The sequence below is a fragment of the Pseudoflavitalea sp. G-6-1-2 genome, from assembly GCF_012927185.1.
GTDB lineage: Bacteria > Bacteroidota > Bacteroidia > Chitinophagales > Chitinophagaceae > Pseudobacter.
On the sequence record NZ_JABBGB010000001.1, the window covers coordinates 519,043 to 576,713 of the forward strand.

Here is a 57,671-nt window from a genome sequence, read left to right on the forward strand (position 1 = left end):
TGAGTGAAGTAGTGGTCAATGGCTGTCTGATCACTTTATCACGAACCTGGTATTCAAAGAAATCTGCTTTGTATTTTTTCTCAATCGCCGGCCATCCTTCGATGAGTTTTTTGCATTCGGGATGCAGCTTCTCTTCAAAACTTTTGTAGATGTTTTGAAGATCTGTAAGGTAGGCAGCGTTGCTTCCTGCCGCATCCATCACGCCTTTCAGCTGATAGAGTTTGGTGGCGATATTCGATTGTTCTTTCACCCACTCATCGTATCCGCGGTTGTTCTCTGCGATCTCAGAGAGATAGCGAACGCGACTCGGAGGAATGATGAGACTCTTAGTGCTGGTATCCTTGGTATGCGCATGCAGTTCGAGAGAACCGAAGCTCACGCCTGTTTTCTTCTCTACTGCTACCACCAGTTTCTCGAAGAGTTCGTTCACACCTGCATCGTTGAACTGTGCAGCGATGGTACCTACAATGGGCAGCTCTTCGTCTTTGGCAGTCCAGAGCTGGTGGTTGCGTTTATATTGTTTGCGAACATCGTGCAATGCATCGAGTGCGCCTGCTTTATCGAATTTATTGATGCAGACCACTTCTGCATAGTCGAGCATGTTGATCTTCTCCAATTGAGATGCAGCGCCGTATTCAGGCGTCATCACATACATGCTTACGTCGCAGAATTCGAGGATGCTTGCATCGCTTTGTCCAACACCGGCGCTTTCGAGGATCACAAAATCGAAGCCTGCAGTTTTGCAGATATCGATGGCATCCTGTACGTGCTCACTGAGTGCTACATCGCTTTCGCGGGTGGCGAGTGAACGCATGTAAGCGCGGGGAGAACTGATGCTGTTCATGCGGATACGGTCGCCGAGCAATGCACCGCCTGTTTTCTTTTTGGAAGGATCTACAGAAATTACTGCAATGGTTTTTTCCGTGAAGATGTTGAGGTATCTGCGAACGATTTCATCCGTTACAGAAGATTTACCTGCACCACCTGTTCCTGTGATACCGAGTACAGGCACTTTTTTATTGGCATCGGCTTGGGAAGCTGTGCCGTTGAGCACTGCTTTTCCATCGAGCCCGCTTTCGGCGAGTGTGATGGCGCGAGCAATTCTGCGGATATCTTTTGCTTCACCGAGTGGCGCTTTGCCATTCCATTTCTCAGGAGCTTTCCAGTAGTCGGGTATGTTCTTTGATTTTTCTGTCGGTGCTTCGGGAAGGCTGCACTGGTCTATCACGTCCTGGATCATTCCTTCGAGGCCCATCTTTCTGCCATCATCAGGACTATAGATCTTAGTGATGCCATAATGATGCAGCTCGGTAATTTCCTGCGGAAGAATGGTTCCTCCACCTCCACCGAAAATTTTGATATGCCCGCATCCATTCTGATCGAGCAGGTCTTTCATGTATTTGAAAAACTCTACGTGACCGCCCTGATAGCTGGTGATGGCAATCCCCTGCACATCCTCTTCAATGGCGCATTCAACGATCTCAGCCACCGAGCGGTTATGCCCCAGGTGAATGATCTCTGCTCCTTTGGTCTGCATGATGCGGCGCATAATATTGATAGCGGCATCATGGCCGTCGAATAAAGATGCTGCAGTTACGATCCGTACTTTGTTTGTGGTTATATTCTCCATAGCAAGTAAGCATTCACAAAAATGCTTTGCAAAGTTAGGCGAAAAAGCTAATGGGTGTTAGTACTTTTTCCTTTGTATCTTAGTTATTCCTTACCCATACCGGGACTACAGATTCAGAAAACTTTAAATATCATTGCATGACCATCGATTCTCACGTTCATTTCTGGAAGTTCAACCGCACCCGCGATGCCTGGATCACCGACGACATGAAAGTGTTGCAGCAGGATTACCTCCCCGAGCAACTCAGCATGAGTCTCAAACGCAATGAGGTGGATGGAGTAGTAGCCATTCAGGCCAGTCAGGAAGAAGTGGAGACCCGTTTTCTTTGCGAGCTCGCCAATACTCATCCTGTAATTAAAGGTGTAGTGGGCTGGATCGATCTGCAGGCCGATGATCTTCCCGAAAGACTCGAAGAATTCTCACAATACAGCATCATCAAGGGATACAGACATATCGTGCAGGGTGAGCCCGATGATTTTCTCCTGAGAGAAAAATTCCAGACGGGCATACGCTCCCTTCAGCAGCATAATTACACCTATGATATTCTGATCTTTCCACGACAGCTGACTGCGGCCATCTCCTTTGTGGATGCCTTCCCCGATCAGCGTTTTGTAATAGACCATTGCGCCAAACCCGTGATCAGAAAGAAAGAGATCGACGACTGGGCGGCCAATATGCGCACCATTGCACAACATCCCAATGTGTACTGCAAACTCTCCGGATTGTTAACCGAAGCATCATGGAAAGATTGGAGCCCCGGTGATTTCTATCCCTATCTTGATATAGTGTTCGATGCCTTCGGCACCGATCGCCTGATGTTCGGAAGCGACTGGCCGGTGATGCTGCTCAGCGGCATGTACGTTCAATGGAAAAGCCTGATCGAAAAATACATGGAGAAATTCCCTGAAGAAGAAAAGCAGAAAGTGATGGGAGAAAATGCCGTACAGTTTTACAACCTGTAGGGGAATTTGCCGGTAAGATTGTTTCTATAGTTGTAATCGCACGGCGATCAACTTTTCAATAACTGTGCGCGCAGAAGTCACAGCATTTAAAATTCCAATACGCTAAACACAGGTCAATGAAGCAATGTATACTCTTTGTTCTATTTGTTGTCTGTTTCGCTACAATTAAGGCGCAGCCTGCTTCTCCGGAAAAAACCTATGGAGAATTATTTCGGGAAGTACAGATGAAAAAGATCTATGCAGACAGCAAAACATTTGTGGATTGCATTCCTAAGAGAAACCCTTCTGCCATCATGCAGGATTATGCGAAGCAGAAAGGAAAGAATTTCGATCTGAAGAAATTCGTTGAAGAGAATTTCACTCCGCCATACACACCTCAGCTGAACTACATACAGCAGGAGAAAGATATCACAGTACATATCCGCAATCTCTGGGGCATGCTGCGCCGCGAACCCGATAATCCTTCCGAAGGAAGTACTTTGCTTCCCCTTCCAAATCCATACCTCGTTCCCGGAGGAAGGTTCCGTGAAATTTATTACTGGGATTCTTACTTCACCATGCTCGGACTGAAAGAAAGCGGCGAGACCGCTCTCATCAGGAACATGGTAGATAATTTTGCTTACCTCATCAACACATATGGTCATGTTCCGAATGGCAACAGAAGTTATTACCTCAGCCGTTCGCAACCACCTTTCTTTGCACTGATGGTAGATCTGCTTTCCGAATTGCAGAGCGATACCATCTATGCCACTTATCTTCCGGCGCTCGAAAAAGAATACCAGTTCTGGATGGAAGGGTCTGCCAAACTCAAGCCTGGTCAGTCTTTCAAGCGATCGGTTAAACTGGCCGACGGAACAGTGATGAACCGTTACTGGGACGATCTGGCCACTCCCCGCCCCGAAGGCTATCGTGAAGATGTGGAGCTGTCTAAAAAATCCAAACAGTCTCCCGCTCTGCTGTATCGCAATCTCCGCGCCGCAGCAGAAAGCGGAATAGATTTCAGCAGCCGCTGGTTAGCCGACGGAAAAAATCTTCAGACCATTCAAACCACGCAATATATTCCCGTAGATCTCAATACGCTTCTCTACAAACTCGAACTAGGCATTGCACGTGGCAACCTGCTCAAAGGAAGAGATTCCATTTCTGCCGCCTTCAGCAAAAAAGCAGACAAACGAATTCTCGCCATCGACAAATATTGCTGGAACAAAAATCTCAATTACTACACCGACTATAATTTCGTGAGCAGAAAAACCAGCAATCTGGTTACACCTGCCGGCATGTATCCTTTCTGTCTCTTCAACCGCAAGCTCGATTACATGAGCCTGCTCGCCCGCAATGCAGCCAACACTGTACGCGAACAACTGCTGAAAGAAGGCGGCGTGTTGTCGTCGGTGAATGCAACAGGTCAGCAATGGGATGCCCCCAACGGTTGGGCGCCCCATCAATACATGACCATCTGGGGATTTGAAAGATGCGGACAACGGGAACTGGCCCGCGACATCGCCCAACGCTGGACCAAACTCAATGCAGACGTGTACAAACGCACCGGCCGCATCATGGAAAAATACAATGTTACCGACACTAAACTCGAAGCCGGAGGAGGCGAATACCTGGGGCAGGATGGCTTCGGCTGGACCAACGGCGTATTTTTAAGATTGATTGCCATCTACGGAATGCCAAAGGAATGATACCTTTGCGCAAAATTCTGAGAGATGATACGTAGCGCTATTGCTGTTTTACTGATCGCTGCATTTGCAGCCTGTACCCCCAACAATGTAACACAGGATACATCACTGGAGAAATATTTCAAGGAGAACAATGTAACCGGTGTATTCGGTCTGTTCGATAATGGTCAGGGACATTTCACGCTGTCTAACACCACAAAGTTTACAGACAGCACGTACCTTCCTGCATCCACCTTCAAAATCGTGAATTCACTGATCGGTCTGGAAACCGGCGCAGTACTCGATTCTGCCACCATTATTCCTTACGACAGCACCCGCACTTCGCGCGATGAGTGCAAAGGTGATATGACGATGTACAATGCCTTCCGCATCAGCTGTCCCAACTGGTATCAGGAACTCGCAGAGCGCATCGGCAAACCACAGATGCAACACTGGCTCGATACGCTCGGATATGGACAACGCAATGGAAGATTCGAACTCAAAAACAATCTCGATACCTTCTGGCTCGACAACTCCATCAAAGTAACTGCCGACGAGCAGCTCGGTCTGGTAAAAAAACTGTACTTCGATCAGTTGCCATTCAGCAAACGTTCCATGCGTATCGTGCGCAATATGATGCAGTGGGAGAACAACAGCAACTATCAGCTCTACTACAAAACAGGATGGGGATATAATGAGAAAAACAACTCCATCGGATGGATTGTAGGATGGATCGAAGAGAACAAACACCCTTACTTCTTCGCACTGCAGGTTGAATCTGCTGATCCGAATGTGGATTTTAAAACAATCCGTATCAAGATCCTCAAAGATATCCTGAAGCACTACGGCTACATGGAAGGAAAGAAATAACACAATTACGGCACAGTTTTAGCTTTAATATTCATCCATATTATCCTATATTACCCTGTGGCCCGTTTTGAACATATAAATTATTTGATTGGTCTCCTCGCTCTGATAGTGCTGGGAGGCCTTTTTGCATTTATCCTTTTCTGGAAAAAGCGTACTGTAAAAAAGATAGGAGACCCGCGGCTGGTAAAAGAACTCACGCGGAAATATTCTCCCTTCAATTTCCTTTTCAAGTTTCTGCTGATTGTGGTCACGTTTACGGCCATCATCTTTGGTGCTGCCAATCTGCAGATGCCCGGTGCGGAAGATGCCGTATCGCGCAAAGGCATCGATGTGGTGATTGCCATGGATGTGAGCAAGAGCATGCTCGCCGACGATATCAAGCCCAACAGGCTGGAACGCGCGCGGCAACTGGTGTACAAACTGATCGATAAATTCCCGGACGACCGGATCGGTCTGGTTGTATTTGCAGGGCATGCTTATCTTCAAATGCCACTCACAACCGATCATGCAGCAGCGAGAATGTATGTGCAGCAGGCCAGTCCTGATATCGTAGCGGCACAAGGCACCGTTATCTCCGAAGCCCTGCGCGTAAGCAATGAAGCATTCAACAGCAAGGAAAGGAAATTCAAATCCATCATTCTCATCACAGATGGAGAAGACCACGACGAAAAAGCCATTCCATTTGCGCAGCAATTGGCGCAGGATGGAGTAATGATCAATACAGTGGGTATCGGATCGGCAGAAGGTTCGCCTATTCTGGATCCTGCCACCAACGATTTCAAAAAAGATCCCAACGGCAATACAGTAATTTCCAAACTGAACGAACCTGAGCTGCAGCAGCTCGCGGCCACTACCAATGGCACGTATATCAGATTATCAGAGCCCGATGAAGCGGTAACAGCGCTGGACAATCAGTTGGATAAGATCGAAAAAACAGCTACCGGCGATAATTCACTGCGCGAATACATCAGTTATTTCCAGTGGTTCCTTGCACTGGCGCTGATATTCCTCGTAAGCGAATTTTTCTTTCCTGAAAGAAGTTTCAAAACCGCATGAAGAACCTGATCACCATAGCAAGCTTTGTACTGTGTGCTGTTGCTGCATCCGCACAAACAGAGAACACTGCTATCCGAAAAGGCAATCAGTTGTATAAAAAAGGAAAGATCAGCGAAGCAGCCGGCGAGTACAGCAAAGCTGTTCAGCAGAATCCCAATAATCCTGTAGCACAATTCAATCTGGGTAACGCACAATTCAGAAAGAACGAATTTGCAGATGCCGAGAAAGATTTCGAGGCAAGCGCTGCCAGTAATCCATCCGATACCAGGCTTCAGCAAAAAGCGCTGTACAATAAAGGTGTATCCCTCTCCAAACAAAAGAAGCTGGTGGAGAGCATCGATGCTTACAAAAAAGCATTGCGCATCGATCCGGCGGATGAAGACACCCGCGTGAATCTCCAGAAAGCGTTGGAAGAACTGCGCAAGCAAACACAGAAGCAGCCGCAGGATCAGCCACAGCAGCAGCAAAAAGACAATAAGCAGAAGCCAGAGCCGAAGACCAATAAAAAACGCCTGGAGCAACAGCTCAAATCACTGCAGCAGAAAGAGCAGGAGATTCAGGAAAAAATGCAGAAGAACCGCGGCAAGGCCGGCAGTCAACCCGAAAAAGACTGGTAAAATGATGTGGGCCAGGATTGCTACCTTTGTACCCACAATAATAACCTCATGCAGCTTTACTGCGAATCACTTACTGAGAACAAAAGGATCAAAACCGTAGAAGTAAAGATCGGCGATCTCTTATTGGGCAACGGGCATCCCATACGCGTACAAACCATGACCACTACAGATACCATGGATACTATCGGTACTGTAGAGCAGACCATCCGATGCATCGAAGCAGGTGCAGAACTGGTGCGCATCACAGCTCCCAGCAAAAAAGAAGCAGAGAATCTCCTCAACATAAAGAACGAATTGCACAAGCGAGGCTATCACACACCGCTTGTGGCAGACATCCATTTCACTCCGAATGCTGCCGAGATCGCAGCACGCATTATCGAAAAGGTGCGCGTGAATCCCGGCAATTATGTCGACAAAAAGAAATTCGAACAGATCGATTATACCGATGCTGAATATGCAGAGGAGATCGATCGCATCCGCGAGCGCTTCACCCCGCTGGTGAAGATCTGCAAAGAATACGGCACAGCCATGCGCATCGGCACTAACCACGGCTCACTGAGCGACCGCATCATGAGCCGCTACGGTGATACAGCCAACGGCATGGTGGAATCTGCGATGGAGTTCCTTCGCATCGCACGTGGCGAAAGTTACCACAACATCGTACTGAGCATGAAGAGCAGCAATCCGCAGGTAATGGTGCAGGCCTACCGCCTGCTGGTGCAAACCATGCAGAACGAATTCGGCCTCATCTATCCCTTACACCTTGGTGTAACCGAAGCCGGTGATGGAGAAGACGGAAGAATAAAATCAGCCATCGGTATCGGCACATTGCTCGAAGATGGCATTGGAGATACCATCCGAGTTTCGCTCACGGAAGATCCCGAGTTTGAAATTCCTGTTTGTCAGGATCTCGTGAAAAGATACAGCACTATCAAACCCACTGAATTTAAAGTACCTGAAGTAGAAAAGCTGAGCTATGATCCATTCTCTTACAACAGACGCGACAGTTATGCCGTAGACAATATCGGCAGCAAGCAGGTGCCTGTTGTGATTGCAGACCTCAGCAAGCTCGAAACCATTACTCCGCATGATCTGCAGAGCATCGGTTATACCTACGACGAACCCACAGACAAGTGGAATATCAGTGATGCCGCAGCAGATTATGTTTTCACCGGATCAAAAATTCTTGATTTCAATCTTCCGGGTACGCTGAAAGTGATCGTGAATGAAGATGCGATCGGCAACGCCAGTGATCCTTCCAAATACTTTCCCATATTCGATGCAAAGCAATTTGCTGAGTCTAACAATAAGAATCGTCACCTGAATTTTGTGATGCTGGATTGCTTCAGTGATCCATCCTCCAGGATAGAAGAGCATATGGGTACCTGGGCCAATGAGGCTTCAGTAGTGCTTTGCCTGAGCAGCACGCGTCAGAACGCCATGCAGGCTATCCGCCGCATGTTTGTTGAACTGCACAAGCACAATATCAAGAACCCTGTTGTGCTGATCACAGACAGCAACGGGCAAACACCCGACGAACACCTGATCCACTTCGCTACGGAAACCGGAGCACTGCTGCTCGATGGTTTCGGCGATGGCATCTGCCTCGGTTACGGAAGCAATGCAAAACACGAAAGCCTTCAAACCAAAGGCCGCACCTATCTTCCGGTGAAAGACAGCAATCAGTGGACCAACAATACAGCTTTCTCCATTTTGCAGGCTACGCGCACGCGTATCTCCAAAACAGAATACATTTCCTGCCCCAGTTGCGGACGTACTTTGTTCGATCTGCAGGAGACCACTGCGAAGATCCGTTCGGTGACCAATCACCTGAAAGGCGTTAAGATCGCCATCATGGGATGCATTGTGAATGGCCCCGGTGAAATGGCCGATGCAGATTTCGGATATGTAGGAAGCGGTCCCGGAAAGATCACACTCTACAAAGGCAAAGAAGTAGTGAAACGAAATGTAGACAGCAATATCGCTGTAGAAGAACTGATCAATCTGCTGAAAGACAGCGAGGCCTGGGTTGAACCAGCATAACTATCATCTTACCACATAAAAAAAGCGGCGCTCCTGTACAGAAGCGCCGCTGGTATTTTGGAAGGGCTCTATCGAAGCCCTTAAGTTATTGGTGTGAACTGTTGCAGGAACCTTACATCGTTCTCACTGAACAGACGGATATCGTTGATTCCGTATTTCAGCATCGCTGGTCTTTCGATACCCATACCGAATGCGAAGCCGGTGTATTTGTTGGGATCGATCTTGCAATTCTCCAGCACTTTCGGATGCACCATTCCGCAACCCAGGATCTCCAGCCAGCCGGTACGTTTGCACACTGCACAGCCTTCGCCATGGCAGATGAGACATTGCACATCCATCTCTGCACTTGGTTCGGTGAATGGGAAGTAGCTCGGACGGAAACGGATCTTGATATCCTTTCCATACATTTCCTGCACAAAGAAGTAGAGCGTTTGCTTCAGATCCGCGAAGCTCACATTCTCGTCGATGTACAAACCTTCGATCTGATGGAAGAAGCAGTGGCTGCGTGCACTGATGGTCTCGTTGCGATAAACGCGGCCGGGACAAACGATGCGAAGCGGCAACTGGCCTTTCTCCATGTTACGGATCTGGGTATTGCTGGTGTGTGTACGCAGCACCCAGTCTGGGTTTTGCTGAATATAGAAAGTATCCTGCATATCGCGGGCAGGATGGTTCTCTGCGATATTGAGTGCCGTGAAATTGTGCCAGTCGTCTTCGATCTCCGGACCTTCCGCAGTGGAGAATCCGAGGCGATTGAAAATGCTGATCACATGATTCAGGAATAAGTTGATCGGATGGCGTGTGCCGAGTGTGAGTGCATCACCGGGAAGTGAAACATCGATGCTGGCTGCCTGCTGAGTGCTTCCACCCAGTTGCTCTTTCCAGCTGTCGTATTTTCCTTCTGCCAGTTGTTTGAACTCGTTGAGAATCTGGCCGAATTCTTTTTTCTGGTCAACCGGTACATTCTTCATTTCGGCAAAGAGATTCTTCACAATGCCTTTGGTACCTAAGAACTTGATCCGGTAGGCTTCCAATGAGTCGGCTCCATTGGTGGGGGTTTCTTCGATTTCCTTCTTGAAGGCGGCGATCTGTTGTAACAATTGCTCCATGTGGCAAAGATACAAAAGTAAGGCCGCTGGTAGCCATCAATTTGCAAGTTTCAATTATATTGCACCCATGTCGGATATTTTGAACATAGAGGATTTTCTGGACCCCGTGAACAGGGCCATGCTTTCACATGATGAGGACTATAAAGATGGACAGATCGGGAAGATCATCGATGTTTATGAAGAGGTGCTGCCGGAGCTGGAACTCGCTGATATTGTTCTGGTAGGATGCGGGGACTCCCGCGGGGCAGGCATCAATATCCACAGTACTGATAGTCCGGATACCATCCGCGCCGAATTCTATCAGGCCTTCTACTGGCATACGGATATCCGCATAGCCGATGTGGGCAACGTAAAACGCGGCCACTCCCTCAACGATACCTATGCCGCCCTCAAAACCGTAGTGAGCGCCCTCACCGGATTGGGCAAACTGGTGGTGATCCTCGGCGGAACCCACGATCTCACCCTGGCACAATACCGTGTGTATGCCGATCAGGAAGAGATCATCGAAGCCGTATGCGTTGATGCACTCATCGATCTCGACATCGACAGCCGCCAGCGCGACAAGAATTTCCTGATGGAAATGCTCACCGGCGAACCCAATTTTATCAAGCATTACAATCATATCGGTTTCCAGAGTTACTACGTGCATCCGCGTATGCTCGAAACCATGGACAAACTCCGGTTCGACTGCTTCCGCGTAGGTCATATCAAGGAAGCCATTGAAGAAATGGAACCGGTGATCCGCAACGCCAAACTCTTCAGTTTCGATATAGCTGCCATCGCACATGCATTCGCTCCGGCCAACGGCATCACGCCAAACGGATTCAACGGAGAAGAAGCCTGCATACTCATGCGATATGCCGGATTGAGCCCAAACATAAACACAGTGGGCATTTACGGCTATATGCAGGAGCACGATCGCGATAATCTCACAGCCAAACAGATCAGTCATATGCTCTGGTATCTCATCGACGGGCGCAGCCGCGGACTCCGCGAAGCGAGGCTCGAAGAGAAGGAATCTTTCAACGAATTCACCATTGCATTCGCAGAGATCGAAACCGTTTTTCTCCAAAGCAAGCGCACCGGAAGATGGTGGATGCAGCTGCCCGATCAGCAGTTCATCGCCTGCTCCTATAAAGACTATATCGTTGCCAGCAGAAATGAGATCCCCGAACGCTGGCTCCGCGCACAGGAAAGAAGCTAAGACGAAAACATAATTTGGTATATTGCTGCTATGAAAATCCTAGCCTGGAGCCTGCTGATCGTAGCCAGCTTTGTTACTGCATGTACTTCCACGAAAACTGTTCAACACAGTCAGCCCTCCAATGGAAATATTCCGAAGGAACTGATCGAAGATTCTGTGCTGAAGAATGCGCATGTAGGCATTGCAGTGTATGACGCAGCTGCAGGAAAGTATCTCTACAACTACCAGGGCGATAAATATTTCACTCCCGCCAGCAATACCAAACTGGTTACCTGTTATGCGGCGATGAAGTACCTGAGCGAATACCTCACAGGCCTCGATTATGCGGAAAACGATACAGCCATCTTTCTGTCTCCATCGGCTGATCCTACTTTGCTGCATCCCGATTTCAGCAATCAGCCCGTGATCAGTTTTCTGCAAAAGACCTCCAAACCATTGTACATTCTCAATAATTTCTGGAAGACCAATCCATGGGGTTATGGCTGGAGCTGGGACGATTACACCGAAGATTATATGGCCGAACGCAGTGCATTGCCTGTGTACGGAAATGTAATCAAATGGGAGCAACAGAACAGCGACACGGCGGCCAGCATCATCGATCTTTCCAAAACAGTATCGATCTATTCTACCCCGGAAGTGAACTGGAAAGTGAAGTTTACCGACGACACATCTGGCCATTTCGCTGTGCGAAGAGATCTCTCCGAAAACATTTTCCGCATCACACAGGGGCGTGAACGCAAGGCATCGAAGTCGGTTCCTTTTGTAACGAATGGGGTGCAATCAGCATTGGAACTGTTGGCAGATACCATTCACAAAGAGATCACGGAAATTCCCAATCTCCCCAGAAGAATCAGACTGGCCGGAGGATGGAATGCATTAGGCATCAACCGCATCTACTCTCAGGCGCTCGATTCTGTGCTGAAGCCCATGATGTACCGAAGCGACAATTTCTTTGCGGAGCAACTGCTTCAGATGGTGAGCTTTCAGGTACTGCAACAATTCAATGATGATAAGATCATCGACACCTTGCTGAAGACCGATCTCAAAGATCTTCCACAAACACCTACCTGGGCCGATGGAAGCGGACTAAGCCGTTTCAATCTCTTCACCCCCGAAGACTTTGTGATGCTTTTGAAGAAGATGGAGCAGGAGTTTGGCATGCAACGCATTCGCGGTATTCTGCCAACCGGAGGAACCGGCACATTGAAGAATTATTACAAAGCAGACAGCAATTTCATATACGCTAAAACCGGCACGCTAACTGGTGTTCTGGCATTGAGCGGATATATTTTTACGAAGCAGAATAAAATGATGATCTTCTCGGTGCTGGTGAACAATCACACAGGAGAAGCATGGAGAATAAGAAGAAAGGTGGAAGCTTTTCTGCAGGATATCAGGGAGAAGAACTAGTGCCTGCTCTGACATAAATCAATTGCATTTACCCAACCCTCCCGGCTGCATATCCGTACACTATAACAACAGTGAAACCAGCGGAATTTAATCCGGCATTTAAACAACATAACGGAGCTGTGGCCGTTCCCCAATAAGGAAATGCAGGCCTGCGCTGCAACACTGCAAAGTCACCATCCAACACTCAATATTTGGCAGGAAGTCTTGCCGATATGGACATGATCACCGGCTGCATCAACAACAACCGGCGGAGCCAGGAACAGTTGTACAAACAGTTCTACGGTCCCATGGTATCTATTTGCCTGCGCTATACCCGCAATCACGAAGATGCCATTGAGGTGTTGCACAATGGTTTTCTGAAAGTGTACAAGCATATTCACACCTTCAATGCGGAGCGGGCATCGCTCTATACCTGGATCAGGAAAATCGTAGTAAACTCTGCCATCGACTTTCTCCGGCAGCGGGAAAAATTCCACAGCGACATAGAACTCGAAAAGGCCGCCGAGCCTGCCATCGACGACGATGCCGTTCAACGCATGTCGGCACTGGAGCTGCTTCAACTGGTGCAGCGGCTGAGTCCCGCTACCAGAACGGTTTTCAATCTCTATATCGTAGAAGGATACAATCACAGAGAAATAGGAGAATTACTGGGCATCAGCGAAGGCACCAGCAAGTGGCACCTCAGCGAAGCCCGCAAACAATTACAAAAACTATTACAAACCTTGCAAGTGTAACGTAATGAACGACAGACAACCATACGAACAACACTTGGCAGACAAACTGCAGCAGCTTCCGCCTCCCATGGAGCAGGATAAAGCCTGGGCTCAGATGAAGGCATTGCTGGACGAAGAATTACCCCGCGGCGGAGCCAATGGCAATGGTCATTGGTGGATCATTGGGATGATCGCGGGCATCCTGCTCATCGGCACATGGATGTTTATTCAAAACTCCGGCACCGATACCCATGCTGCAAAAAACATGACTGCTATTGAGAACACACAACCATCCGGTTCAGACGGCACTACACCGGGCAACAACGATCGCGCTGCGGTGAAACACCCGCCCGGAGCAGGTTCTGCCGAAGGAACGCCTTCCGGCAAACCAGTTCGCACCAAAGCCAATGCCGATGCCGCCAGAACGGAACACGATCTCAGTTCTGCCAAAAAGCCGAACACCGGACCAGACAGGTCATCCGGTGATCCGCCACTAACCGACAAAGACATTCCAATTAAAGAGCCGCCATTGGCAAACAATCCATTAACCCACAACCCCGACAATCCAAAACTATCCGCCTATCGAAACAAGTCTACTCAGTCCAAAACACAAAAAGGAAAAGACAAAGAAGCAACTAACGTTTCAGAACAACCGAATAAACTCACAGAGCAGCACAATGATGATGCCCAAGTGACTGATCGTGACATCAGTCGCCATCAGGTTGTTGAAAAAGGAAAGTTCGCGCGTAACAAGCCGGAAAAACTATCAGCGAAAAACAGTAGGATCGCTGATCGGCCTCAGCTGAGTCGATCTCAAAACAAGCAACAGGATAACCCTGATAAAATCTCCGGCTCCATGCCCGAAGATCTTGCAGCAAACTACCCTGATTTCGAAACCGATCTGGTTGTTCCCGGTAATCAGATCAACGAGCATTATGCGCATGATTTTTCTTTGTTGAAACTCAATGAAAAGAAAAGCAATCCATCACCCAAAAAGAATTTTAGGAAACGCGCAAACCCAGACAGGGCCTTTGCTATAGGGCTTTCACTCCCTCTTGCTTTTCCGGTTGCAGATCAGCAGGCGCTGAGCTACAACTGGCGTGGCGGAGCCAATACAGTTTCGGATTACATCCCATCGCCACACCTTCAATATCACGTAAATAAAAAGACTTTCTTTCAGACGGAAATTCAGGTGATCAGTCCGCAATACATCAGACCTGTATTGCTGTATCAGCAGAAGAGTCAGGTAGGAGCCGGCGCATGGCAATACAATTCGGTGATTGCAAGAAAACTGTATTATTTCAATCTGCCTGTATCAGTGTATCACAGTCCACTTCCCAATTTCTTCCTTGGAACCGGATTGCAGTTCTCTACGCTCATGAGCGGTGTAGGCATGTACGAAAGCAGAACCATTACGGGAGATCAGGATGTACTCAACTCGCAGAAGTTCCAACGCATCGGCAAAGATTCTCTGACAAACAGAATGACCACTTCGGAGTTACGATTATTGCTCGACGTTAATTACTACTGGCAGCGATTCACCGTAGGACTCAGGTACAATCAGGCATTAGGCAATTATCTGAGCTTCAGATTGAACAGTACATCCAACTTCACTTACGATAAAAACAAGGCGCTGTTTTTCTATCTCCGCTACAATATCTGGGACGACAGAAAACACAAGCAATCCGGGAAGCAACTGCTATCGCTTAAATAATTGCTCCAAATAATCTTTCTTGAATTCGATGTAGGTGGGACTTCCGCCGGCAGTTACATTGTGTTGTCTGCATTGGAAGAGATCTTGTACCAAAGTACGCATTTCCTGATCAGTGAGCGCTGTACCGGCTTTGATGGCCTGCTGCCAGCTGAGTGAACGGATCAGTTTTTCGCGTCTGGAGAATTTGAGATCGCCACTGAAATGCTTGAACTGCTCCAGCAATTGTTCGATCACGTTTTTCTCATTGCCGGCTTCGAGATCGGCCGGTGTTCCCATGATTAGGAAAGATTGATTGCCCGAAGGTTCAATCAGGTATCCCAGTGTTTCGAGATCGGGGATCAGGTCGGCCATGAGTGCGGTATCCTGAGCAGACAGTTCAATCGATTGAGGAAACAGGCTGCGCTGCGAAGGCACAGATTTGCCTGTAGCCGTTGCAGCAAAACGTTCGTACAACACACGCTCATGTGCCAGTTGCTGCTGTACTAAAATATATCCGCGATTGGTAGGCGCAACAATATAGGTGAAGTGCAGTTGAAGCATGGGAGCACCTTCGATCACACGCAAATCCTGTTTCGGCTGCATGCCATAGATGGAAAGCAGCGGATCAGTTTCACCGGAATAATTCTGCGCCGGTTGCTTTGTTCTGATCTGATCGAGCAGCGATTCGAAAGGCTTTGGATTTCCTTCGGTTCCCGGCAATGGAGATCCGCTCAGGGCTGAGCTTTGATCGATTCCGGATGATTGCCCGGGCTCATAGAAATCTTTCCAGTGTTTCAGTCCTGCATCTTTCTTCTCCGAAGGAGGGATAGACCAGGCCTGGTGTTTCTGCGTGAAATTCTGATAGAGCTGTGAAGAGGCAGCAGCAGCCTGCTTGTCTTCAGTGAACGGCTTGTTCACCGCATCGAGCTGCTGAATATTCGGATCGAGATCGAACTCCAATGTAGGTGTGATGCTGAATTGCGCGAGCGCATGTTTCACTGCCGCCTGTACAAATGCATACACGATCTTCTCATCCTCAAATTTTATTTCCTGCTTGGTAGGATGCACATTGATATCCACCTGCGCAGGATCGAGATCGATGAACAACACATACAGCGGGAAACTATCGGGTGCAATCAGATCCTGATACGCATTCATCAATGCATGGTTCAGGTACGGACTGCGAATGAATCTGTTATTGACGAAGAAATACTGATCGCCTCTCGTTTTCTTCGCGGCATCGGGTTTACCCACGAAGCCATGAATATTGAGATAATCGGTTTGCTCCTGCACAGTCACCAGCTTTGAATTGTAGGTATTGCCGAAGAGCTGCACAATGCGCTGCTTCAATGTTCCTTTTTCGAGGTGGAACATTTCGGTACCATTGCTGGTGAGTGAGAAAAACAATTCGGGGAAGGATAATGCTACGCGAATGAATTCATCCACGATATGCCTGGTCTCGGCAGCATTGCTTTTGAGAAAGTTTCTTCTTGCAGGAATATTGAAGAAGAGGTTCTTCATCGCAATGCTGGTACCAACCGGAGTGGCTACAGGTTCTTGTCTGATTACCGTGCTGTTCTCTATTTCGAGGCTGGTGCCTGTTTCATCGATATCGCGGCGTGTTCTGAGCACTACCTGTGCTACCGCAGCAACGGAAGCGAGGGCTTCGCCTCTGAATCCCATAGTGCGGATATGAAAGAGATCGTCGATGTTCCTGATCTTGGAGGTGGCATGCCTTTCGAAACACATGCGGGCATCGGTTTCGCTCATGCCCTTGCCATTGTCGATCACCTGAATCAGCGCTTTGCCTGCATCCTGAATAATGAGTCGTATCTCGGTGGCGCCAGCATCCACGGCATTCTCCAGCAGTTCCTTTACGGCACTGGCTGGTCGCTGGATCACTTCACCTGCTGCAATCTGATTCGCAATATTATCGGGTAATAATTGTATGATGTCGGGCAAAACCTTTTCTCCTTATTTAACTGCAAAAATAAGGGATAAATATGCCTACTGTCAAAAAGCTGACTGAATGTGCAGGTTTCTTCGTTTTTCTGCGGGTTTATCCTTAATTTGTGCAAATAAATGCACCTTTTAAGTTAGTTGTCATTATGAAGAAACTCCTACTATTCGTACTTGTGGGAATCAGTACCGCGTCGCAAGCTCAGCGCCGGTCGGCCCTCCCCGCAGATCAATGGGTTGACAGTGTTTTCAAAACCCTTTCCAAAGAAGAAAAAATTGCTCAGTTGATGAACGTGCGGGTGTCCACAATCGGACCCAATCGCAACGGCTATATTTTCTTTGAAAAGGAAGTGGAGGAAGCCATCCGCAAATACAATATCGGAAGTCTCTGCCTGTTTCAGGGTGGACCAATAAAACAGGCACAGTTACTGAATCATTATCAGTCCATCGCCAGAACTCCGTTGCTGATCACCATCGATGGAGAGAACGGCGTAGGCATGCGCTTCGACAGCGTAGCCGGTTTACCCAGACAAATGATGCTCGGAGCCGTTCAGGACCCCGCACTCATTTATCAGTATGGACAAGTAGTAGCTGAACAATGCAAACGGGCAGGCATTCAGGTGAACTACGCCCCTGTTGTTGACATCAATAACAATCCTGGCAATCCGGTGATCAACGACAGATCGTTCGGAGAAGACAAATACAAAGTTGCCGAGTACGGCATTCAATACATGAAGGGAATGCAGGACAATGGCGTGATGGCCTGCGCCAAACACTTCCCTGGCCATGGTGATGTAGCAGTGGATTCGCATTACGATCTGCCTATCATCAACAAATCGAGACCAGAACTGGATTCACTCGAACTCTATCCATTCCGTGAGCTGATAAAAGCTGGTGTACAAAGTGTGATGGTAGCTCACCTGCAAGTGAACTCCATCGACAACACGGCTAATCGTCCTACCTCTATTTCTCCCAAAGCAGTGAACGAACTGCTGAAGAATGAACTCGGATTCAAAGGCATCACTTTCACCGACGCGCTCGAAATGAAAGGCGTTGCCAAATATTATCCCGATGGCGAAAACTCGCTCCAGAGCTTAATTGCAGGCAACGACATGCTTTGTCTTCCAGGCAATATTCCCGGAAGCATCGAGAAAGTGCTCAAAGCCATCAAAAAGAAAAAACTCAAATGGGATGATATCGATGCACGCGTAAAGAAAGTGCTCTACGCAAAATATCAGTATGGACTTGCCAATCTGCAACCCATCGATCTCAACAATATTACCGAAGACCTCAACAGCAAAGTGCCTGCAATGCGCAGAATGGTGGCAGAGAAAGCCATCACATTGCTCCGCAATGAAGAATACGGCGTTTTTCCGCTGGCCAAAGGCAAACGTGTTGCCTATGTTGGTTTCGGTCTCACCAAAGACAATGTATTTGCCGCACAGGTGCGCAACAACTACAATGCACAGGTGTACTACTTCGATTATGCATTGGACAACAGCAAGGTAGAACCTATGCTGCAACTGATGAAAGACAGATACGATGTAGTAGTGCTCGGTCTTCATAACTACAATCGCTTCCCTGCAAATAATTTCGGGGTGAGCGAAGCGGCTTTCAATCTCATCAAAGGATTGCAGCAGCAGCAGAAAACAATAACGCTTGCATTCGGAAACCCTTATCTGGTGCAGCATTTCTGCGATGCGAAAACACTGATCGCAGCTTATGATGATGATGACATCACGCAATCCGCAGGTGCAGACCTGTTGCTCGGAAAATTCTCAGCAAAAGGCAAGCTCCCGGTAACGGTTTGCGACGCTTTCAAATTTGGAGCAGGCATAGTTTCAAAGCAACTGCTGCCCGAAGTATCTCCATCCACACTGGGGTTTAATCAGGCGCGCCTCACCAGCCAGATCGACAGCATAGTGAATGATGCCATTGCAAAACAGGCGATCCCCGGAGCAGTAGTACTCGTAGCGAAAGACGGCAAAGTAATATTCGATCGTGCCTATGGCCACCTTACTTACGATAGTTCAGAAGCGGTATATCCTGAAACTATTTACGATCTCGCATCAGTAACCAAGATCATGGCCACCACACTCTCCGTGATGAAACTCCATGACGAAGGCAAACTCGATATCAACAAAACACTCGGAGATTATCTTCCGTGGGTGCAGGGCTCCGACAAAGCCGGACTGAAACTGCGCGATGTACTGTTGCATCAGGCCGGACTGAATGCCTTCATTCCATTCTACAAAGGAACGCTCAGCGGCAATATTCCTAACTGGGCATATTATTCCATGAAGCCGGATTCACTGCATCAGGTTCGTGTAGCCAATGGTCTTTTCCTTCGCAATGATTACACAGACAGCATGTACAGCATCATTCTGAAAAGTGCATTGCTGCCCGGCAACAAATACATTTACAGCGACAACGATTTCATCTTCCTCGGTAAAGTGGTAGAAGCCATTTCAGGCATGCCCCTAAACGAATACGTGAAGAAAACTTTTTACGATCCGCTTCATTTGGCTACAACAGGCTTCAAGCCCCGTGATCGTTTTCCATTGCAATTCATAGCTCCGACAGAGAATGAAGCAGCATTTCGCCGTCAGCTGATTCAGGGCGATGTGCATGATCCGGGTGCAGCGATGTTCGGTGGAGTGGCTGGCCATGCAGGATTGTTCAGTGATGCGTATGATCTCGCAGTACTGGCGCAGATGCTGCTGAATGGCGGCGTAATCGATGGGAAGAACTTTTTCAGCAAAGCCACCATCGATCAGTTCACAGCTTACTCTAGCGATATAAGTCGCCGTGGGCTTGGGTTTGATAAACCAGAGAAAGATAACGCTACGCGTAAAGAAGCATATCCCACGCTGTCTGCTTCTCCGGAAACTTTTGGTCATACAGGTTTTACAGGAACCTGCATCTGGATGGATCCGAAATATAACCTCACGTATATTTTCTTATCTAATCGTGTGAACAGCCCCGATCCGAATAAATTTTTGAAGATGAGTGTGAGACCGCTGGTGCATGAAGCGATTTATAAGTCGCTGCTGAATTAAAAAAAACAAACTTTAATAGTTTTAAAAAATCCACATTATTAATTGTGGATTTTTTGTTTCAAACAGTATGTCTGAAAACTAAAGCACAAAATACTTAACCTATTGCTTTTTAATACTATTAGCGTATTAGGTTAACTTAATTGTAAATTCGTAAATTTGACTTAATTTAAATAAACTTAGAATAGGTTTCTATTTATCATTTATGAATTCGGGATAAAATGGATTACAAAAATTATATAGAATCAAATGCCGAAATCTTACTGGGCAAACCTGTCATAAAGGGAACCAGAATTACAATAGCTCTCATTCTGAAGAAATTATCAGAAGGCGCAACTCCGGATGATTTGATCAAAGGTTATCCCAGCCTTACTCACAACTCTATTATTGCTGCATTAGCATATGCTTCGGATGTTGTTTCAAATGAAACAGTTATTGAAGCGGCATGATCCTGGCAGATGAAAATATACATGGTTACATCAAGAAGGCCTTGCGAGAAGAAGGCTACCAACTTATTGCTATAGGAGAAGTAGCAAGTGGAATCAAGGATGAGCGAGTAATTCAATTAGCATTAGAAAATGATTACATGCTGCTCACTGAAGATAAGGATTTTGGAGAATGGGTATTCGCCCATCATATTAAAAATCTTAGTGTTCTCTTTTTGCGGTATGAATTTCATGAATTCGAGAAAATTGCCGGTTCACTTATTTACTTATTAAAGCATCATGAACTTGAACGTCCCTTTTTCGCAACCATCACTACCAAGAAAATCAGGTTGAGAAAACTATAAATAATACTTTCCATCTATTAGAACACCTTCATCTGAAACCCTCTGACCCCGCTCTTCTGCAACTCTTCCACAATCCTTTTCAATCTTCTCTTCGCCAGTTTTCCTTCTTCCGATTCCGGATCCTTATTGAACGTATCTGCAACAAACCATCCCCGGAAATTTTCCGGCTCCCTCATATATATCGCAGCTCTCCGCAACCCCATATGATCCGGATCAGGTTCATCTGTTCCTTTCATGAAATAAATACCGTGTACGCCAACAGAATCCACATTCTCAGATCTGACATCCTTCAGCACAAACACTACCTGCCCAACCGTTGTATCTCTGCTGAACCGTAATCTCGTGAACTCCGTTTCTAAAATGATCTGATACTGCAGGCTGTCATTCGGCAAAGACTTATATCCGTTATACCAGCGATATTTCGGCCGTACCGAATCTGTAGTGGTGAGAACATATATTCTACCTGTATCACCAGTAACTACTTCATCGAGCCGCATGGCCTGTTCCAACATTCCCTTCGCAATGGTTCTCATTTCTTTTTTCCTGGATTCTTTGATGCAGCTCCGGACTATTGGAATAATTCCCAATATCACCAGAGTCAGGATGCCTATGTAACCCGGAGGAGTTTTTGTCCCGGTATTTGTATTATCCGATTTTCCCTTTTTCATGTCTCCCCTTTGGATCATTGATCAAAATATTCACTGATTACGGCATAAAATTACGCCCCATTCCGCTCCCAGTACCTCCCTATCTTCCGGTAATTACTGATGCTGAGCTGCCTATCTCCCATTTTATTCCGCATCGCGAAAGCACCACTAAACCCTCCCTTGCGGACATTACCCCAACTTTGATTAATTTCGCCAATTAATAAACTTCCCCAATGAGCCGAAAAGAAGAAGTGCTGCAGGATGTTGTGATAAAATTCGCCGGCGACTCCGGTGACGGGATGCAACTTACTGGCAGTCAATTCACCAATAATACAGCGTTGCTGGGTATCGATCTGGCAACATTCCCCGATTTCCCTGCTGAGATCCGGGCGCCTCAGGGTACCCTCCCTGGCGTGAGCGGATACCAGCTCCGATTCTCCAGCGACCGCGTTTTCACCCCCGGTGATGAATGCGATGTGCTCGTAGCGATGAATGCCGCCGCACTCAAAGCCAATCTCAGAGCACTGAAGAAAGGCGGAAAGATCATCGCCAATACCGATGGTTTCGACGTAAAGAATCTTCGTCTTGCCAACTACCCCGATGGCATCAACCCACTCGAAGACGATAGCCTTACCAACTATGAAGTGTATCGCATGGACGTTACCAAAATGACCCGCGAAGCACTCAAGGATATTCAGATGGGTACCAAAGAAAAGGATCGAGCAAAGAATATGTTCGTGCTCGGATTCCTTTACTGGATGTACAACCGCGACATGGAGAACACCATCCAGTTTCTGAAAGATAAATTCGGAAAGAAAGCCGAGATCCTCGACAGTAACGTAAAAGCGCTGCAGGCAGGATACAATTTCGGTGATACCACCGAAACCTTCACCACACGTTTCCGCGTGGAGAAGGCCCGCATGGAAAGCGGCACTTACCGTTCCATCATGGGTAATCAGGCGCTGGCATTCGGACTGATCGCAGCTTCGCAGAAAAGCGGACTGCCCATCTTCCTCGGCACCTATCCCATCACTCCTGCATCAGACATTCTCCATGAACTGAGCAAACACAAATCTTTCGGCGTAAGAACTTTTCAGGCCGAAGATGAGATTGCCGGCATCACTGCTGCAATCGGTGCAGCTTATGGAGGATTGCTCGGCGTAACCACCACTTCCGGACCCGGTATGGCACTGAAAGGAGAAGCGATGGGTCTGGCCATGATGCTCGAAATTCCATTGCTGATCGTAAACATTCAGCGTGGAGGTCCATCAACCGGTCTGCCTACAAAAACTGAACAGAGCGATCTGATGCAAGCCTACTACGGACGTAACGGCGAAAGCCCCATCCCCATAGTTTCTGCTTCTACACCCTCCGACTGTTTTGCGGCCGCTTACGAAGCAGTGCGCATCGCCGTTCAGCATATGACACCCGTGATTCTGCTGAGTGATGGTTATATCGCCAACGGCGCTGAGCCATGGCGTTTCCCCAAAGCAGATGATCTCGCTCCGATTGAAGTGAGTTTCAAAACCGAACTCGGACATGGCGAAGATAAATTCCAGCCATACCTGCGTGATGAAAAACTCGTTCGTCCATGGGCCATCCCCGGCACTCCCGGACTGGAGCACCGCATCGGTGGACTCGAAAAACAAAACATCACCGGTAACGTAAGCTATGACCCGGAGAACCACCAACTGATGGTGAAGATCAGACAGGAAAAAGTAGACAAGATCGCAGACTATATCCCCGAACAGAAACTGGACAGCGGTCCCGAAAAAGGCAAAGTACTGGTTCTCGGATGGGGCAGCACCTACGGCGCCATCAAAAGCGCGGTAGCAGAATTGCAGGAAGAAGGGCACTCAGTAAGCCATGCGCATCTGCGTTACCTGCGTCCATTCCCCAGAAATCTGGGCGATATGCTGAAGAACTTCGAGCATATTCTGATTCCTGAGATCAACAACGGACAACTCATCAAGATCATCCGCGATCAATTCCTCGTGGATGCGAAAGCATACAATAAGATCATGGGTGTTCCCATCACCAAAACAGAACTGGTGATGAAACTCCAGGAAATTTTCAGTGAGGCGAACTAAGGTTCGCTTCACTTCTCCTTACATACCTGTGATTATTGAGCCGCGGGGTTCTGCTCGGAAATGAAGAACACAATGGCAAATGCAATGATCGCAATGATCAATCCGAACATGAAGATGTTATAAGCAATGCGCAGGTACTTGTACTTGCGGGCCAGCACTACGCCGAGGTTGTAGATATCTTTGATCATGCTGCTGTAGAGGTAATCTTTATCCCCCATCATTTCTTTCATGGCCCAATCGTAATCGGGCAGCGGCATTCTGAAGAAATTGCCGAAGAACAGCAGGTTCACTTTTTTATTCTGAATATCTTCTTTCTTAAATGTTCCTTCACTGATATTGGGCCTTGTTGCAAGAATGGCAAACACCACTGCCGACAGGCAAACTACCAGCAGAATTACGGTAGGAACAATAAATTCGGGATAGAATTGCAGTTTTCCTAACAACACACTCACCAGAATGGACATCACGATGGTGTTAACCGAGATCATGATATTCGCTTTGCTGTCCGCCATCTGACTCAGGTTCACATGGTTCTCACTCATGATGCGGAACATGGTGGTGATGCTTCGCTCCATGCGTGCCTGCTTCTCTTTTTCCTTCTCTCTTTCGCGCGCAGCGGCCTTATCGCCATTGGCAGCTTTTTCCATCGGAGGAAGTGAAATGGTTTCGGAAGGCAGCTTGGTTTGGGTGAGCATTTTCTCAACCGGTTCATCTTCTTTCTTATCAGCCTTCAGCAGCAAAGCCTGCAAATGCAGCTGCTTCACGGGTTCCAGCACATTGCGACCGTATTCTGTGAAGTATCGGTGCTGTTGCAGAAAGAAAATATTCTTCTGCCTCCATTCTTTTTTGCTGAGTTTGTTATCGTACAGCAGATTGATTTCCTGACGAAGCAGTTTGTTCTTCTCCGAAAACTCCGGAATGCCCAGATGGAAAAGATCCGCATCACAAAGGATCTGCTCTGTGAGATTGGTGGGCGACTGCGGCCATTTGGTGGCCATGATGGCATTGCTCACTTTGTCGATCACTTCCTGATCGGCTCCTTTGCGTGTAAGAAACTCTGCTGCGATATCGCGGCTCACTTCTTCATGACGCTTGGGTTGGCCAGCCGAATAACCCGTATCATGAAACCATGCTGCCAGCAGCACTACCAGCTTTTCTTCTTCAGGCAAACCCAGTTCACCGGCCATCAGATCGGCAGCTTCCGCCACTTCTCTGGTGTGCTCGATACTGTGATACACGAATGCCGGATTCACTTTGTTGGTGAAAATACCGGTTACATATTGCCTTGCTTCCTGAATCAATTGCAGATCGCTTGCTGTCATACTTCAGATGATTTCAACAGTCTAAATTAAGCAAATAAAGATTGTATATTTAAATATCGATTCCCTTCCCCAACTTTGTATTCCAATAACTGTTGATTTGTTATGAACAGAACCTTTGCCTGTGTGCTTGTTTTTCTGCTGTTTGCCGGCATTTCCGGTTGTACGGGGCAGGGAAAATCTTTTGTTCCATCCATTCCCGGATATGATGCCTCCCTCAGAAAAACGGTGGTGCTCGACAAGGAACTCCTTGAGATCTCCGGCATGTTCTGGCTCGAAAATGGCTCTATCGCAGCTATTAACGATGAAGATGGCAAAGTGTTTATAGTTGATCCAGAAGATGGCGACTACCACACCAGAAAATTCGGCCGCAAGAGAGACTATGAAGATATCGTTCAGTTAGACACATTCTATTTTGTTCTCGAAAGCAATGGCAATATCCATCGGGTTCCCATGAACGTGAAGAAGGTGGAAGAAGAATTTGAATTCCCCAGATCCAAACGCATCGAATTCGAAAGTCTCTACATCGATACCAGCAAACAATTGATTCTCGTATCCAAAGAACAGCGTGAATCGAAGAAAGGAGTGCTGGCTTATCGCTTCGATCCGGTTACGCTCACTTATTCCGATACACCGGTTTACAGTATCAGAATGAAGGAGATCAAAACGAAACTGAAGAACAACAATGCAGATTTCAAACCTTCAGCAGCAGCCATTCACCCATTGAAGCAAACTTTATTTATCGTAGCCTCAGTAGGAAAAGCCATACTGGAAACAACCCTCGACGGAAAAGTGCTGAATGCATATCAGCTCAATCCCGATCAGTTTCCGCAACCTGAAGGCATTACGTTTGCACCCAATGGCGATATGTATATTTCAAATGAAGGGGTGGATGGGAAGGCCACCATACTGAAGTTTCCGTACAAAGACCCCGTAAAGAAGCAATAGTCAGAACACCACAATAATTGTAATACACCCAATATGATCAGGATTTTTACATGGTTGGTTTTATTTTTTTCAATCGCAACAACAGCTTCTGCGCAGGATACGCTGGCGTACCGCATCATTCTCGTAGGAGATGCCGGTAAACAGGTTAACGGCAGACACCCCGAACTGGAGCTGATGAAGCAGCGGCTCGATCTCAATAACGGCCATACCACCGTGCTTTTTCTCGGCGACAACGTATACCAGAATGGACTGGTGGACGAAGGCGCCGCCAATTACCCGGAGAAAAAAAGAATTCTCGACGACCAGATCAATTCAGTAAAAGACACTAAAGCCGAAGCATGGTTTGTTCCCGGCAATCACGACTGGAACAAAGGCAAGCGCGACGGCCTTCAGCAAATACTTCGTCAGGGAAGATATGTGGAATCATTGCAGTTGCCCAATGTACATTTCGCTCCGCTCGACGGCTGCCCCGGTCCGGTTGAAGTGGCACTCAACGATCAGATCACTTTGCTCATCATCGACAGCCAGTGGTGGTTCCAGCGCGAAGGCAGGCCCGGAAAAACATCCGGCTGCGACTGCAAGACCGATGAAGAACTCACACTAGCAATTAAAGACGCACTTTATCGCAATCGCAACAAACTGGTGATCTTTGCAGCACACCATCCTTTCAGAACCCATGGAGAACATGGAGGATACTACACTTTCAAGCATCACCTCTTCCCATTAACTGAAGTGAATAAATCGCTGTACATACCATTACCTGTAATTGGTTCGATCTATCCGCTTGGCAGATCGTGGTTCGGCAATATTCAGGATATGCCGCATGCCGTGTACAAATCTTATATCAGATCACTCGATACTTTGCTGAACAAACATCCTTATGCCATCCGCGTGGGAGGCCATGAACACACATTGCAGTACATGGCAGAAAACGGACAGCAGCACATCGTAAGCGGTGCAGGTTCCAAACAAAGTCAGGTGAAATACGGGAAAGATACCCGCTATGCCAATGAGGGCCCCGGTTTCGGTGTACTCGATGTTTCAGTGAATGGCAATATAAAACTCACTTTCTACTCCTCGCTGAGCAAAGAGCCGAACAACATATTGTATCAAACCGATCTGCCTGCATTTAAACCCGGCCATTATGAATATGAGATAGGTGCAATCCCGGTTCTGAAAGATTCGGAAACAGTGATAGCAGCTCATTACTACAAAGCCAAAGGTTTCAAGAAATGGTTCCTTGGCGAAAACTATCGTGCAGAATGGACCACACCATTGAAAGTGCAGGTACTTGATCTCGGGAAAGAACGCGGAGGATTAACGCCCAGCAAACGCGGAGGCGGCATGCAATCGCGTTCATTGCGTCTCGCAGATTCATCAGGACAGGAATTCGTGATCCGCAGCATCGCAAAATATCCCGACAAAGTATTGCCCGAAGAACTTCGCCAGACATTCGTGAAAGACGCAGTGGTAGACGGCATTTCAGCCTCCTATCCATTTGCTGCTTTGTCTATTCCGCCATTGGCCAAAGCCGCCGGCATACCACATGCCAATCCCAAACTGGTGTATGTGCCCGATGATCCGCGCCTGCTTCAGTTCCGACAGGATTTCGGCAACGGCTTCTATCTCTTCGAAGAACGCGAACCACTCGATATTCCCAAAACATGGAATACCGATAAAGTAGTGGAGAAAATGCAGGAAGACAACGATAACAAGATCGATCAGAAGGCACTTGTATGGGCAAGGATGCTCGATCTGTTTGTGATGGATTTCGATCGCCACGACGATCAGTGGAGATGGGGCGCCACCGACAATGGAAAAGGCAAAACCTATTATCCCATTCCCCGCGACCGCGATCAACCCTTCTTTACCAATGATGGTGTACTTCCCTGGCTGATCAGCAGACCATGGGCGCTGCCCAGCTTTCAGGGCTTCCGCGCAAAAGCGAAGAACATCAGCACACTCAATTTCAACAGCAGATTCTTCGATCATAATTTCCTCACAGATCTTTCCGAGAAGGACTGGGCGGATGCTGCCGACAGATTCATTCCCCTGATGACAGACTCTCTCATCGATGCAGCGCTGAGCCTGCAACCGAAGGAGATCTTACATCAATCGGCTCCTAAGATCGCTGCCACACTCAAAGAGCGCAGAAAATACCTGAAAGACGAAGCGCTCCAATACTATCGCTTTCTTGCAAAAGCAGTGGATGTGCCGGGTTCCGACAAAAGAGAACTGTTCGATATCACACGCAACACAGACGGCTCTGTGAAAGTGGTGATCAATAAAATCAACAAAGAAGGAGAAGCAGGCAAGAAGCTGTACAGCAGAACATTCAAACATGGCGAAACCAAAGAGATCCGTTTGTATGGACTGGGAGGAGAAGACAAATTCGTGCTGCATGGCGATGGCCGCAAATCGATTCTGGTTCGCATCATCGGCGGCCTCGGAAAAGATACCGTAGAGAATTCGGCTATACATGCCAGTGGAAGCAAAACCCGCATTTACGACCTGAAATCCGAAGGCAACGTAGTTACCGGAGAAGGCCGTGAAATGAAGAAATTCTCTTCCGACCCTGCCGTGAACAATTTCGACCGCAAGAATTTCCGTTACAATATTCTAATGCCGGTACTTTCTGCAGCATTCAACCCCGATGACGGTGTTTATCTCGGCGCAGGATTCAAATACACAGGCAATTCGTTTCGCCGCACACCAGCTGTGATCCACAAACTGGTGGTGAATCATTCACTGGCTACCAATGCCTTCAATATCCGCTACAGCAGCGACTTCCGCAGAGTGATCGGCAAATCGGACATCTTTGTATTCGCCAATCTGAATGCGCCGGACAACGTAACCAACTTCTTCGGTCTCGGCAACGAAACACCCTACAATCAGGATGCTCCCGGCAAGATCAACTACTATCGTGCACGATACAATAAAGGCGATATCGCAGTTCTCCTGAAACGTGAGATCAATAACTGGCTGGCCATTGCGGTTGGTCCGTCATATCAATATTTCCGTCCGAAAGAAGACGAGAACAAAGGCAGGTTCCTCGGCGACACCGATGCAAACGGGCTCGATCCTGCTACCCTGTACAAAGACAAATCTTATCTCGGTGGTCAATTCAATCTCCGCATCGATAATCGTGACAATGAGATCATGCCATCGCGTGGTGTATACTGGCAATCGAGCCTGAAAGTATTGCGCGGGCTGAACAGCAATTCAAAGTACCTCACACAATTGAATTCGGACTTCGCGCTCTATATCGGGCTTGGCAGTAATTCAGGCACCGTACTGGCAACAAGATTTGGTGGTGGTGTAAACTTCGGCAAGTATGAATTTTTCCAGGCGCAGTATCTCGGAGCAACTGAGAATCTTCGCGGCTTCAGAAAATTCCGCTTCGCCGGAAAATCGATGTTGTTCAACAATACCGAGTTCCGCATCAAGGTTACCGATTTCAAAACCTATCTGTTGCCCGGATCGATCGGTATACTTGCATTCAATGATGTAGGAAGGGTTTGGGTAGACGAAGACCGGTCGAGCAAATGGCACCACGGATATGGTGGTGGCATCTGGATCGGCGTAGTGAAACGTGTAGTTCTAACTGCTTCACTCACAACATCCAAAGAAAGCACACTGCCGCTTTTAACATTTGGTTACCAGTTCTGATCAGGGCTTTAACATTTTGTAGCCGTCTAATTATGGCAATGGATCTAAAAAAATGTTAACCATGAAAATGATACAACGAATACCAAAAGCATTTTTCTTCTTATTTATTCTGAGTACTGCATTTGCAATCAACGCCAATGCGCAAACGAAGAAAGAGAAGGAGGCAGCAAAAGCTGAAGCTGTAAAGAACCTGGTGGAAGGTCAACGTTATGTTTTCATTGCACAGACTGTTCTTCCCATGGGCGGGCGCAGCCGGCAGATTACACCAGATTTCGATTTCACAGTAACAAAGGATACCATCATTTCTTACCTCCCCTATTTCGGCCGTGTTTACAATGTGCCATTACCGAACGAAGGAGGGGTGAAATTCACCTCCACAGATTTCGAATACACAAAAACCGATGCGAAGAAAGGCGGATGGGATATTCTCATCAAACCGAGAGACAACCGCGACATCCAGCAGGTACGTATCAATATCACAGAAAACGGATATGCCTACCTTCAGGTAACCAGCAATAACCGTCAGCCGATCTCTTTCAACGGATATATTCAGGAGAAAGTAGAACGGAAGAAAAAGAAGTAGACTTTCCGCTTACACATAAAAAAACGGGTTATCAATTCGATAACCCGTTTTCATTTTTATACTTACCCGATTATTTCTCTATTTCGCTGAGCTTTCTTGCTTCTTTATCGGTATCATCTTCGCCGATAGGTTCGAGATTCACTGCAACACGAAGGGCTTTCAATCCACTCACTCCCTGCAATTCTTCCAGTTCCAGTTTTTCCACTTCTCCACGAAGCAGTCCCTGATTTTGGAGGAAGTCGATATACTCCAGATATTCAAATGCTTCCTGCTGCTGTGAGTAAACAATAGCGAGGTATCCCGGTTTGGTGAGCCTTTCGTTTGAATCTCTCAGGTGCACCTTATCGATTCTTTTCTTAATGATCTCGTACCTGATATTGTATGCCCCATCCACATCGAACTTACGTTCTGCTGTGCGGAAACTGATAGAGATCGGATGGCTATGCGCCAGTATCAGCTGACTCGTTTGCAATGGCATCGGCAATTGCTTTTCGAGCGAATGCGTTAACCTTGCCGCTTTAGCCAGCGTACTCAATTGCCAGATCTTGAGATTTCGCAGATAGAAGAAATCGAATTTCTTATCGGGCGTAATTGCCTGGCCGATATAGATATTGAAATCAACGCCATCCGTTACAAAACGCTCGAAGTAGTGAGGAAAAATCTGCTGCGCCATCTTCTGCTCATGATCGATAAACCGCGCTACCTCATTATTTATTTGTGTAATTGTCTCTTCATATTTCTTTCTGTGGTGGTACACCATTTCAACCGGTGAATCCACCGCCTGAAAATATCTGTTGATCGGTTTATTGAGTGAAGGAATGATCGTTTGCAAATGCTTGAACAACTGCACCAGTTCCACTTTCAGAAACTGCATGATGGAGATCTCATCATCCGCAAACAGAATATTGGATACGGAGTGAATGTATTTCCTGATCTTGAAATTAGTTTCTTCCAGCAGCGGAAAAGGGTTCTCTGCTTTTGCCTGCAGAATAATTTCATTCGCCTGATTCAGCTGCTCTAGCAGATCGAGCTGAATGGAGTGGTTTCTTTCCACTGATGAGTTGCGGATATCGATAGCGCCATACAGCGGATACACGCCTTCGAACACTATCGGTTCGATCTTCGCTTCGCCATCTCCTTTGTTCACACCGGTGAGGTAGTTCAGCGCAGCTTCTGTGAAGCGCCACTCAACAGCATCCTGTACAGCAGTGAACTGATCTTTGATCACACGATCCACCTGATGATCGAGGTTTTCCTGACTTTTCTCCAGCGCAATCTTGAACAGGGGGATAGCCGGCTCGATCTTCGCCACATGCTCTGCCGAGAACATATTCCTTTTTTCGGAGACAATGATCAGCACGCCCAGCACGTCTCTGTTATCTGCAAACAACGGACAGATAATTGCGCTCTTCCATCCATACTCAGCCATGAAGGTGAGGAATGGATAACGCATCACTGCATCTTCATTCACATCAGGTATCAGCAATGGTTTGAAGTTGTTCTTAAACGCATTGATCACTGCCTGATAGATGAACTGCATCTTATCCTGCGAAGGCTTATGCTTGATGGAACTCGGAGCCATTGTGGTGTAGAACTCCGACAACACCAGGTGTCCATTCACCTGAAAGAAAGGTTTGATAGCTGTATTCACACCCGGAATACCCATCAGGTTCTGCACCTGATTCTGCAACTGCGTAAATACTTTCTGATCGCCAAAATTGTTCAGGTGCAGCAGGCTATCGCGAATGATATTGAGTACTTCTCTTTCGGTTACTTCCCAGATGCGGATGATCACCATACCTTCAAACTCGAATTTGTCTAAAGGCAACAGTTTCTTCAACTCAGGGCGCTGTGCGAGGTCGTGGCCATTGTGGCAACCGAATGTGATTCCTTCGGGTAACTGAGGCAATTCACCTCTTGCACGAACATCGAGAAATCGGGTATCGATCTCGAGTTCCATGTATCGGTCCAGTCCGGTTTCCAAACATTTGTAAGGCTGAACCATCCGCACAGTAGTGGTATTGTCGATATTGTAGAACCTGCTCAGGATGAGCTGGTACATGCAGGCATCTTTTCCTACTTCCTGTTGTTGTCCGCATGCATCATCGGTATCGGGCAAGGTTATATCATGGCTATCGCCAATCATAAACGTTTCGCGAAACTTCTGAGACTCGTAGAACATTTTCATCTGAAAGGGGAATCCTGCACCAAACAGATCTTCTTTATCATTCAGGGTCACAGGGAAAACTGTGGCCATCATTTGCTCTATGAGCGGTTTATGTTTTTCGAGCAGGGACAGGTCGTCGATCCGCACGAGCAGTTCGGGATGCTGGCGTACTTTATCCAGCAGATCCTGATACAACTGGCGGGTTCCCTCCCTGCCTTCGCTGATCATTTTTTCCCATTCCCTGATGAGGGGAGCGAAGGATAGGTATGAATAAGGAACCGGTGTATAATTTGTTTCCATTTCTTCTTCGATTTTTCTTGTAAACGTTCTCTCTTCTTAGGTAGACGGCTGAAGCGGTTGGATATTGTAAAATTACAATAATAACAGGCCGCACACCAAAAAGTTGGCGGAATAGATACCGGGTTTGACCGCCAAAATTCAGGGTTTAGCCGGAGGGGGCTTGCTGAGGTTGCGTGTGAAGATCTTTGGTGATTGCTTATTGTGCTGTGCTGCAAAGGGATATGCGCTCCTGGGCTGCGACTTGTGCCGGGCAGTATAGTGGCTCCGGGCAGATGTAACATGCAGGATTGGGCAATAGAATAATTCCGGGCTTCCGTGCAACACAACTCAAGGCCTGCGGAGCGCATATTCCATTGCAGCACGTGGCTGAATGTGCAACAGAGAAAACTTCTGAAGTAACCTTTGGGTTAGCGCTCCATGGTTGTTGATGAAGGTTGCCGGTCTGCCCGGTGAGGAAGGGGGAATGAAATAAGCAGCGTGAGTATGTAGTCTTGTTGGATACCGGCGAGGGCGAAACTCCTGCTGAAGAAGTGGGTTGCTTCAAAGAATAATAGCCTGGCAGAAAGTGATGCCTGAAAATGCAGGCAGCAAAATGCAGCCATCAAACAGCTAAGCTATCAGCGATAGGTCTGGAGCGGGATATGCGCTCCGCAGGCCTTGAGTTGTGTTGCACGAAAGCCTGGACTTGTGCCAATGCTTAATCCTACTTACTGCCGCTCATCGGAGTTGCTATACTGCCCGGCACAAGTCGCAGCCCAGGAGTGCATGTCACGGCCAGACCCGGAACTGCAGCGGGATAATCTGTTTACTTTTTAGTTGATTTCTTTGGTGCTGATTTTGACGCAGACTTCTTCTTCGGTGCGGCCTTCTTTTTTGCTGCGGCTATTACTGTCGGTTTCGAAGATTGAGTGCCGGAAGCAACTTCGCGCTTTGTTTTGAGCGAAGTGATCTCCTGCTTCATTACTACGTTCTGATAGTATTTGCAGGCAGGCTTGAGGCCGCACTCTGCACATTTGGGATTGCGCGCTACACAGATGTAACGTCCATGAAGTATAAGCCAGTGATGCGCAACATGCACCAGATCTTCCGGAATGTATTGCAGCAACTGCTTTTCCGTAGCGAGCGGTGTAGTGGCTTTGACAGTGAGACCAATTCGTGCAGATACACGGAATACGTGCGTATCCACCGCCATGTTAGGCTGCTTGTCTATTACGCTGGTAATTACGTTGGCAGTTTTGCGGCCAACACCAGGCAGCTGAACCAACTCCTCAACAGTATGCGGAATCTCGCCCCCGAACTGCGTTTCAAGCATCTGCGCCATTCCGATCAGATGTTTGGTTTTGTTGTTGGGATATGAAATGCTCCGGATAAGCGGAAAGAGCTCATCGAAAGTGGCTTTGGCCAAATGTTTGGAATCCGGGTATTTATCGAAAATAGCCGGCGTAGTCAGGTTCACGCGCTTGTCGGTACACTGGGCACTGAGAATCACCGCCACCAATAATTGGTAGGGATTGTCGTACAGCAACTCAGTCTCCGCATTGGGTGCGTGCTGCTGAAAGTAATGGATTATAAACTCGAAACGTTCTTTTCTGGTCATCCTGAATATTAAGATGACTGCGAATTTACGGGAGAAGGGTTATTCGCCGAGCAGCTTTATGGTTACTATCGCTGCCGCGCAGGGGTTTTGCTAGGATTGAACTGATTCAGGTGCTGTCTGACGTGCATAATTCAGCACATTCATAATTGCTTCTGGTCTGGGCGATTCTGTAAGCGTGTTAAGTGTTTTCTTTGAAGATTTCAACACTTCCAGCTTTTCACGAAGGGTCCAGTCTTCCTGTAAAGCGGCTTCAATCGCTGCGGTTTTTTCGGGAGAAGTTTCGTTATACAAATACTGTACAAGTTCCTCTGGTGTAAAGAGAACTGTCATAGGCAAACCATTTTGTCCTTGAATAATTAATGTTCCGAAGAGTCCATTCGGAGTCCGTCCGTGTATTATAAACGCTCGGTAATTCCTCTTTATTGTACAAAGATATTGGAAAAATAACAGTGCAGGATCTGGGGGCTGGCAAGGTATAACATAACCATGAGCTGAAAAATAGTAAATCTACCAGAGTGGACAACCGTCGGATAACTTTTTTTCCGGAAGGCTTGACAATCAGCCACTCACAACAGTATGGGTGTTGAAATTATTCAGGAAGGATGAAAAGATCCTCATTGTCCTTCTTCATCCAATACTTCTCCCTCGCATACTTTTCGAGGGTTGTTTTGTCGGATTTAAGCTGATCCAGCTCGGATTTGGTGAGTTTGATCTGGTCGAGATAGTAATCCCGGCTCTCTTCGAGCTTGTGGAGTTCCTTCTTGTGACGGAACCAGGTGGTAAAGATGTCCTGATCATCAAAGAATAACAGCCACACCACAAAAACGATGGTGGTGATCGTGTACTTATTCTTTAACCAGGCGGGTATGCGGGAGAGCAATTTCATGTTATGTATAAAATGGAGGATCAGAAAATGATAGCGAAAACAGTGCCGCTATCTTTTTCTGATCGCTCCGGAAAACTATTGTGAATGGTGTTCAGTCGATAGCTTACTTACCAAATTTAATTCTTCCTTTCGGATAAATGGCGGTCTCAGCCAACAATTCTTCGATACGGAGCAGTTGGTTGTACTTGGCCATACGGTCGGTACGGCTTGCAGAACCGGTTTTGATCTGTCCGCAATTGAGGGCTACTGCCAGGTCGGCGATAGTGGTATCTTCAGTTTCACCGCTGCGGTGGCTCATGATGGTATTGAAACCATTGGTCTGCGCCAGTTGCACTGCATTGATGGTTTCGGTAACAGTACCGATCTGGTTTACTTTGATCAGAATGCTGTTGGCGATATTCTGATCGATACCTTGTTTGAGACGTTTAACGTTGGTTACGAAAAGATCATCACCTACCAGCTGGCATTTGCTGCCGATGGCCTGTGTGAGGTTTTTCCAACCTTCCCAATCGTCTTCTGCCATACCGTCTTCGATAGACACGATAGGATATTGTTTCACCCAGTTTGCCCAGTAATTCACCATATCATCGGAGGTGATCACTTTATTGGTGCTCTTGTAGAATTTGTAGCCGTTTGTTTTTTCGTCCCACATCTCAGTGCTGGCAGCGTCCATCGCGATAGCGATTTCTGATCCGGGTTTGTAACCTGCGGCAGTGATCGCTTCGAGTACAGTTTCGATGGCTTCTTCATTGCTTTGGATATCCGGAGCAAAACCACCTTCATCACCAACGTTGGTGCTGTATCCTTTTTTCTTCAGAACAGATTTCAGGTGATGGAAGATCTCAACACCCCAGCGAAGGCCCTGGCTGAAGGTTTCAGCACCTACAGGAATTACCATGAATTCCTGGAAATCGATTTTGTTATCAGCATGTGCGCCGCCATTGAGGATATTCATCATCGGCATGGGCAATACGGTTGCATTTACACCACCGAGGTAACGATAGAGAGGCAGACCGGTTTCTTCTGCTGCTGCTTTTGCAACCGCCATTGAAATAGCCAGTGTGGCATTAGCGCCCAGCTTGGCCTTATTTTCAGTACCATCGATGTTGATGAGTTGCTCATCGATATATGCTTGTTCAGTAACGTCGATACCTATCAGTTGTTCAGCAATGATCTCGTTCACATTCTTTACTGCCTGCAAAACACCTTTTCCCATGTAGATTCCTTTGTCACCATCACGCAGCTCAACTGCTTCGTGTTTACCGGTTGATGCGCCACTGGGAACGGCCGCTCTTCCTGAAAATCCTTCTTCTGTGGTTACATCTACTTCCACAGTAGGATTACCACGGCTATCTAAGATCTGTCTTGCATGAATGTCAGCAATGTAACTCATGATTCAATTGTATTTTTAGATGATGATGATGTGAGGCTTCGGAAAACTTCTTCCAGGCTTTGCTCGCCGGATTGCAAAGAAACGATATTCAGATTGTGTTGCAAAGCGAGTTCCATTAATTGTCTCTTTGCTTCATTCACTTCCTTGCAAACTAACTCCCATTCGTTAGGAGTAATGCGATTCACTGCACTCACCTGGCTCAAACGCTCCAGCCATGCGGCTTCCAGCGGTTCTTTAAATGTTACGCGCAGTGAAGATGTGTTGGATTGCTGATTGCGGAGTGTTGTTAAACTATCATCTGCTACCAGTTGTCCTTTATTGATGATCACCACGCGATCGCAGATGGCTTCTACTTCCTGCAGAATATGCGAAGAGAAGATCACTGTTTTGTTTGCTCCCAGTTGTTTGATCAGCTCGCGTATTTCGAGTATCTGGTTGGGATCGAGACCAGTGGTTGGTTCGTCGAGTACCAGCACTTCGGGATCGTGGATCAGTGCGGCAGCGAGACCAACACGTTGCTTGTATCCTTTGGAGAGTTGCCCTATCTTTTTTTTGCTTTCGGGTGTAAGCCCTACGGTTTCGATTACTTTCTCTATCGTTTGTTTTTTGTTTTGCACCTGATGTACGTCGGCAACAAAATCGAGGTACTCCCGAACAAACATATCGTAGTAGAGTGGATTGGCTTCGGGGAGGTAACCGATTTTTGCTTTCGCATCGAGCGGATGCTGCTTTACATCGATGCCGCAAACCACGGCCTGGCCTGCATCTGCTTCGAGGTAACCGGTTATTATTTTCATGGTGGTGGACTTACCTGCTCCATTCGGACCGAGAAAGCCAACGATCTCTCCTTTGCCGATGGCAAATGAGATATTGTTTACCGCCTTCTGTTCTCCATAGATTTTAGTGAGCCCTTTCACTTCGATAGACATGGCTTAAAGCTGTTTGGGGGTTGATTAGAGATCGTATTTGTACAGATCATCTATAACGCTGCCGGCCTTCATTTCGTACACGGCATTGATGCGGCCATCTTTCAGTCCGTACACCCATCCATGCAGATCGGGGCGATTGCCTTCTTTCCAGGCGCGCTGAATAATGGAAGTTTTGGCGAGGTTGGTGAGTTGCTCCTGCACATTGAGTTCAACAAGACGATCCCATTTCTGGTTCTCATCGCTCATATCGTCGAGCTCTTCGCGATGGAGACGATACACATCTTTGATATTGCGGAGCCACATATTGAGCACCAGTTTGAAGTCGGTATTGGTCATGGCAGCTTTCACACCACCACAGCCATAGTGGCCGCAAACGATCACGTGTTTTACTTTGAGATGATTCACTGCATAGTCGAGAACCGCCAGCAGGTTTACATCGGTATGAACCACCAGGTTGGCCACATTCCGGTGAACGAAAATTTCGCCGGGCTGGGTATTGGTGATTTCATTCGCAGGAACGCGGCTGTCGCTGCAACCGATCCAGAGAAATTCGGGGGTCTGAAGATGTGCAAGCCTGTCGAAGTACTCAGGGTCTGCTTTTATTTTATCTTCTGCCCATACTTTGTTTTCCGCTAACAGTTTTTTGTAAGATTCGCTCCACATAATGTAGTATTTGGGTGGATTAGATTCATACAAATATAGCGGTATGCGGGTAAATCCTGTCAACAAGAATTGCCGTCAGGCTTCACCCGCACCCGCTATAGAACGGATGTATCGGTCAAATGCTTAAGTCAGCTATGTTACACCACCTGGTAGTCCAGTGATTTCACCGGAGGTGCCAGACTGAAAATTTGCTTGATCAAACCATCTTTCAGTCCATATACCCATCCGTGGATATGCGGCCTTTCTTCGCGGGCCCATGTCTTTTGGATGGTGGCTGTTTTAGCCAGTGTGAGCACCTGCTTGCGCACGTTGTGCTCAACGAGGCGGTTTACGCGGTCTGTTTCATTTTCGAGTGCATCGATCTCTTTTCTGTTTTCTTCGTAGAGATCTTTGATGCCTTTGATCCAGCCATCGATGATGCCGAAGCTCTGATCGGTCATGGCGGCTTTTACTCCACCACAATTGTAGTGGCCGCAAACGATCACGTGTTTTACTTTGAGGTGAACCACTGCATACTCGAGTACGCTGAGTGCATTCACATCATCTTCGATTACGAGGTTGGCAATGTTGCGGTGAACAAATATTTCACCGGGCAGCGTTTGCGTGATCTCGTTGGCAGGTACGCGGCTGTCGCTGCAGCCGATCCAGAGGAATTCTGGTTTCTGCACATTCTCGAGTCTTTTGAAGAAAGCAGGATCATCGATTACTTTTTCGGCGGCCCATGCTTTATTTTCCAGGAGTAATTTTTCGATTGTTTGCATAACGTTAGTTTTTAGATGCCAGTATTTCTGAATGATTTGCAGAGAATCCCTGGTCTTTGTAAACACTTTTTTTCAATTCAACTTTGATGTCTTTCAATGGTGCGGCTTTCATGAAATCTTCAATAACTTCCACCACATCCTTGTCGATGAAGTCGGCACGTTGTGCGTCGATCATTACGTAAGAGCTATCCGGCACCTGCTCCAGCTTATTCTTGATAATCGGCTTGTTGAGGAAGCTCACATCCTTCCTCAGGCGGAATAAATATTTATTGTTATCGTTCACTACAAACACAGCAGATTTAAAATTGCTGCGCATGACAAAGAACAGCCCTACGAGACACCCGATCATGATTCCCACCAACAGGTCTGTGAGAAGAATTGCTATCACCGTCACCACAAACGGCAGAAACTGTCCCCATCCTTTTTTAAAGAAGCCTACGTACAAACTTGGCTTGGTAAGCTTCCAGCCTGTATAGATGAGGATGGCCGCCAGTGATGCAAAGGGGATCAGGTTCAGTACGCCAGGTATCAATGCCACGCACAGCAACAGTAACAGGCCGTGCATGATAGCCGACATTTTAGTTTTCGCACCTGCGTTAACGTTAGCAGATGTGCGTACAATAACTGATGTAAGCGGCAGACCTCCGATCATACCGGATACGATATTGCCCACACCCTGCGCTTTCAATTCACGGTTCGTTGGTGTTACGCGCTGGTAAGGATCCAGATCATCCGCGGCTTCGATATTGAGCAGCGTTTCGAGACTGGCAACAATGGCCAGCGTAAGCGCTGTTGTCCATACCGATACATTGGTTAAATGACTGAAATCAGGAAAGGTGAAGAAAGAGAAGAACTCTGCTGGATTGCTTGCGATAGGGATATTCACCAGATGCGATTTTCCCAACGCATATTCAGGCATGCTTATTTTCAGCCATTCATTAACGCCTACTCCGAACAACACAATAAACAGTGGAGAAGGAACCAGTTTGAACAGCTTTATCTTTTTAGCAAGCACTTTATCCCAAAGAATCTGCACACCGATGGATATTACACCGATACCCAGCGCTACAGGAAGCATATTGTTGAATGCCATCCACAGTTCGGAGAAAGTGTTCTTTCCATCTTTCTGTTTGAATGCTTCATCGCCGATGAAGTCTTCTTCATATCCTACCAGGTGCGGCAATTGTTTCAGAATAAGAATGAGACCGATAGCGGCCAGCATTCCCTTGATTACACCCGAAGGAATATAATCTCCCAGTATTCCGAGTTTGAGATAACCGAGTATCAGTTGAATTACACCACCGAGTACCACTGCCAGCAGGAATGCTTCGAACACACCGAGCTTGCCGATGGCAACTGCTACGATTGCAGTGAGGCCTGCAGCCGGACCGCTCACGCTCAGCTGCGATCCGCTGAGTGCGCCGATTACGATACCGCCCACAATACCGCCGATGATACCTGAGAAAGACGGAGCATTAGAGCCCAGTGCAATACCCAGACAGAGCGGTAATGCAATCAGAAATACAACAACCGAAGCCGGGAAATCGGAGCCCAATGAGCCCAGTAACCCTTTTTCTTTTTTGACCATAAAAAATGTTTAATACATCCGTTTATTACGAACCTGTGAATTGATTAGTGATACCATTTGCTATCCGTCCGTTCCACGGATAACCAATGTGTTAATTTCTCTGTACAAGCGTGCGTTGATAATACACGTGTTTCAGAACAGGCATACAATGCCATGCTGATGCGCCTTAACAGTAAAATAAACTGACAATAAATAATTGTGAGAATAAGCCTGAGCCAGGATTATGCTTCGGGAGGGGGCGATAAAATTTCGAAGTGCACAAGCTTTAATTGTTCCGCAGCGTGGATCTTGTGACGGAACAAAGCATTGATCCAGTAAGGGTCTACAGAATCTTCCCCTTCGTGGATATATTCTTCTGTAATGGAGACGGGATTGCCGGGAGATTTTTCATCCGGACCAGCAGGGTTCGGATTCGATTGAGCTTCTTCTTCAGCTGAAGTTACACAACTGTACTGAACCTGCTCTTTTGCATCACCGGAATAGATAAAGAAGTTGATAGTGGTAAGCAATACCAGCAGACACATCAAACCCACAGCGAGAGCGGCTCTCACAGCAGGTTGCGTTCTTACATATTGTATTGCACTTCTTTTCATACGTATTTGTCGGAGAACAAAAATAATACATCACAGGCTGTAAATCCAAATCAAGATCATTATTTAACAGAAAAGTGACCGTGAATTTTTCATTTGTTAATTACCAGCCTGTTATAGTTGCGTAACAGCAGCAAAGCCTGATTGTTCGGGCGATCACTGTATTTCATCAGAATTTTCCGGAAGATGATCGTACTCCCCTTTCATGGCGTAATAACCGAATATCATCAGCCCAATGGAAATAGGTACAAATACAACTATGAAAATGCCCCACTGGATCTTTGTATCCACCACTGGTTTGGCCGCAATCTCATGCGCCGCTGTTTTGATCAGGTACCAGATACTGAATGGTCCTAACAAAAACCAAACTATGCCCAGTGCTCTTTTGATAGAATTCATACTATGAGTTTAATCGTTTACGTTCGGATCGATCTTATTGCTTACATACACTGCTCCAATAATAAAACACGCACCAGCAATAACAATCGAATACCAGAGACCCGATAATTTATCATTCACATAAATGGTAGTGAGCAATGTGGCTACAAACGGTGTAAGTCCTCCGAATACACCGTTGCCGATATGATAGGGCAACGACATGGATGTATATCTGATTCTTGTTGGGAACAGTTCAACAAGAAATGCAGCAATGGGACCATAGACCATCGTTACATATCCAACCAGTACAAAGAGCCACCAAACGGCCGTCCAGTAATCGCCGCTGCCGAGTCGTTTGTCTTTGTAAATGGTTTTGGTGGTTTTCGACTGATCTTCTTTCACTGTATCAGTTACTACTTCTTTGAACACAGCTCCATCTGTGTAATGCACTTCGCTGATGGCGATATGTGCAAACTCTCCTGGACGATCCGGCACCGGCATAACTTCCCTGCTCAGCATTTTCCGTTGCTCAACTATTTCTGTTTTGCCTTTTACATCGCTGATGTTCATCAGTTGTTTGAAGATGAAATGATAAGAGGAAATGGCCAGCAACATGCCGGAGAGCATGATCCATTTTCTGCCGATCCTATCACTCCATCCTCCGAATACGATGAAGAGCGGAGTGGCCGCAACAATAGCCCAGATCAGTATTGTACGCGATTGCTCGAAATCTATTTTGCAGACATTCTCTATAAAACTCTGTGCGTAAAATTGTCCGGTGTACCAAACAACACCCTGCCCCATGGTTGCGCCGAACAATGCAAGCAGCACCATTTTCAGATTGGCTTTGTTACCGAAACTTTCTTTCAACGGGTTTTTGGAGGTCTTACATTCTAATTTCAGTTTGGTAAAAAGCGGGCTCTCCTGCATTTTCAATCTGATGTAGATGGATACGCCTACGAGCACAATGCTCACCCAGAATGGAATGCGCCATCCCCAGTCGTTGAATTTGGCGATGGACTTTTGCAGATCGGCATCGAGTGAATGACGTGTAAGCAGTATCACTCCAAGCGACAGAAGCAGTCCGAGTGTAGCGGTAGTTTGTATCCAGCTGGTGAAGTATCCGCGTCTGTTAACGGGTGAATGTTCTGCAACATATGTAGCTGCACCTCCATATTCTCCTCCCAATGCAAGGCCCTGCAATAACCGAAGCAGCAACACAATCAATGGTGCAGCAAATCCGATGGTTTGATATCCGGGTACCAGGCCGATCGCAAATGTTGAACCGCCCATAAGAACGAGCGTTAGTAAGAAAGTATATTTTCTTCCGATGAGATCGCCCAGTCTGCCGAAGACCAGTGCACCGAATGGTCTCACAATAAATCCGGCAGCGAAGGTGGCCAGGGTTGCAAGCAAAGCCGCTGTGGGATTGCCTTTGGGGAAGAACTGATCAGCAATTACAGTAGCAAGGCTTCCGAAAATGTAGAAGTCGTACCACTCAATCAGAGTACCTACGGATGAGGCAGCAATCACTTTCCAGATCCCCTGTTGTTGTACAGGAGTATTCATGCTAGTAAGATAATTCAAAAACCTAAACATTGAATGCGCACGAGTGATTCTGAAAAGATTTTAAAAATTTTCAAACGAAGTTCATTACAAATTGAATTAATTTTAGCACTCACTATTCAAAATGCGAGAGCCTATGTCATTTCCTTATCAGCTAAAGTCCGCAGCTGAATACCAAGCAGCGTATGAGAAAAGCATTAAAGACCCGGAAGGTTTCTGGAGCGAAATCGCTTCCACTTTTACGTGGAGAAAAAAATGGGACACCGTACTGAACTGGGATTTCAAGAAGCCCACTATCGAATGGTTCAAAGGCGGAAAACTCAACATCACTGAAAATTGCATCGACAGACACCTGGAGAAGCTGGGCAACAAACCAGCCATCATCTGGGAACCCAATGATCCTGAAGAACATCATCGCGTAATCACTTACCGCGATCTCTACAATAAAGTAGTGCAGTTTGCAAACGTGCTGAAAAATAATGGCGTTAAGAAAGGAGACCGTGTATGCATCTACATGGGCATGGTACCCGAACTGGCCATTGCAGTACTTGCCACTGCACGCATCGGCGCCATCCATTCCGTGATCTTCGGAGGTTTCAGCGCACAAAGCATTGCAGACCGCCTGCAGGATGCCAAAGCAGAATTTGTAATCACCTGCGACGGCGCTTATCGCGGCAACAAAGCCATTCCGCTCAAAGGCGTAATTGACGATGCATTGGTGCAATGCCCATTCGTTAACAGAGTGATCGTACTCACACGCACGCGCATGCCGGTATCGATGATCAAAGGCCGCGATGTTTGGTGGGAAGATGAGATCCGCAGAGTGGAAACACAAGGCAGTCCCGATTGCCCGGCCGAAGAAATGGATGCAGAAGATATGCTCTTCATCCTCTACACATCAGGTTCTACCGGTAAGCCGAAAGGCGTGGTGCATACTGTTGGCGGATATATGGTGTACACCAACTATTCATTCGTAAACGTATTCCAGTATCAACCCGGTGAAGTGCATTTCTGTACAGCAGATATCGGCTGGATCACCGGTCACAGCTATATCGTGTATGGTCCGCTCAGCGCAGGCGGCACTTCGTTATTGTTCGAGGGGGTACCCACCTGGCCCGATGCCGGAAGATTCTGGGACATTGTAGACAAATACAAAGTAAACATTCTCTATACCGCTCCCACTGCCATCAGAAGCCTCATGGGTTTTGGACTGGAGCCAGTTCAGAAACACGACCTCAGCAGTCTTCGTGTACTCGGCACCGTTGGAGAGCCTATCAACGAAGAAGCATGGCAATGGTACAATGAGCATATCGGAAAAGGCAACTGCCCTATCGTAGACACCTGGTGGCAAACTGAAACCGGAGGTATCCTCATTTCCAATATGGCGGGTGTTACTCCCGGCATTCCAACCTACGCAACACTTCCGCTTCCCGGTGTTCAACCAATACTCGTTGACGAAAACGGAAAAGAAGTAGAAGGCAATGGCGTAAGCGGAAACCTCTGCATCAAGTTCCCATGGCCCGGCATGCTGCGTACCACTTACGGAGATCATGAGCGCGCCAGACAGAATTATTTCGCTACTTACGACAACCTCTACTTCACCGGCGACGGATGTCTCCGCGATGAGAACGGCAACTACCGCATCACCGGCCGTGTAGATGATGTACTCAATGTGAGCGGCCACCGTATAGGCACAGCCGAAGTGGAGAACGCTATCAACATGCATACAGGTGTAGTGGAAAGTGCCGTAGTGGGTTATCCTCATGATATAAAAGGACAAGGCATCTACGCCTACGTGATCTTCAACGGTCATCAGGAAGATAGCGAACTCACACGAAAAGACATTGCATCAACCGTAAGCCGCATCATCGGCCCGATTGCAAAACCAGATAAGATCCAGTTTGTAAGCGGACTGCCGAAAACAAGAAGTGGAAAGATCATGCGCCGCATTCTCCGCAAGATCGCAGAAGGTGAAACCAGCAATCTGGGCGACACTTCCACGCTGCTCGATCCGGGTGTGGTAGATGAGATCAAAAACGGAAAATTGTAAGAAGAAAAACTTTGAATATGCAATGGCTGCTCTTTCGGGAGTGGCCATTTTTTTGCAAAGAAAAACCCCACGGCTGGAGGTGTGGGGTTTTCATAGAGTCGGAAACATTGACCGTTTTCTTAGCCAATGTAGTATGGCTAGTGATGTTTCCCGTTTGGATCATGGTTTTTCAGGATTCGGATTTTTCCTTCACTTGGGTTACGGCGGAACCCGTAACAAAATGAATGCATTTTGTTCAAAATGACAAGCATTCTGGATAAATCGTTGCGGGTTGCGTATAAATCCTAGCGCCGGAAAAGTGAAAGTACTAGCCGATCCGCAGAACTGATTGAGAATTGAAAAGGATGATTAATTGGCTCCACCGTTGATGTTCAAACTTTTTCCGCAGAGGATGCATTACCTGCAAAACAAAAGCGCTGAACGTATTTGTTCAGCGCCCGTATGATTGAATAGTTTGAAAAAATCCTGAATCGGATAGTGCCATCAGTTGCTTATCGCTGAATGGTTACTCTGGTTCCGATGGGAAGATAAGAATCCAGCTCATCGAGATCTTCGTTCTTCAGACTTACACAACCGTTGGTCCAGTTGGTGAAATCATCTACAGAGAGATCGTCGTGCGGCCATGTGCCGTGAATAGCAATACCTCCACCGATCTTAGCTCCCTTGGGGATCTTTCCCGCCGCTTTACGCTCATTGAATTTGGCGTAGCTCTCCTGCGTAGGATAATCGAGCATCAGCATTTTATGCCATTTCTGGTGTGGTCTTTTGGAGATCACTTTGAAATTGCCTTCGGGAGTTTTGCGGTCGCCTTCCATCAGCTTGTCGCCGAGATCTTTGCTTCCGAACACTACAGGATAGGTAGCATACCATCCTTCCTCATCATACACTTTCAGCTCATAGTCAGACTTATCTACCACAATGTATACCACCCCTTCGGGGCCTTCCTTGAAATTCTTTCTGTGAGTGGCAGTTTTTTCAGCTCCATCAAATGCTGTGTTCATGACAACCATTAACAACAGCAGGAAAACAACGGGTAAGCGTTTCATGATAAGCAGGTTTTTGCGTAGAGACCAGTCGATGCTATCGGATTTGGTGAACAATAGTTACTACGCAAGATAACGTGGCTACATCGAAATTATTTTTAATGTGGAAAAAATATTCCCTGTTGATTACCAGCCGAAACGCAGTCCCACCGCGTATGGCGTTTGATCTGGCCCTTTCTCGAACATGCTCTGTGAAGCAAGGCTTCCGTATACACCTACCCATCCGAAAGAGATCTCAGCCAAATAGTTGAGCTTCCAGGGACGGAGGTTGAAATCGTCTCTTTTCTTACGCTTGCCATCGGCATCCGTAACCGTTTTCTGACGGCTCGAATACAGGTATCCTGCACTTACCCCTGCACTTACACCCAGCTTTCTTTTGAGTTTGGGAGCGAAGTCGAAGTTCAGCATCAGCGGCACAGTTACGTAATCTGCGGCCAGCTTGTTCTTGCTGTAGTGCGTGGAATTATCCATGTATGCCTGGGTAGGGTTCACCTTGTATTTGATGGGTGATTCGTAGCGATAGTTGTTCAGTTCCACTCCCAAACCATATTTCAGGTTCACATAATTTTTGTAGAGGCTGAGCTTCTGCATGAAAAGCCAAACGTTTACGTTGATGGATTTCCCGGTGCGGAGCTTGAACCATTCTTCGTTTGATCCGGGAGCAAAACCGGTTGCAGGATCCTGAATGGCAGGACTGGCATAATTGGTGCGATCGGTGTAGTTGTTGAAACCGATATCGAATACCAGCCAGTTGGTGGAGATCTTTCTGGGTTTTACATATTTGCTGCGGTCGTAGCGAACATGCGTGCCGTTATTGTTTTCATCATCTTTCCCTTTTTTCTTTACGATGATCATGGCGCCGATACGAACGGTATCATATTTCTCAACTTTGGCTGAATCGGTTTGGGCGAGGGCCGTTAATCCAATAGAAAGCCCTGTAAGGAGTGTAATTATCCTTTTCATACATGGTCTGTTTGCGATGTAAATGGAATTATTTCAGATCGATTTCGAAGTTGGCAATGCGGATATTTCCTTTACGGTTATCGTCGGTATCTGCATTGGTAGCTTTCTCAAAAACCCTGCTGACCTTTCTGAACAGTCCGCGCATCTTCCCTTTGCGGGGTTGCGCCGGTATCAGTTCTTCATCTGTGTTGCTGTTCAGATCCCAGGCAGTGTTTGATACAGCAGCCATATCGCCCGGATCGATCGCTGTGTTATTTACCGCGGCAGCGATCTTGCCTGTAACTGGCTGGTCTGCGGCTTTCAAAGAAGCGGCTTCTTTTGGTATTACGGATGAAGCGACTGTTGTGTTACTTTCGTCTCCCGATTTTTTTTCAGGAAGATTTGCTGCATAGTCTTTATTGTTTTGTACAGACGGATTGATACGGTAACGCTTATCATCAGCTGGTGTAATTGGCGAAGGAATTACCGGTAAAGCAAGCTGACCCGGTGGTTGATTTCTTTTGTTTCCGTATTTGTCTTTGGGTATTGCTGCAGGCGCAGGTTTGGGCGCATTGCCTTCGGCATTTTGCTGATCATTAGCAGGGACTTCCGATTCCTGAGATGGCTGTATCGCAGGTGTATCCTGCGTTTGGTCCGTTACAGAATCATTGGAAGCAATGCCTGATGATTGTTCCGTTGCTTTAGTGTTATCCTTACCGGCTAAAGTGCCTTTATCGTCGGATTGTACCAGCAATTTGTAACTCACTCCGCCAATCAGCAGAATCAATACTGCTGCGGCGGCGATCTTCCACCAGCTCATCGTTACTACGCGACGCTCTTTCTCGCTTCGGTACAGTAATTTTTTATCGGGGAAAACGATACTGCGATCCGGCGTCAGTTTCGCCTGCTGTATCAATTCGAATGATGCCTGGTGCTGCGGGTTTCTGTAAACAAATTCTTCTACTGCTGCTTTCTGTTCATTGCTCAGTTCGTTATCGGCATAGAGTACAAAGAATTGTTCGCAGCTGGCATCTGTAATGCCGGAGCTTTCATTTTTATAGAGCGCAGATTTATGTTCGAATACAATGGCATCCTCAGGCTGAAATGTGCTTTGCTGCAACATGGTCAGCTCCTGCTGCAGATCGGGATTGGCAGCAAGGAAATCATCCACAATAATGCGCTCGGCGAGGCTGAGCTCATTATCTACGTAGAGTAGCAACCATTCTTCGTAATTCTGTCTGTTAATGTTCATATCACAAAACATTTTCAGGACTAACCAGATAATTCTTCAGCTGGATCCTTGCCCTGTGAAGATACACTTTTACCTGACTCTCGTTCAGGTTCATGATGGTACCGATCTCTTCGTATGAGTACCCTTCGTAATCTTTCAGCAATACCAGCGAACGCTGCACTTCGTTGAGACGGCCCAATGCCTGTTCCAGCACTTTTCGGGTATTGCTCACCTGTCCATCCGTTACACGCGCTTCTTCTTTGAACTCTTCTCTCAGGCTGATTCTTTTATTCTTTCTCAGATGATCGATCATCTGATTGTACGCCACGGTGAAGAGGTAACTCTTGCATCGGGCGGCATCTACATCCTGCCGGTTGATCCACATTTTCTCGAACGCCGTTTGCACCACATCCTGCGCATCTTCCGCATGGCGGAGATTCTTCAGGATGAAGCGGTACACGTTATCGGCGTACTGGCTTACACAATCATTATACTCTTTCTCGGTCATAAGCAGGGACCAGGCTAGTGTTTATTCCTCAATTATAATATTACTGATACGATCGATGCAAGGCCGATGTTACAGCCACTGCAAATATTTTCTGTTTTTGCCGGTTCGGTACCCATTTACCTCAGCTGCCACCTACTGAAAACAAAACCGCCTCCCTGCGGGAGACGGTCTTTCATATAAATATTTTTACCAATATTAATGGGTTAGAACGGAGCGATGCTCATCAACGTGCGGTTGAGAGACTCCCAGATCCGGAATTCCCCCTGCTGTTCTTTGGTTTGCTGGCCGCATTCTTCTTCAACAGCTTCCTTTACAGCCTTGCAATCGCCAGCGTATCCGTGGGTCTTCGGTGCCCAGGCAGCCAGCACAAACAGCGTACCCGCCACCAGCAGCAGCCCCATCAGCGTAACGCGGACAAAGGTTTTCTTGAACATAGCACGTTCTGTTTTTGAATGATAGGACGAAGGTACATCGAAAATGTTACACTATTTTTGCTGCCTACCTAAAAATACCTGGCTATATGGATAACAATTTAGTGAAAAGACTGGCAGTTGAGCTGGACGAGATCAAAACCGCCGGCCTCTATAAAACAGAGCGGATTATTGAATCTCCCCAGGGAGCGGAGATCACCGTTAACGGAAAAACAGTACTGAACTTCTGCGCCAACAATTACCTCGGCCTTTCTTCGCACCCAAAAGTGATTGAAGCCGCCAAGAAATATGTTGACTACCGCGGCTATGGCATGAGCAGTGTTCGCTTCATCTGCGGTACTCAGGATATTCACAAAGAACTGGAAGCGAAAATTTCCAAATTCCTCGGCACAGAAGACACCATTCTCTACGCCGCAGCATTCGATGCAAATGGTGGCGTATTTGAACCACTCTACAATGAGCAGGATGCCATCATCTCCGACGAACTGAACCACGCCAGCATCATCGACGGTGTTCGTCTTTGCAAAGCACAACGTTTCCGCTACAAACACAACGATATGGCCGATCTCGAAGCGAAACTGAAAGAGTCCGCTTCTGCACGCAACCGCATCATCGTAACCGATGGTTCGTTCAGCATGGATGGCACTATCGCTCAGCTCGATAAAATTGTTGAACTCGCAGAGAAATACGATGCTGCCATCATGATCGACGAATGCCACTCCAGCGGATTCCTCGGCAAAACCGGAAGAGGTACACATGAGTACCGTGGCGTTGTTGGCAAGATCGATATCATCACCGGTACGCTCGGCAAAGCATTGGGTGGTGCATCCGGCGGATTCACCAGCGGCAGAAAAGAAGTGATTGAAATTCTGCGTCAGCGTTCCAGACCATACCTGTTCTCCAACACACTTGCACCAAGCATCGTAGGAGCAAGCATCGCAGTACTCGATCTGTTGTCCGAAACAACCGAGCTCCGCGACAAACTCGAAAACAATACCAAGTTCTTCCGCACACAGATGACAGCTGCAGGTTTCGATATCAAACCCGGCGATCACCCGATTGTTCCCATCATGCTCTACGACGCAGTGGTGGCACAGCAATTCGCAGCAAAGCTGCTCGAAGAAGGCATCTATGTAATCGGCTTCTTCTTCCCGGTTGTTGCAAAAGGTCAGGCGCGCATCCGCGTTCAGATCAGCGCAGCGCACGACCAGCATCATCTCGAAAAAGCCATCGCTGCTTTTACGAAGATTGGAAAAGAACTGGGCGTAGTGAAGTAATTAATCTTATTCAGATATGTATTGAAACGGGAGCTGTTATGGCTCCCGTTTTCTTTTTTCCATACCCTTGATTTGTTGGAGTTTAAGCGAAGGTTCGCTCCGGATAATTTTCCGGTCAAAATAAAGCGGCCTGTTCAGCGTTTTATCATTGACCTACCTCTATGAAAAACTCATTATACCTTGTAACGGACGATCACCCGCATCTTGCATCCTGCGAGCAGTGCGGTTCTTCTCTCATCCTGCACGGTCATGCTACCCCTCTCTGCAACGATTGCAGGCAACAGTTTCTGAAATATCCCATTCCGGTCTGGATAAAATGTTTCGGTATCGGCGTTCTCACACTGATGCTGTATTGCTGCATCAGCTTTCCTTCCAATCTCAATCTGGGATTGAGCATCGAAAGAGGCAAGCGGGCAGAGAAAGAAAAACGCTACGTAACAGCACAACGCGAATTCAGCAAGGCTGCCGATTTGCTGCCGGATGATATCGACATACAATGCCATCTGGCACTCGCTGCTTATCACAATATGGATCTGAATGCATTTTCACTCATCGCAGAAAAACTCGAAGGCAAGTCTGTTGCCAACGATCAGTTATACAAACAGGTTGATCAGGTGATGACGAAGTTCACCAATTACATGCCTAAAGATTCTATGATAGAGTTGATGAAAGTGTACAACAATGCTATACCCGATCAGCCATTCAGAAAATACCTGCGCAAACATCCCGAAGATATGTACGGGCATTTTTCTTACGCCTCGATTCTTTTCGATCACAATCGTTTCAAATTGAGTGATAGTCTGCTGCAACTGATTCTGAGAAAAGATCCGGATTATTTTCCTGCATTGCGGCTGATGGCATCACTCAAGAGAGAAACCAATGAGTTTGCAGAATCTGACAGCTATAACGACAAATTGCTTTCCATTAATCGAGAAGCAGGATACGCGCTTGCGTCGAAAGCCAGAACCAGACTGAAACAGAAGCAGGATGCGGAAGGCCTCCGCATGGCGCTGCAAAGTGTGAAGCTCGATAAAGATGATCCTTACAACACCGCCACACTCATACTCGCCTATCATTTCAACGGGCAGTTTCAGAAGCGTGATGAGCTGATCACAACCTGCAGGCAGAACAGCGAAACCAATGCAGAATTTGTTCAGTATGTCTCCGATGTGATCAATGGAAAAGTTCCTTTCAGAATTCAATAATATTTCGTCTATGCTGATTCCAGGTATCGCTGTTTCCATTGCAACATTTCCGGGCGTGATAGTACACGAGCTGGCCCATCAGCTTTTTTGCAGATGGTTTAAAGTGCCGGTATTTCAGGTGGTATATTTTCAGGTAGGAAATCCTTCGGGATTTGTGTTGCACGAAACGCCTCCGAGGAAATGGCAGAGTATCATCATCAGTGCCGGGCCATTTCTGATCAACACTATTCTGGGTGCATTGATCGCATTGCCTGCCGCGCTGCCGGTATTCACATTGGACAATGCAAACTGGGTGCACTATCTGCTGATGTATCTCGGTGTGTCCATTGCCATGCATGCATTTCCGAGCACCGGCGATGCGAAGAATATTCTGAAGTCGCTCCGCGAAAAGGAAACAAGCCCACTAACGAAACTGATTGGGTTCCCGGTAGTGGGATTGATCTGGCTCGGAGCCATCGGCAGTATGTTTTGGCTCGATCTGTTGTATGGCGTTGCCATAGCGGTGGGTATTCCGCAACTGATCATTTACTGGATGGCCTGATAAACAACAGACTACTTCACAGCGATCATGCTGATCTCAACATTCACACCTTTGGGTAATCCTTTCACTGCAACGGTTTCGCGCGCAGGATAATCGCCGCTGAACGATTTTGCGTACTCTTCATTCACTACAGGGAACAGCGACATATCGCTGAGGAAGATGGTTGTTTTCACCACATGGCCGAAATCCATCTGAGCAGCAGTGAGCAAAGCCTTCAGATTTTTCATTACCTGCACTGTTTCGCCAACAGTATCTGTGGCTTCCACATTACCAGTTGCAGGATTGATGGCAACCTGACCTGAAATGTACAAAGTGCCGTTTGCCAGAACAGCCTGGCTGTAGGGCCCGATGGGGGCCGGAGCATCCGGGGTATTGATAATTCTTTTTTCCATACTCCAAAAATATTAAAACCCCGCGGATCTTACTCACCTGATAATTCCCCGTAATGCGTTTTCTTTGCGGAAAGTTTTTAGTTATGACGATCGCAATACTGGCCGATGATACGCTGAAACAGGAATGGTTGCAACATCAATTTCCCGAAGGCATCGAAACCATCTGGGTCGATTCTGTGAGCTCGCTTCGCATGATCGATGCAGATCTGTATGTGGACCTGCTTTTCCGCAATGATGCCGAACGCAATGAACAGCTCGCCAGACTGCTGCCGAAGCCTGTGATAGTGAATGCGGTGGAGCATACCATTGCAGACATCCGCCAACCATTTATCCGCATCAACGGATGGCCTACCCTGCTGAAAAGGGAGATTGCCGAGATCGTATTACCCTCATCTGTAACCGAAGATTCAGTAAAATCAATTTTCGCCTCACTCAACTGGAAGTACCAGCTGGCGCCGGATGTGCCCGGTATGATCACAGCAAGAGTGCTGGCCATGATCATCAACGAAGCATACTTTACGCTGGGTGCAGAAGTGAGCAGCCGCGAAGAGATCGACATCGCCATGAAACTCGGAACCAATTACCCGATGGGTCCGTTCGAGTGGAGCGAACAGATTGGTCTGCATCGCGTATTTGCATTGCTGCAGCAACTGCAAACCACCGATGTACGCTACGCGCCCGCGCCTGCACTGGAAACCGCTGTCGATACAAAACCCGCTACACTCTGATATGGCTATTCTCCTCAACATAGATACAGCAACTGAAAGCGCCAGCATTTGTCTGGCTAAAGATGGAGTGCCTGTGCACACACTCATCAATAACCAGCAACGCGATCATGCAGCCTGGATACAGCCTGCCATTCAGCAATTGCTCGAAGCCACCGGCTACACGATGAAAGATATTCAGGGGGTAGGCGTTACAGCAGGCCCTGGTTCGTACACTGGTTTACGTGTAGGCATGGCAACAGCCAAGGGACTGTGTTATGCACTTGGCATTCCGCTCATCACTGAAAATACATTGAAAGTGATGGCGCATGCGGCGTTGCAACAATGTTTCCCAAATGGGGATGAGTACAGCATTAAAGCCGGATTAAAAAACGGAACACTAATTTGTCCGATGATCGACGCCAGACGAATGGAAGTGTTTACTGCTCTGTACGATCTGCATTTAAACATAGTGAAAACCCCTACTGCACTGATTTTGGAGGATGGGTCTTTTAACAAAGAATTAGAAAATAATAGTATACTTTTTCTCGGAAATGGCAGTGCTAAGTGGAAACCTGTATGCGATCACCCACATGCTTTTTTTGCAGATGTGATTCAAACGGCCGAACATTTGGCTCCGCTGGCGGATGTGTTATTTATGCAGGAGAAATTTGCCAGTCTTGCCTACGAAGAACCCGTTTATCTCAAAGAATTTTACACTTATGTAAAAAAGTAACCAACAGAAACTTTTATACATATAAACGTCCAATAAGGTACTTTTTTTCTTGTAAATTTGACAGCTCGCTTATCCTATCTAATACTAAAAAGCTCTGATGTGCACATGAACGTAACAAGTAATTACTCCATGGTGCTGGCCGCGGATGGCGTTCCTGGTGACTCCGTAAAAGTAGACTTCCTAAACCTGAAAAAGGCTGCTATGATCTTACGGGCACTGAACCATAAGCTGCGCCAGCAGATCCTCAAGCTCATTGACGAGCACCGACGCCTGACCGTAACGGAAATTTATGTTCGCCTGCGACTGGAACAATCTGTCGCTTCCCAACACCTCGCCATCCTCAGAAGAGCAGGAATTGTGAAAACCGAGAGAGACGGCAAGTTCATTTATTACTCCGTAAACGGATCCCGCGTAGCTCATATCATGCAATGCGTTGAGGATCTCAATACCTGACCCACCGTATCAGCGTATTTTAATCAACCTGGCACTAAGCAGAAGGGGTTTACCCTCCTTCTGCTTTTGCTTTTTTAGGGTTAACTTTGCACCTAAATTATACGAACTAATGTTTATTAAGCAGTTATATACCGGATGCCTGAGTGAGGCCGCTTACTATGTTGAAAGCGAAGGCCAGGCTGCCATTATCGACCCCCTGCGCGATATTGACTCCTACCTCCAGCTGGCCGCAGAACGCAATGCCAGCATCAAATACATCTTCGAAACTCACTTCCATGCCGATTTCGTGAGCGGCCACCTCGACCTCCAGCAGGCCACCGGCGCTCCCATCGTGTACGGACCAAATACAGAGACCAGCTTTCCCATTCACCTCGCCAAAGACGGTGAAACTTTCCAGCTCGGTGCCCTCACCATTCAGGTGATGCACACTCCCGGCCACACCCTGGAGTCTACCTGCTACCTGCTGAAAGATGCCAGCGGAAAAGCTCATGCAGTGTTCACCGGCGACACCCTCTTCGTTGGAGATGTTGGCCGCCCCGATCTCAGCAGCGGTAACATGACCAAAGAAGAACTCGCTTCCCTGCTCTTCGATTCGCTGCAAAACAAAATTGCAACACTCGCCGATGATGTGATTGTCTATCCCGCACACGGTGCAGGAAGCAGCTGCGGAAAAAATCTGGGCCCCGAAACACATAGCACTATCGGAGAACAGAAACTGAGCAACTACGCACTGCAACCACAGACCCGCGAAGCATTCATCAAAGCAGTAACTGATGGACTTGCATTGCCTCCGCAATACTTCCCCATCAATGCACGCATCAATAAAGAAGGATACGACAGCCTCGACTCCATCCTCGAAAAAGGATTGACCGCTCTGTCTGTTCCCGCATTCAAAGAATTCCAGAGCAATCCCGAAGTGATTGTACTCGATACCCGCAAAGCATCTGTATTCACTGCAGCATTTGTTCCCGGTTCTATCAGCATCGGCCTCGAAGGCAGATTTGCTGAATGGGCAGGCTCACTGCTTCCTTTCGACAAACCCATTGTACTGGTAACCGAACCAGGACAGGAAAAAGAAACTGCAGTTCGTCTCGCACGTGTAGGCTTCTCCGAATTGCGCGGCTATCTCGATGGCGGTCTCGCAGCATGGCAGAATGCCGGCGAACAAATCGATATGATCATCGACGTAGAAGCAGATGAATTAGCAATGGATCTCCCACACGATAAGAATCTCGTAGTGGTGGATGTAAGAAGAGAAACAGAATTTGCCGACGGACACATTCAGGGCGCAGTAAATATTCCGCTCGCTGAAATGACCGATCCCGGCAATCTCGCCAATCTCGAAGAAAATCAAAATCTCTATGTTCATTGCGCAGGTGGCTACCGCAGCGTTATTGCAGCATCGATGATCAAACGTCAGGGCATCCACAATCTCCGCAATGTACTCGGCGGATGGGGCACCATCAGCCAGCAGAAAGGAATTGAAATCGTAAAAGAGAACAGTGTACTGAACTGATCCTAACGACATATCATTTGACAGAAATCAGCCGGCAACTATCACCGGCTGATTTTTTTTGACCTATACCGTGTTTTTCACGTACCTCACCGGGAGATACACCCTTGCATGCTGCAAAAAGACTTTATAGTTTGGTGCCATTAATTCATTCCTTTAAAAACAAGGTATTATGGCTAACACAATTAACCCCAACGCTGATCAGGACCCTGTAAAACTTCCTCCCGGATTATTGGTGCATCTTAATCCGATCAATCTCGAAGACAATATCGGCAAGTTCAGACCCGAAGACCTCGTGCCCGGTACTCTCAGTATCAAAGTAAAAAAAATCAAAGCTGTAAAAGGACGCGTGAAGTTCACCATCACTTTCGAAACAGACAATGTACAGATCCACACAACCGACTACGAAGTTCCCAAAGAAGAAATGAATCTGCGTGGCGCTATCGATATTCTTCCGGGCGTAGGTGGTCTGCCGCTGCCTGAAGACGACGAAGCAGAATACACTGTTTCCGATCCCGATTCGCTCGAAGTAATTCTCGACAACCCGGATCCCAATAACAATACACTTGGCTGGCAGTTTGATTTTGAGTCAGGAGGTGGTAAGGTTCGTGGTGCAGGTATCTAATCAGGTTCTCAGAAAAAATTGAAAGATAAATTGCCCCCACCTGCATGCATCATTAAATGATTGCAATGGTCCATCATGCTGAGTATACATTTCTCTGATGGCCAGTTGCTCATCAGTTATAGCAAATGCAGGAAAAAAGATCGAAAGGTATAATGGACTTTTAATATTGCTTCTTCCACGTTTTGTTGACGGAGCATAGAGATCCGGCGGGCCCGGCGGCATGTGAAGCGCAGCCATGCATTTTGAACGAACCCGAAAAAACTGATGCATGAGTTGTTGCAGAGCAGCATCCGGGCCCGCCTCTTTTTCCAATTGCTGCATAAAAAAGTGCAGATCGATAAATCCAAATGCACCTGATGGCGTAAGCTCTCCGCAATGTTCACGCGCGCGACGAATGGCAAAGAACAATTCTTCTCTTCCCGGCTCAAAGCAGGGCATCATCCAATCTGTGAGTGCATTCACGCAATTAACAATTTCATCATACGCATGTGTATAGTTGGCGGAAAGACTTACCAGATTGGGATCCTGCTCATCTGCGTATCTATTCTTCCATTCGCTTAGAAATGGTTCTTCATGATATCTTGGGAGAAAGTTTTGCGTAATATTTTCCCCGATTGCCTGCAGCGAAGAATCAGGATCTGCCTCCAGCATCGCAAATAATTTCGCATAGTGTATACCGTAAAAAGTAATGGTAGTCTGCGGAGCAACGATCATGTCTGCAACAGCTCTGAGCATAAAACCGGTTTCCAGCAGCTGCACGTAGCAGCACAAAGGAACCAGTACATCTACCTTTCCGATACTTTGCCGGATGATGTCTGCCAGCTGTTTTGCCGTCATCATTTCAATTCCGCCATCTGCATTTCGCTGTGCAAAGAATCCCATTCCGGCTCCATGTCCTTTCATTATCAGCAGGTGCTTATGTGATGGATCAGCAGTCCCTACGGGTTTTACTATTTCGTTAAAAAATTTCAGCAACGAATGCGAATCAAAGATGTCTGCAGGATAACTATCGATTGTTTTTAAGATGGGTAAGTTGTTGTGAAATGTCAATTCCTTCACTTCAGCTTGTTTCTTCTGCAGATGAAAGTAAAAAAATACATACCTTAATCTGCCGGTCAGACGCTGCTGCAAGATGGATTGTTCCACTTCATCATACACATGATCGTGTAT

50 protein-coding genes (2 of these 50 only partly in view) are annotated in these 57,671 nt (G+C 47.2%); 26 read left to right on the plus strand and 24 right to left on the minus strand.

The features are described 5' to 3' along the window. Window positions 1-1,630: the 5' portion of a methylmalonyl-CoA mutase family protein gene (locus HHL16_RS02095; protein WP_169423485.1), read on the minus strand. It extends 1,784 nt beyond the left edge of the window; the window shows 1,630 of its 3,414 coding nt (coding positions 1-1,630); it begins with the start codon at window positions 1,628-1,630; its stop codon lies off the left edge, out of view. Window positions 1,631-1,767: 137 nt separating this feature from the next. Between HHL16_RS02095 and HHL16_RS02100 the strand changes: the two genes are divergently transcribed. The 6 genes from HHL16_RS02100 to ispG all read left to right on the plus strand — a co-directional run bounded on the left by HHL16_RS02100 (window position 1,768) and on the right by ispG (window position 8,842). After that, window positions 1,768-2,592, plus strand: a complete 825-nt coding sequence (locus tag HHL16_RS02100) for an amidohydrolase family protein (RefSeq protein ID WP_169423486.1) — start codon at window positions 1,768-1,770, stop codon at window positions 2,590-2,592. Window positions 2,593-2,708: 116 nt separating this feature from the next. Continuing rightward, window positions 2,709-4,280: an alpha,alpha-trehalase TreF gene (gene treF, locus HHL16_RS02105; protein ID WP_169423487.1), complete on the plus strand. Its 1,572-nt coding sequence runs from the start codon at window positions 2,709-2,711 to the stop codon at window positions 4,278-4,280. 24 nt (window positions 4,281-4,304) lie between these two features. Beyond that, on the plus strand, window positions 4,305-5,126 hold the full coding sequence (locus tag HHL16_RS02110) for a class D beta-lactamase (RefSeq protein WP_169423488.1): 822 nt from the start codon (window positions 4,305-4,307) through the stop codon (window positions 5,124-5,126). An 84-nt stretch (window positions 5,127-5,210) separates the two neighbouring features. Continuing rightward, window positions 5,211-6,182, plus strand: a complete 972-nt coding sequence (locus HHL16_RS02115; protein WP_206022224.1) for a VWA domain-containing protein — start codon at window positions 5,211-5,213, stop codon at window positions 6,180-6,182. Beyond that, entirely contained in the window at window positions 6,179-6,799 is a 621-nt protein-coding gene (locus HHL16_RS02120; protein ID WP_169423490.1) for a tetratricopeptide repeat protein, read from the plus strand. The genes HHL16_RS02115 and HHL16_RS02120 overlap by 4 nt, the downstream gene beginning before the upstream one ends. A gap of 48 nt (window positions 6,800-6,847) precedes the next feature. After that, on the plus strand, window positions 6,848-8,842 hold the full coding sequence (gene ispG, locus HHL16_RS02125; protein WP_169423491.1) for a (E)-4-hydroxy-3-methylbut-2-enyl-diphosphate synthase: 1,995 nt from the start codon (window positions 6,848-6,850) through the stop codon (window positions 8,840-8,842). An 80-nt stretch (window positions 8,843-8,922) separates the two neighbouring features. Here the strand turns inward: ispG and pheS are convergent, their stop codons facing one another. Continuing rightward, entirely contained in the window at window positions 8,923-9,951 is a 1,029-nt protein-coding gene (pheS, locus tag HHL16_RS02130) for a phenylalanine--tRNA ligase subunit alpha (protein ID WP_169423492.1), read from the minus strand. 67 nt (window positions 9,952-10,018) lie between these two features. Between pheS and HHL16_RS02135 the strand changes: the two genes are divergently transcribed. The 4 genes from HHL16_RS02135 to HHL16_RS02150 all read left to right on the plus strand — a co-directional run bounded on the left by HHL16_RS02135 (window position 10,019) and on the right by HHL16_RS02150 (window position 14,992). Further along, on the plus strand, window positions 10,019-11,155 hold the full coding sequence (locus HHL16_RS02135) for an arginase family protein (protein WP_169423493.1): 1,137 nt from the start codon (window positions 10,019-10,021) through the stop codon (window positions 11,153-11,155). Window positions 11,156-11,185: 30 nt separating this feature from the next. Next, window positions 11,186-12,565, plus strand: a complete 1,380-nt coding sequence (locus tag HHL16_RS02140; RefSeq protein WP_169423494.1) for a D-alanyl-D-alanine carboxypeptidase — start codon at window positions 11,186-11,188, stop codon at window positions 12,563-12,565. Between the two features lie 191 nt (window positions 12,566-12,756). Next, window positions 12,757-13,299, plus strand: coding sequence for a sigma-70 family RNA polymerase sigma factor (locus HHL16_RS02145; protein ID WP_169423495.1), 543 nt, complete (start codon window positions 12,757-12,759; stop codon window positions 13,297-13,299). A 4-nt stretch (window positions 13,300-13,303) separates the two neighbouring features. Then, window positions 13,304-14,992 (plus strand): hypothetical protein, encoded by a 1,689-nt coding sequence (locus HHL16_RS02150; protein ID WP_169423496.1) that lies wholly within the window; start codon window positions 13,304-13,306, stop codon window positions 14,990-14,992. Here HHL16_RS02150 and mutL read toward each other — a convergent pair. Then, on the minus strand, window positions 14,978-16,933 hold the full coding sequence (gene mutL / locus HHL16_RS02155) for a DNA mismatch repair endonuclease MutL (protein WP_169423497.1): 1,956 nt from the start codon (window positions 16,931-16,933) through the stop codon (window positions 14,978-14,980). The genes HHL16_RS02150 and mutL overlap by 15 nt on opposite strands. A gap of 146 nt (window positions 16,934-17,079) precedes the next feature. Here mutL and HHL16_RS02160 point away from each other — a divergent pair, with 146 nt between their 5' ends. The 3 genes from HHL16_RS02160 (at window position 17,080) to HHL16_RS02170 (ending at window position 20,776) form a co-directional block, all read left to right on the plus strand. Further along, entirely contained in the window at window positions 17,080-19,989 is a 2,910-nt protein-coding gene (locus HHL16_RS02160; protein ID WP_169423498.1) for a glycoside hydrolase family 3 N-terminal domain-containing protein, read from the plus strand. 218 nt (window positions 19,990-20,207) lie between these two features. Continuing rightward, entirely contained in the window at window positions 20,208-20,435 is a 228-nt protein-coding gene (locus tag HHL16_RS02165; RefSeq protein WP_169423499.1) for a DUF433 domain-containing protein, read from the plus strand. Continuing rightward, entirely contained in the window at window positions 20,432-20,776 is a 345-nt protein-coding gene (locus tag HHL16_RS02170; protein WP_169423500.1) for a DUF5615 family PIN-like protein, read from the plus strand. Before HHL16_RS02165 ends, HHL16_RS02170 begins: the two co-directional genes overlap by 4 nt. Window positions 20,777-20,793: 17 nt before the next feature. On the opposite strand, the gene HHL16_RS02175 is transcribed toward HHL16_RS02170, so the two are convergent. Continuing rightward, the gene (locus tag HHL16_RS02175; RefSeq protein ID WP_169423501.1) at window positions 20,794-21,444 is read right to left on the minus strand and encodes a hypothetical protein; all 651 of its coding nucleotides are present in this window, start codon (window positions 21,442-21,444) and stop codon (window positions 20,794-20,796) included. Window positions 21,445-21,656: 212 nt separating this feature from the next. Between HHL16_RS02175 and HHL16_RS02180 the strand changes: the two genes are divergently transcribed. Continuing rightward, window positions 21,657-23,513 carry a 2-oxoacid:acceptor oxidoreductase subunit alpha gene (locus tag HHL16_RS02180; protein WP_169423502.1) on the plus strand — a complete coding sequence of 619 codons (1,857 nt, stop codon included), beginning with the start codon at window positions 21,657-21,659 and terminating at the stop codon, window positions 23,511-23,513. A gap of 32 nt (window positions 23,514-23,545) precedes the next feature. Here the strand turns inward: HHL16_RS02180 and HHL16_RS02185 are convergent, their stop codons facing one another. Next, entirely contained in the window at window positions 23,546-24,835 is a 1,290-nt protein-coding gene (locus HHL16_RS02185) for a Pycsar system effector family protein (protein ID WP_169423503.1), read from the minus strand. Between the two features lie 102 nt (window positions 24,836-24,937). Here HHL16_RS02185 and HHL16_RS02190 point away from each other — a divergent pair, with 102 nt between their 5' ends. The 3 genes from HHL16_RS02190 (at window position 24,938) to HHL16_RS02200 (ending at window position 30,032) form a co-directional block, all read left to right on the plus strand. Then, window positions 24,938-25,780 carry an SdiA-regulated domain-containing protein gene (locus HHL16_RS02190; protein WP_169423504.1) on the plus strand — a complete coding sequence of 281 codons (843 nt, stop codon included), beginning with the start codon at window positions 24,938-24,940 and terminating at the stop codon, window positions 25,778-25,780. Between the two features lie 33 nt (window positions 25,781-25,813). Then, window positions 25,814-29,449, plus strand: a complete 3,636-nt coding sequence (locus HHL16_RS02195) for a BamA/TamA family outer membrane protein (RefSeq protein ID WP_169423505.1) — start codon at window positions 25,814-25,816, stop codon at window positions 29,447-29,449. Between the two features lie 61 nt (window positions 29,450-29,510). Continuing rightward, a complete protein-coding gene (locus HHL16_RS02200; protein ID WP_169423506.1) occupies window positions 29,511-30,032 on the plus strand; it encodes a DUF4251 domain-containing protein in 522 nt (173 codons plus the stop codon). Between the two features lie 70 nt (window positions 30,033-30,102). Here the strand turns inward: HHL16_RS02200 and HHL16_RS02205 are convergent, their stop codons facing one another. The 12 genes from HHL16_RS02205 to HHL16_RS02260 form a co-directional block, all read right to left on the minus strand. Beyond that, window positions 30,103-32,499, minus strand: coding sequence for a GAF domain-containing protein (locus tag HHL16_RS02205; RefSeq protein WP_169423507.1), 2,397 nt, complete (start codon window positions 32,497-32,499; stop codon window positions 30,103-30,105). Between the two features lie 805 nt (window positions 32,500-33,304). Continuing rightward, window positions 33,305-34,096: an endonuclease III gene (gene nth / locus HHL16_RS02210; RefSeq protein WP_169423508.1), complete on the minus strand. Its 792-nt coding sequence runs from the start codon at window positions 34,094-34,096 to the stop codon at window positions 33,305-33,307. Window positions 34,097-34,186: 90 nt separating this feature from the next. Next, window positions 34,187-34,426 (minus strand): hypothetical protein, encoded by a 240-nt coding sequence (locus HHL16_RS02215; protein ID WP_169423509.1) that lies wholly within the window; start codon window positions 34,424-34,426, stop codon window positions 34,187-34,189. Between the two features lie 259 nt (window positions 34,427-34,685). Beyond that, window positions 34,686-34,982 (minus strand): septum formation initiator family protein, encoded by a 297-nt coding sequence (locus HHL16_RS02220; RefSeq protein ID WP_169423510.1) that lies wholly within the window; start codon window positions 34,980-34,982, stop codon window positions 34,686-34,688. A gap of 103 nt (window positions 34,983-35,085) precedes the next feature. Next, window positions 35,086-36,375, minus strand: coding sequence for a phosphopyruvate hydratase (eno, locus tag HHL16_RS02225; protein ID WP_169423511.1), 1,290 nt, complete (start codon window positions 36,373-36,375; stop codon window positions 35,086-35,088). Beyond that, window positions 36,372-37,304 carry a gliding motility-associated ABC transporter ATP-binding subunit GldA gene (gldA, locus tag HHL16_RS02230; protein WP_169423512.1) on the minus strand — a complete coding sequence of 311 codons (933 nt, stop codon included), beginning with the start codon at window positions 37,302-37,304 and terminating at the stop codon, window positions 36,372-36,374. Before gldA ends, eno begins: the two co-directional genes overlap by 4 nt. Window positions 37,305-37,328: 24 nt before the next feature. Further along, window positions 37,329-37,967: a carbonic anhydrase gene (locus HHL16_RS02235; RefSeq protein ID WP_169423513.1), complete on the minus strand. Its 639-nt coding sequence runs from the start codon at window positions 37,965-37,967 to the stop codon at window positions 37,329-37,331. 137 nt (window positions 37,968-38,104) lie between these two features. Then, window positions 38,105-38,728, minus strand: a complete 624-nt coding sequence (locus HHL16_RS02240; RefSeq protein WP_169423514.1) for a carbonic anhydrase — start codon at window positions 38,726-38,728, stop codon at window positions 38,105-38,107. 4 nt (window positions 38,729-38,732) lie between these two features. Continuing rightward, complete coding sequence (locus HHL16_RS02245) at window positions 38,733-40,316, minus strand: SulP family inorganic anion transporter (RefSeq protein ID WP_169423515.1); 1,584 nt, start codon at window positions 40,314-40,316, stop codon at window positions 38,733-38,735. A gap of 221 nt (window positions 40,317-40,537) precedes the next feature. Next, window positions 40,538-40,909 (minus strand): hypothetical protein, encoded by a 372-nt coding sequence (locus HHL16_RS02250; protein WP_169423516.1) that lies wholly within the window; start codon window positions 40,907-40,909, stop codon window positions 40,538-40,540. A gap of 153 nt (window positions 40,910-41,062) precedes the next feature. Further along, the gene (locus HHL16_RS02255) at window positions 41,063-41,305 is read right to left on the minus strand and encodes a DUF6814 family protein (protein ID WP_169423517.1); all 243 of its coding nucleotides are present in this window, start codon (window positions 41,303-41,305) and stop codon (window positions 41,063-41,065) included. A 9-nt stretch (window positions 41,306-41,314) separates the two neighbouring features. Further along, window positions 41,315-42,853 (minus strand): MFS transporter, encoded by a 1,539-nt coding sequence (locus HHL16_RS02260; protein WP_169423518.1) that lies wholly within the window; start codon window positions 42,851-42,853, stop codon window positions 41,315-41,317. Between the two features lie 133 nt (window positions 42,854-42,986). Between HHL16_RS02260 and acs the strand changes: the two genes are divergently transcribed. Beyond that, on the plus strand, window positions 42,987-44,900 hold the full coding sequence (gene acs, locus HHL16_RS02265) for an acetate--CoA ligase (RefSeq protein WP_169423519.1): 1,914 nt from the start codon (window positions 42,987-42,989) through the stop codon (window positions 44,898-44,900). Window positions 44,901-45,391: 491 nt separating this feature from the next. On the opposite strand, the gene HHL16_RS02270 is transcribed toward acs, so the two are convergent. The 5 genes from HHL16_RS02270 to HHL16_RS02290 all read right to left on the minus strand — a co-directional run bounded on the left by HHL16_RS02270 (window position 45,392) and on the right by HHL16_RS02290 (window position 49,058). Then, window positions 45,392-45,946: a L,D-transpeptidase gene (locus tag HHL16_RS02270; RefSeq protein WP_169423520.1), complete on the minus strand. Its 555-nt coding sequence runs from the start codon at window positions 45,944-45,946 to the stop codon at window positions 45,392-45,394. Window positions 45,947-46,069: 123 nt separating this feature from the next. Further along, a complete protein-coding gene (locus HHL16_RS02275) occupies window positions 46,070-46,906 on the minus strand; it encodes an outer membrane beta-barrel protein (RefSeq protein WP_169423521.1) in 837 nt (278 codons plus the stop codon). A 28-nt stretch (window positions 46,907-46,934) separates the two neighbouring features. Then, window positions 46,935-48,137, minus strand: coding sequence for a hypothetical protein (locus tag HHL16_RS02280; RefSeq protein ID WP_169423522.1), 1,203 nt, complete (start codon window positions 48,135-48,137; stop codon window positions 46,935-46,937). Window position 48,138: 1 nt separating this feature from the next. Continuing rightward, on the minus strand, window positions 48,139-48,624 hold the full coding sequence (locus HHL16_RS02285; RefSeq protein WP_169423523.1) for an RNA polymerase sigma factor: 486 nt from the start codon (window positions 48,622-48,624) through the stop codon (window positions 48,139-48,141). A 203-nt stretch (window positions 48,625-48,827) separates the two neighbouring features. Then, window positions 48,828-49,058 carry a hypothetical protein gene (locus HHL16_RS02290; protein ID WP_169423524.1) on the minus strand — a complete coding sequence of 77 codons (231 nt, stop codon included), beginning with the start codon at window positions 49,056-49,058 and terminating at the stop codon, window positions 48,828-48,830. Between the two features lie 86 nt (window positions 49,059-49,144). Here HHL16_RS02290 and kbl point away from each other — a divergent pair, with 86 nt between their 5' ends. From kbl to HHL16_RS02305, 3 genes are all read left to right on the plus strand, one after another. Further along, window positions 49,145-50,332 carry a glycine C-acetyltransferase gene (gene kbl, locus HHL16_RS02295; protein WP_169423525.1) on the plus strand — a complete coding sequence of 396 codons (1,188 nt, stop codon included), beginning with the start codon at window positions 49,145-49,147 and terminating at the stop codon, window positions 50,330-50,332. Between the two features lie 161 nt (window positions 50,333-50,493). After that, window positions 50,494-51,537: a hypothetical protein gene (locus HHL16_RS02300; protein WP_169423526.1), complete on the plus strand. Its 1,044-nt coding sequence runs from the start codon at window positions 50,494-50,496 to the stop codon at window positions 51,535-51,537. A gap of 10 nt (window positions 51,538-51,547) precedes the next feature. Further along, window positions 51,548-52,078: a DUF3267 domain-containing protein gene (locus HHL16_RS02305; RefSeq protein WP_169423527.1), complete on the plus strand. Its 531-nt coding sequence runs from the start codon at window positions 51,548-51,550 to the stop codon at window positions 52,076-52,078. 11 nt (window positions 52,079-52,089) lie between these two features. Here the strand turns inward: HHL16_RS02305 and HHL16_RS02310 are convergent, their stop codons facing one another. Further along, on the minus strand, window positions 52,090-52,470 hold the full coding sequence (locus tag HHL16_RS02310; RefSeq protein WP_169423528.1) for a Rid family detoxifying hydrolase: 381 nt from the start codon (window positions 52,468-52,470) through the stop codon (window positions 52,090-52,092). Window positions 52,471-52,553: 83 nt separating this feature from the next. On the opposite strand from HHL16_RS02310, the gene HHL16_RS02315 reads away from it, so the two are divergent. The 5 genes from HHL16_RS02315 (at window position 52,554) to HHL16_RS02335 (ending at window position 56,501) form a co-directional block, all read left to right on the plus strand. After that, entirely contained in the window at window positions 52,554-53,198 is a 645-nt protein-coding gene (locus tag HHL16_RS02315) for a 3-hydroxyacyl-CoA dehydrogenase family protein (protein WP_169423529.1), read from the plus strand. A 1-nt stretch (window position 53,199) separates the two neighbouring features. Next, window positions 53,200-53,910 (plus strand): tRNA (adenosine(37)-N6)-threonylcarbamoyltransferase complex dimerization subunit type 1 TsaB, encoded by a 711-nt coding sequence (gene tsaB / locus HHL16_RS02320; protein ID WP_169423530.1) that lies wholly within the window; start codon window positions 53,200-53,202, stop codon window positions 53,908-53,910. A gap of 105 nt (window positions 53,911-54,015) precedes the next feature. Further along, the gene (locus HHL16_RS02325; RefSeq protein WP_169423531.1) at window positions 54,016-54,363 is read left to right on the plus strand and encodes a metalloregulator ArsR/SmtB family transcription factor; all 348 of its coding nucleotides are present in this window, start codon (window positions 54,016-54,018) and stop codon (window positions 54,361-54,363) included. Window positions 54,364-54,472: 109 nt separating this feature from the next. Beyond that, window positions 54,473-55,879: an MBL fold metallo-hydrolase gene (locus HHL16_RS02330; protein WP_169423532.1), complete on the plus strand. Its 1,407-nt coding sequence runs from the start codon at window positions 54,473-54,475 to the stop codon at window positions 55,877-55,879. A 169-nt stretch (window positions 55,880-56,048) separates the two neighbouring features. After that, window positions 56,049-56,501: a hypothetical protein gene (locus HHL16_RS02335; RefSeq protein WP_169423533.1), complete on the plus strand. Its 453-nt coding sequence runs from the start codon at window positions 56,049-56,051 to the stop codon at window positions 56,499-56,501. On the opposite strand, the gene HHL16_RS02340 is transcribed toward HHL16_RS02335, so the two are convergent. Then, window positions 56,502-57,671, minus strand: the 3' portion of a protein-coding gene (locus HHL16_RS02340; protein WP_169423534.1) for a clostripain-related cysteine peptidase. It continues 54 nt past the right edge of the window; the window shows 1,170 of its 1,224 coding nt (coding positions 55-1,224); the start codon falls outside the window, past its right edge; it ends in the stop codon at window positions 56,502-56,504.

Coding starts and splice junctions, on each gene's coding strand:
- HHL16_RS02100 (WP_169423486.1), top strand. CDS start 1,768: ATGACCATCGATTCTCACGTTCATTTCTGGAAGTTCAACCGCACCCGC.
- treF (WP_169423487.1), top strand. CDS start 2,709: ATGAAGCAATGTATACTCTTTGTTCTATTTGTTGTCTGTTTCGCTACA.
- HHL16_RS02110 (WP_169423488.1), top strand. CDS start 4,305: ATGATACGTAGCGCTATTGCTGTTTTACTGATCGCTGCATTTGCAGCC.
- HHL16_RS02120 (WP_169423490.1), top strand. CDS start 6,179: ATGAAGAACCTGATCACCATAGCAAGCTTTGTACTGTGTGCTGTTGCT.
- ispG (WP_169423491.1), top strand. CDS start 6,848: ATGCAGCTTTACTGCGAATCACTTACTGAGAACAAAAGGATCAAAACC.
- pheS (WP_169423492.1), bottom strand. CDS start 9,951: ATGGAGCAATTGTTACAACAGATCGCCGCCTTCAAGAAGGAAATCGAA.
- HHL16_RS02135 (WP_169423493.1), top strand. CDS start 10,019: ATGTCGGATATTTTGAACATAGAGGATTTTCTGGACCCCGTGAACAGG.
- HHL16_RS02140 (WP_169423494.1), top strand. CDS start 11,186: ATGAAAATCCTAGCCTGGAGCCTGCTGATCGTAGCCAGCTTTGTTACT.
- HHL16_RS02150 (WP_169423496.1), top strand. CDS start 13,304: ATGAACGACAGACAACCATACGAACAACACTTGGCAGACAAACTGCAG.
- HHL16_RS02160 (WP_169423498.1), top strand. CDS start 17,080: ATGAAGAAACTCCTACTATTCGTACTTGTGGGAATCAGTACCGCGTCG.
- HHL16_RS02165 (WP_169423499.1), top strand. CDS start 20,208: ATGGATTACAAAAATTATATAGAATCAAATGCCGAAATCTTACTGGGC.
- HHL16_RS02170 (WP_169423500.1), top strand. CDS start 20,432: ATGATCCTGGCAGATGAAAATATACATGGTTACATCAAGAAGGCCTTG.
- HHL16_RS02175 (WP_169423501.1), bottom strand. CDS start 21,444: ATGAAAAAGGGAAAATCGGATAATACAAATACCGGGACAAAAACTCCT.
- HHL16_RS02180 (WP_169423502.1), top strand. CDS start 21,657: ATGAGCCGAAAAGAAGAAGTGCTGCAGGATGTTGTGATAAAATTCGCC.
- HHL16_RS02185 (WP_169423503.1), bottom strand. CDS start 24,835: ATGACAGCAAGCGATCTGCAATTGATTCAGGAAGCAAGGCAATATGTA.
- HHL16_RS02190 (WP_169423504.1), top strand. CDS start 24,938: ATGAACAGAACCTTTGCCTGTGTGCTTGTTTTTCTGCTGTTTGCCGGC.
- HHL16_RS02195 (WP_169423505.1), top strand. CDS start 25,814: ATGATCAGGATTTTTACATGGTTGGTTTTATTTTTTTCAATCGCAACA.
- HHL16_RS02200 (WP_169423506.1), top strand. CDS start 29,511: ATGAAAATGATACAACGAATACCAAAAGCATTTTTCTTCTTATTTATT.
- HHL16_RS02205 (WP_169423507.1), bottom strand. CDS start 32,499: ATGGAAACAAATTATACACCGGTTCCTTATTCATACCTATCCTTCGCT.
- nth (WP_169423508.1), bottom strand. CDS start 34,096: ATGACCAGAAAAGAACGTTTCGAGTTTATAATCCATTACTTTCAGCAG.
- HHL16_RS02215 (WP_169423509.1), bottom strand. CDS start 34,426: ATGACAGTTCTCTTTACACCAGAGGAACTTGTACAGTATTTGTATAAC.
- HHL16_RS02220 (WP_169423510.1), bottom strand. CDS start 34,982: ATGAAATTGCTCTCCCGCATACCCGCCTGGTTAAAGAATAAGTACACG.
- eno (WP_169423511.1), bottom strand. CDS start 36,375: ATGAGTTACATTGCTGACATTCATGCAAGACAGATCTTAGATAGCCGT.
- gldA (WP_169423512.1), bottom strand. CDS start 37,304: ATGTCTATCGAAGTGAAAGGGCTCACTAAAATCTATGGAGAACAGAAG.
- HHL16_RS02235 (WP_169423513.1), bottom strand. CDS start 37,967: ATGTGGAGCGAATCTTACAAAAAACTGTTAGCGGAAAACAAAGTATGG.
- HHL16_RS02240 (WP_169423514.1), bottom strand. CDS start 38,728: ATGCAAACAATCGAAAAATTACTCCTGGAAAATAAAGCATGGGCCGCC.
- HHL16_RS02245 (WP_169423515.1), bottom strand. CDS start 40,316: ATGGTCAAAAAAGAAAAAGGGTTACTGGGCTCATTGGGCTCCGATTTC.
- HHL16_RS02250 (WP_169423516.1), bottom strand. CDS start 40,909: ATGAAAAGAAGTGCAATACAATATGTAAGAACGCAACCTGCTGTGAGA.
- HHL16_RS02255 (WP_169423517.1), bottom strand. CDS start 41,305: ATGAATTCTATCAAAAGAGCACTGGGCATAGTTTGGTTTTTGTTAGGA.
- HHL16_RS02260 (WP_169423518.1), bottom strand. CDS start 42,853: ATGAATACTCCTGTACAACAACAGGGGATCTGGAAAGTGATTGCTGCC.
- acs (WP_169423519.1), top strand. CDS start 42,987: ATGTCATTTCCTTATCAGCTAAAGTCCGCAGCTGAATACCAAGCAGCG.
- HHL16_RS02270 (WP_169423520.1), bottom strand. CDS start 45,946: ATGAAACGCTTACCCGTTGTTTTCCTGCTGTTGTTAATGGTTGTCATG.
- HHL16_RS02275 (WP_169423521.1), bottom strand. CDS start 46,906: ATGAAAAGGATAATTACACTCCTTACAGGGCTTTCTATTGGATTAACG.
- HHL16_RS02280 (WP_169423522.1), bottom strand. CDS start 48,137: ATGAACATTAACAGACAGAATTACGAAGAATGGTTGCTACTCTACGTA.
- HHL16_RS02285 (WP_169423523.1), bottom strand. CDS start 48,624: ATGACCGAGAAAGAGTATAATGATTGTGTAAGCCAGTACGCCGATAAC.
- HHL16_RS02290 (WP_169423524.1), bottom strand. CDS start 49,058: ATGTTCAAGAAAACCTTTGTCCGCGTTACGCTGATGGGGCTGCTGCTG.
- kbl (WP_169423525.1), top strand. CDS start 49,145: ATGGATAACAATTTAGTGAAAAGACTGGCAGTTGAGCTGGACGAGATC.
- HHL16_RS02300 (WP_169423526.1), top strand. CDS start 50,494: ATGAAAAACTCATTATACCTTGTAACGGACGATCACCCGCATCTTGCA.
- HHL16_RS02305 (WP_169423527.1), top strand. CDS start 51,548: ATGCTGATTCCAGGTATCGCTGTTTCCATTGCAACATTTCCGGGCGTG.
- HHL16_RS02310 (WP_169423528.1), bottom strand. CDS start 52,470: ATGGAAAAAAGAATTATCAATACCCCGGATGCTCCGGCCCCCATCGGG.
- HHL16_RS02315 (WP_169423529.1), top strand. CDS start 52,554: ATGACGATCGCAATACTGGCCGATGATACGCTGAAACAGGAATGGTTG.
- tsaB (WP_169423530.1), top strand. CDS start 53,200: ATGGCTATTCTCCTCAACATAGATACAGCAACTGAAAGCGCCAGCATT.
- HHL16_RS02325 (WP_169423531.1), top strand. CDS start 54,016: ATGAACGTAACAAGTAATTACTCCATGGTGCTGGCCGCGGATGGCGTT.
- HHL16_RS02330 (WP_169423532.1), top strand. CDS start 54,473: ATGTTTATTAAGCAGTTATATACCGGATGCCTGAGTGAGGCCGCTTAC.
- HHL16_RS02335 (WP_169423533.1), top strand. CDS start 56,049: ATGGCTAACACAATTAACCCCAACGCTGATCAGGACCCTGTAAAACTT.